The following is a 57055-nucleotide window of genomic DNA, read 5'->3' as shown; positions in this document are numbered from 1 at the left end:
TTTGATTTCAAAATCAAGGCTGACCGCGATTATCGCTCTCGGGGCAGTCGGCTATTCAGTTGCGCTGTTTTTCGTCATTTTCCGTGCACCGGATTTGGCGTTGACACAACTGGTGATCGAGACCATTTCCGTTGCCCTGTTCCTGCTGGCTTTTTATCACTTGCCGCAGATCAGCCGCAAAGAAGAGCGCATGCGTTTCCGCCTTGGTAACGCATTGATTGCATTGGGTGTTGGGGTCACTATGACATTGGTCGCGCTGTCCGCTCACTCCCAGAAGTTCTTGCCTTCGATTTCTGAGTTCTACAAGGAAACGGTTTACTCTGAAGCAGGCGGCGGAAACATCGTCAACGTTATATTAGTTGATTATCGCGGGTTTGATACATTGTTTGAGATTGCAGTGCTGGGCATTGCCGGCATTGGCATCATTACGATGATTAAACTGCGGTTGACCAAAAAGGAGGGTCAGCATGAGAACAAATGATGTCATGCTTCAAACGGCTACAAAAGTAGTGACTTTCATCATCCTGATGTTTGCCGTCCACATATTTTTTGCTGGACATTACACACCGGGCGGCGGCTTTGTCGGCGGCTTGTTGACTACCAGTGCAATCGTGCTGCTGATGCTTGCGTTTGATATTGAAACCGTAAAAAAAATACTGCCGCTCAATTATGTGACGATGACAGCGATCGGCTTGCTGTTGGCGCTTGCCACTGCTGCCGCCTCCATCATCTTTGATGTTCCATTTTTTACACATGCTTATGATTATTTTGATTTACCGCTTTTCGGTAAAACTTCTCTGCATTCAGCGATGCTGTTCGATGCAGGTGTTTACCTGGTTGTTGTCGGTGTAACGATGACCATTATTCAAACGATTGGAGAGGATGAATAATGGAGATAATAATGTCGGTTGCCATCGGATTTCTCTTTATGGCAGCTGTTTACTTAATGCTTTCAAAAAGCTTGATACGCATCATCATCGGGACTGGGCTATTGAGCCATGGCGCCCATTTGCTGTTATTGACGATGGGTGGCCTTGGAGGAATCTCCCCTCCTGTCGTGGCAGACGGAGTCAGTATCAGCGATTACGCTGATCCGCTTCCACAGGCATTGATTTTGACAGCAATTGTCATTTCATTTGCTGTTACATCATTTTTCCTAGTGCTTGCTTACCGGTCTTATCAGGAGCTCGGTACCGACAATATGGATTTGCTGAGAGGAACTGAAGACCATGAGTAATTTACTGCTATTTCCAATCATCATTCCTTTGTTTTTTGCTACTGTCCTGATGATTTTCCCGAAACGCCTGAAACTTCAGCGTTCCCTTGCTGCAACCGGCGCTGGCGCAACGTTGATCGCCGCTTTGTTCCTATTGGCTAAAGTCAATGCAGATGGTGTCCAGGCCGTGACACTTGGCAGCTGGCCGGCACCGTTCGGTATATCCATGGTATCGGATCCGCTGTCCGCTTTATTGGTGGTCACGACTTCGATCATCACCTTATTCGTTGTGTTTTACAGTTTTCCGACGATTGGCGTGAAACGTGAGCAATCCTTTTATTATTCGGCTGTCCTATTTTTGATGGTCGGTGTCAATGGCGCCTTTACGACAGGCGATATTTTCAACTTGTTCGTATTTGTCGAAGTGCTGCTAATGGCTTCCTATACCTTAATCGTCCATGGTGGAGAAAAACCGCAACTGCGCGAATCCATCAAATATCTGCTGGTGAACATCATTTCATCCGCTTTATTTGTAGCAGCTGTCGCTTTCCTCTATTCTGTTACCGGAACGTTGAACATGGCGGATTTGGCAGTGAAGATCCCACAAATTGAAGAAACCGGGATTCTGACTGTCATAGCTGTCATGTTCCTAGTAGTCTTCGGTTTTAAAGCTGCAATCTTCCCACTGTACTTCTGGCTACCGGGGTCGTATTACTCGCCTCCTGTTCCAATATTGGCTCTGTTTGGCGCTTTGCTGACAAAAGTCGGCGTCTATGCAATCATGCGTACATACACGCTGTTCTTTACCATGAATATTGCCTTTACCCATGAATTGCTTGGAATCATTGCAATATTGACCATCCTCGCCGGATGTGTCGGTGCCCTTGCCTATTTTGACGTTAAAAAGATCATCATCTATAACATCATCATTGCTGTCGGTGTGATTCTATTCGGGATTGCGCAATTAAACCAGCCTGGAGTTGATGGCTCCATCTTTTATCTGCTACATGATATGCTGATCAAAGCAGCCTTGTTCTTCTTAGTTGGCATTGTAGCGGTCTTGTTCGGTACGACCGACCTCCGGAAAATGGGTGGATTGATCAAAACCTACCCGTTTCTTGGCTGGACCTATCTGGTTGCAGCATTTGGCCTTGCCGGCATACCTCCGCTTAGCGGATTTCCAGGCAAGCTGTTGATTGTCCAAGGCGGCTTTGAAGGACCACAATTCTGGGGCAGCATTGTCATCCTGGCGACTAGCCTGATTGTACTATTGAGTGCTGTACGCATTTTCATCTATGCATTCTGGGGCGAACCGGTTGAAACCGTTCCTCTAAAGAAATCCGTTTTTAATCAAATGTTTATCCCGACGGTCATCCTCGTTGCCATTACAGTGGTATTTGGGGTCGGTGCGGAACTCTTCATGCCGTTCATTTCAGGCGCGGGTGAAGTGCTGCTGAATCCATCCATCTATATAGATGCGGTATTAAAGGAGTAGGTGACATATGGCTTTACAAATCTTATTGAATTTCTTCCTGGCCTTTGTCTGGATGTTCATGACCGTTTCCTTTAGCCCTGCAGGATTTGCCATCGGCTTTCTTGTGGGCCTCGGCATCATCATTTTGATGCGCCGGTTCTTTTCCTACCGGCTGTATACTTCCCGGGTGTGGGCCGTCATCTTTCTGGTGCTGTTGTTTCTTAAAGAACTGCTCATGTCGAGCATCCAGGTTTTGCGGATTGTCCTTAAACCTAATATGAACTTAAAACCGGCTATTTTCGAACTGGAAACTGAGTTGAAAGAGGATTGGGAAATCACCCTTTTATCTGCTTTAATCACATTGACGCCTGGAACACTGGTTGTCGGAATTTCAAACGATCAGAAAAGGCTCTTTATCCACGCACTCGATTTTGAAGACATCGATGATGCTGTCAATTCCATCAAGGATACATTCGAACGTGCCATTCTGGAGGTGAGCCGCCCATGATGATGTTTTACTGGATTTCACTTATCATTGTCAGCATAGGATTTACAGGGTTGCTTTACCGGCTTGTTAAAGGTCCGACAATCGCTGACCGCGTAGTGGCACTGGATGCCATCGGAATTTCACTGGTGTCAATTGTTGCTTTGCTGTCCTTGATAAATGAAACGGAATTCTTCCTGGAAATTATCTTGTTGTTGAGTATTCTGTCCTTTATCGGAACTACTGCCTTCGCGAAATTCCTTGAGAGAGGAGAGATTTTCGATCGAAACGACAATCGTTAATATCCTCATCATTGTATTAATGAGCACAGGAGTCCTTTTCAGCGTAGTTACGGCGTTGGGGCTTATCCGTTTACCGGATGTCTACACACGCACACACGCCGCCTCCAAGAGCTCTACGCTTGGCGTTCTCTGCGTATTGATGGCCACCTTCATCCATTTTTGGCTGATTGAAGGCATCTTCAATACACAGATGGTCATCGCCATTGTCTTCCTCTTTATCACGGCTCCTGTAGGCGGCCATTTGATTGGACGCGCTTCCTATATGTCCGGCATCAAAGTGGCTGAAGAAACGGTCCGTGACGATATGAAAGACGCTCTGAAAGAAGAAAAGAAAGAAATAGACGAAAACAAAAGCATCGAACATTGAAAAGCAGCCTGCAGAAAAAATTCTGCAGGCTGCTTTCTATTTGACTCTTCTTTTATTTTCTAAAGCTTCTGTTGTGTTTCAGTCTTCGTCTGCCATCTTTTCAATTAGCATCGCTAAAGTTCTGACCATTGCACCGGTTCCGCCTTTTGGCCCCAAATCATGTGGGCCGTCTGCATCAGAGGTACCTGCAATATCCAAATGAATCCAAGGAGTATCGCCGGCAAATTCACCGACAAACCCCCCGCCAAAAATCATATGGCCATCGCGGCCAGGCGAATTATTCAAATCGGCCACGTTGCTTTTTCGGATGCGTTTCTTATCGTTTTCTGTTAAAGGCAAACGCCAGACAAACTCGCCACTTTCCATAGAGGCTTCCAGGAAGGTTTCAAAGAAGGCTTCGTCATTCGTCAAAGCACCTGTTTTGTCTTTTCCTAATGCTACAATAACGCCGCCCGTCAACGTCGCTACATCGACAATACGAGTGGCACCAAGTTGCTTCGCATAGCTCACGGAATCTGCCAGCACCAATCGCCCTTCAGCATCGGTGTTAAGGATTTCAATGGTTTTACCACTCATGGATGTAATGACATCATCTGGTTTGAAAGCATTTCCTGAAATCATGTTATCAGTTGAGGCAATAACCGCTATGACATTCTGCTTCGGCTGCAGCTCTCCAATGATCCGCATTGCACCTAGCACTGCAGCGGCACCGCCCATATCGCCTTTCATGCCGACAATGCCGTCTTTCGGCTTGATCGAATAGCCGCCAGTGTCAAATGTGATTCCTTTGCCGACAAGCGCTAATGGGTCTTCAAAACCTTCTGTCGCTTTGTATTTCAAAACGATCAGGCGAGGCTCTTCAATCGATCCTTGGTTAACTGCAAGAATTGCACCCATGCCCAATTCTTCAAGCTCAGCTTTGCCTAATATATCCGTTTCAAAGCCGTAGGTTTCGCCAAGCTCCCGTGCATACTCTCCCATCGCTGTTGCCGTTAAGATGTTCGCCGGCATATTGACAAGGGTCCGGGCTTCATTAACAGATTGACCGAAAACAGAGCCGATGATTGCAGCCGATTCAATATCCTCAGAACCGTCATTGGATAAGAAAGTCAAAGCTTCCAATTTTACTTGTGTTTCATTGGATGTCGTCTTGTAATCATCAAAACTATAGCCTCCCATGGTAATTGCTTCTGCAGCCAAAAAGGCAATATCTTCTGATGTGACTTTGTCGTTCTCAAACGATTCCAGGTAGACTGCTGCATGCTTAATTTTTTTCTTAGCTAATTCTTTGCCTGCCAATCCAAAGCATGAACGCAAGTCTTCTTCCGTCAATTTTTTACGGTCATTCAACCCAATAAATAAGACGCGTGGAACATCTCCAGACATTGACGGATAGGTGATCAACGATTTTAAATCGAATGACAGATCATCTTTGACCCAGCCTTCTAATTTGCCATCAAAACGCTTTGCAAATTCATCCCATCCTCTGCTGTTTTCCGGATGTCGGCTTAAACCGACAATAAGGATTTCGGCACCGCTATTCTGTGAATGCTGCTGTAAGTTGATTTGCATAAAATTCCTCCTTTATCTGTTCTCTTTAAGTGTAGCACTTAATTCGAAATTCGAGTAGTTCGTGTGACGAAGGAATAATCAGCGTTCGCAAATTCCACTTTTCTGATGTACGATAAAACCATAGTCAGAAAGAAAGGTTGTGGCCCCACATGGAAATTTTCTCTAACTTGCCTTTAATGATTGCCTTATTCGCAATTCTGTTCGCTCAATTTATAAAAATCCCTATTCAGTACGCTGTAACGCGTGAACTTGATTGGAAGCTGTTTTCTTCAACAGGCGGAATGCCCAGTTCCCATTCAGCTGCGGTAACATCTTTAACGACGGCAGTGGCTTTCGAGCACGGCGTCTCTTCCACAATATTTGCTGTTTCAACGATGTTCGCAGTCATTACCATGTACGATGCTACCGGCGTTAGGTTTCAGGCAGGCCAGCAAGCTTTGACAATCAACAAAATGCGGCAGGACATCTATCTTTTCATGGATGAAACCAGAAAATGGCCGCAGAAAAAAGAAGAAGAAAAGATTGAAGAACTGAAAACTCTGCTTGGCCACAAACCGAGTGAAGTTTTCATGGGCGCTTTGACAGGTATAGCGATTTCATTCGTTTTCTATGGCATACTGCGCTAACCATTAGAATCATTAAAAAAACGCCGATCCGGATAACCGGAACGGCGATTTTTTTAAAACATTTGATATCCCATTTTACGAAGGATCTTCATCACAAATCCTGCTGTGATGGCTCCAGCCCAACCGGCTAATAATACGGCAATATCACTACCAGTCATGGAAGTGATCGTGTCTCCAAGCATTGAAAAAGATTCACCCGGATTCGTAAAGTAATCGAATACGCCTACGTCATCCACCACCAGCAAAATGACAATCGGATAAACGATAGCCATCAGCCAAGTCATGCGCAGCAACATATTCAACAAAAACCCGATCCCAAAAAACATTACATAAAAAAGCAACATAGATATAATCAATTGCACAATCGTAAATGAACTGTTCATGAATTCTAACCTCCGTTATTCCCTTCATCAGTTTACCCGAAAAAACAGAGGCTTTCAATCTAGGAGAACAGAGTTCATCGCTTTGTCACTTATGATAGAAAAGCGGAGGCAGCCGTTCAACTTCGACAGGCATAAGACGCACTGGCTGTTCAGCATTTTTTCAGCTGCACAGCCGGAGTGGCCTGTGTTCCGAGGTGTCGGCTGCTGGATTCTAGACACCGAAAAGTGGGGCAACCGAAGTAGCAGTAGGGCATTGGGAAAAGCGTGGAGACCCTTATACAGAAATTCTCCATAAAAAAAGAAACGAACGGTGTTAAGTGATCCGCTCGTTTCTTTTTGTTATTTTTTACCGGAACCGGAACAGCAGGAGCAAGTTTCTGAACCGCCCAGTCGCAATTGAAAATATCCTTGTCCAGCACAATAAGGGCATTGGTTGACGTTTTTAGTCTTTTTGAAGATCGTCATTCGAAACACCTCCTTCTGTTCTTGTTTGTAATATTCTGATAATATAGCATGGAATACAAATAAAGTGCAACTAAAAAGAAAAAAAATAACGCATCTCTCGTTATTTTTGTCTCTTTTGTGTATGAATTTTCATTTTCTGAAAAATAACCTATAATCCGAATATCCGAATACTTTGCCGGGATCTACGTTTTCAATTAACCCCAATCCTTCTTCTAATACGAAAGAAGCCATTTCATGAAGCATAACAGATGCTTCTGCATCATTGGATAAATCAGCAGGCGATTGCCAACCTGCTTCGTAAAGCTCAGACAATTGCGCTTGGATAGGCTGTCCTTCATCGATAGCATCCAGTAAAAAAATCGCCATATTGTCGCTGATTTCTTCCCGAATGACCCCTGAACGAAACCCGATCATTCCAACCAGTCTACAATTGATGCCAGTTTCTTCTTTCACTTCCCTAACTGCCGCTTGATCAATAGTTTCATCGCCTTGTACGAATCCTGCGGGAAGTGACCATTTTCCGTGAAGTCCCCCGTATCTTTTTTTAACGACCAGCCATTGGCCACTGGAATTCACGACCAGCCCTGCGGCCCCAAGCCAGACATTGCCGCGTTTTGAACGTGCCACGAACAATCTCCCCCTTTACTTGAAATTCAGAATGAGCCATTAAGCACTAAATGCCTGTAGTCAATATTTTCAAATCTACAAAAAAAGCTCCCCGCGAAGGGAGCTTGGATCGAATCTTTACAGAACGTTGAATTTACCTTTTTTCATTACCAGCTTTGGTCCACCGATCATGAACAACGCACGGTTATCAATCATTTTCTTCATAAATGAAGCTCTTTTGCCTGTCACTTTTTTGCCGAATACAACACCGATAGCATCATCTTCACCAAGCGAACAAACAGTTCCTTTTAGATCTGGAACGAATTCAACAGTAGTATCACCGCTGATCAAAGCTTTCAAGTTTTTCGCAACATTTTCACCTTGTTGCATAGCGATTTGTGCAGTTGGAGGATATGGACGGTTTGTCTCTTCGTTGATCATCAATGCGCAATCTCCGATGATGAAGACATCGTCGAATCCTGGAGCACGCAAATCTTTGTCAACTTTCACACGAGCACGCATATTTTCGATTGGAGTCGCCTCAATCAAACGGTTTCCGCGAACGCCTGCAGCCCATACAACAGTACCAGCTTTGATGAATTCAAACTCATCGTCGCCTTTTTTGATTTTAACACCTTCTGGAGTTGCTTCTACAACCGGCGTACCAATTGAGAATTCAATTCCTTTGGACTCTAAATGGCCTACTGCATAATTGACCAATTCCGGATCGAAACCTGGCAATACCATTGGTGCAGCTTCTACACAGACGACACGAACTTTTTCGCGCGGGACATCGTATTCTTTGCACAATTCAGGTACACGGTTAGCCAATTCCCCTAGGAATTCGATTCCAGTGAATCCAGCTCCACCTACAATAATCGTTAGGCGGCTGTCATCTTTAACCGGTTCTGCAGACCATGTAGCGAATTGGAATTCAATGTGCTCACGGATATAACGTGCAGCTTTAACGTTAGCAATTGAAAGTGCATATTTATCAAGGCCTTCGATTCCGAAAGTTTCTCCTTCAAAACCAAGTGCAATAACGATATAGTCGTATGTAAACTCGCCGTTATCTGTAGAAACTTTTTTGCCAACTACATCAATAGCTTCGACAGTAGCTTGGACGAACTTCACTTTCACACCATCGATCACGTCTTTGATATCGTAACGCACCTGCTCTGGAAGCAATGTTCCTGCAGCTGCCTCATGAAGCCATGTGCTTTCATAATGGTATTCGTTTTTGTTGATCAAAGTAATATCTACAGCATCTGTGCCAAACTCTTTTTGCAGGTTCACTACAGTAGTCAATCCACCGTAACCTGCTCCTAATACTAATATTGACGGTCTTTTCAACACAATCGCAACCACCTTCAAGTCATTTTTTCATCGTATATTCACTAAGAGTCCTACTCCTGTTATACCGATAAACACCTATACACTATACTAGACCTTTTACAGCATGATTTCAACTGGTGACTGTAATTTATCGCTGTTTTTCCACAACAAAAAAGCCGGTTTGTGACCGACTTTCAACAGTTTTCCGGTGTCCCCGCTTTTTTGGCTGTCCGGAACGAAGTTCCGCAGCCGCATGAAGCGATGGCATTCGGATTTTCAATTGTAAATCCTCCACCCATCAAGGACTGTTTGTAATCAACAACCGTGCCTTGGAGAATAGGTGCATCTTCTTTCGCAACCAAAATCGGGATTCCAAATTGCTCGTACAGATCATCAGCATCACTCTGAGTTTTTTCAAACCCCATACCGTATGTCAGTCCGCTGCATCCGCCCCCTTTGACAGCAACACGCAAAAAGGATCCTTCTTCTTCGTTATGGCGCATCATTTCTTTTACTTGAAATGAGGCCGCTTCTGTAATTTCTACTACTTCTGTCAATGAAATCACCTTCCTATATGGGTTATCATAGCAATTTTTTTCATTACTATTCAAGCTGTCCGCCTTGAAACGCTCGAACAAGTCGAAAATCAATAAAAAGACTGCCTAGAGAGATTATATAATACAGAAAAAGGGACCCATTAAGGTCCCTTGACATTAAAATACTTGTTCTACTTCTACGATGCCAGGAACTTCTTCCACTAACGCGCGTTCAATCCCTGCTTTTAATGTAATTGTCGAACTTGGACAGCTGCCGCATGCACCGAGCAGACGAAGTTTTACGATACCATCTTCTACATCAACAAGTTCGCAGTCTCCCCCGTCACGCAAAAGGAATGGACGTAATTTATCTAAGACTTCCATTACTTGATCTTCAATCAAAGCTTCAGTCATTTATATCGACTCCTTTCATTATAATCATTATAATGTGATTAGAGAGAAAAAGCCACTAATGAATTCATAGGAGGTTCAAAATTATGCAGAAAGAAATATCCATCGAAGTCTACGGAACCGAAGTTATTTGTGCCAGCTGTGTCAATGCACCGTCTTCAATCGATACGTACGAATGGCTGGAAGCCGCCATCTCAAGAAAATACAAGGATCAGCCATTTTCAATTACCTACATCGATATTGAGAAACCTGTTTCGCTAGATCACCAAAAAGATTATGCACAACGTATATTGGACGATGAATTCTTTTATCCGCTGGTGTTGGTCGAAGGAGAAGTGGTTGGTGAAGGCTATGTCCAATTGAAGCCTGTCTACCGTGAACTTGAAAAACATGGATTTACTGAAGCCAATGAAAAAAGCGCTCAATCATGAGCGCTTTTTTTCATTATCCATTATGCCATTTATACATCCACAATACGCCGGACTTCATTAATCGGGCGATGCGGCCTGTAACTGTGCGGTCAGCCAAATAAGCGAAGCCTTGTTTTTTGCCCAAAGAGCCAAGGAATCCTTTAAGTTTGATTTCAGGCATGGTTTCAGGCAATGGTTCACCTTTCCATGTCGCTTTCAAAATCTTCACAATTTGTTCAGCCTGTTCTTCCGCCAATTGGGCAGAAGGTGCCATCGGCAATGCGGCACAATCCCCGACAACATAGACATGTTCATCGTTCGGCAGCTGATGATATTGGTTGATGACGATCCGTCCGCTATTGTCGCTCTCAAGACCAAGGTCACGGACCGGCTTGACTGGTTGGATTCCCGCTGTCCAAACCACAGCATCAACTGGAATCGTCTCTTCATGGTTATAAAGAAGGTTTGGTTCAACTTTTGTGATGTTGGAGTTTGATACTACATCAACATTGTGGTTCTCGAACCATTTTTTCACAAAGTTACTCAAGCGTTCAGGGAAATCACGCAAGATCCGTGGACTGCGGTCGAACAACTTAATCTTCAAATCGCTTCGGCTTTCACGCAATTCGCTGGCCAGCTCGATTCCGCTGAGCCCCGCTCCAACAACACCGACTACAGCGCCTGATGGAAGACCAAGCAATGCTTGGTAAGTTGCACGGGATTTGCCGATCGTCTGAATGCTGAAAGTGAACTCATCCGCTCCCGGCACGCTATGGTATTTGTCCTCGCAACCGAGTCCGATCACCAGATCGTCATAGGCAACGCGTTCGCCGCTTTCCATGAAAATGCATTTTTCCTGCAGGCCAATTTCCAGGATTTCGCCATTTACCACTGTCAGCCGCTCATGTTCCGGAAAAGGAACACGGACTTCATGGTCTGCTTCTGTTCCAGCAGCCAATGCATAAAACTCGGTCTTCATGCTATGGAATGGTGTCCGGTCAATTAAAATGATTTCTGTATCCTGAGGAAGGTTGGTTGGCAATAAACGAAGCAAAATCCGCATATTGCCGTAACCGCCTCCAAGTAAGACTAGTTTTCGCATAAAAATCTCCTTTAATTTTCGTCTGTCGCATCAATTTCTCAAATATGAGTATAGCTGATTGTGATAACTTTCACAATGCTTTTACTAGAAATCAATTAATTGACTCCAGCTGCGAAAAAAGGTAGGATTTCGTTGTAGTGAGGTGACTTAGAATGAAACCGATTGTAGAATTTTGCATCAGCAATATTGCCAATGGCGCACAAGATTCTTTTGAAAAACTCGAACGGGATCCCAATCTCGACGTTTTGGAATACGGCTGTTTAAGCTATTGCACAAAATGTTCCGAGTCTCTTTATGCCCTGGTTAACGGAGAGATTGTTGAAGCGGACTCTCCAGATGAACTGACGAAAAAAGTCTATGAATTCATAGAGGAGAACCCTTTGTTTTAAGCCGTTGAAAAACGGCTTTTTTGCTGCCTTGAAAGCTGTCAAAGCCAGCGGCATCCATAACAGAAAGTTCGGGAAAATATAAAACTGCCTTAATTTATATTTCCCAAAATCCAAGATTTTCAATCGCAAAGTTTGGAGGCTGTTCTTTTCTCAGCACTTCCTCCATCCGGCTGACACCGGTATTGACATGGACCGTGTCGATCCCAAAACGAATACCCGCCTGGATATCCGTATCGTAGTTATCGCCGACCATCACCATATCCTGTTTGTCGAAACCGAACTCCAGCTGAATGGCTTCCAGCATATGCATCTCCGGTTTTCCGATATAAACGGGATCTACTCCAGTCGAAGCGGCTACCAAAGTTGTGAATGCCCCATTTCCGGGCAGTAACCCTTTTTCAGAAGGAAAAGCCAAATCCTGATTGGTCGATAAAAAGACTGCCCCATTCCGAATTTGCAGACAGGCTGTTGCCAGCTTGTCGTACGTAATATTGCGGTCAATCCCCATCAGCACGATTCCCGCCTGATCGCCTACCCGCGTCAAACCTTCCTGGCGCAATGCTTGATCCAAACCATCTGAACCGATCATATAGACTGTATCTCCGGCATACCAGCGTTTGATGTATTTTGCTGCAGCAATCGCAGAGGAAATGATCTGTTCTTTTTTTGCCCGGATTCCGAAGCCAGCCATTTTGTCTTTTAGCTGCTGTTGCGTCATGGATGCATTATTTGTAACAAAAAAAGGCTCTACACCTTTTTCCTGCAGCCGTTCGACAAAACCTGCCGCTTCTTCAACCGCTTCCGATCCACGAAAAATTGTCCCATCCAAATCAAGGCAATAAGCTTGATACGTTTTAATTGCCATCCTTCGTCTCCGGTATAAATGCTGAAACAGGCCCCAGTTCATGAACCAGATAATGTTCGACTTTCGGGCCAAATGCTTTCAACGATTCCAGGTTTTCATCGATTGCATTCGTAATGGCCTGGTGATCAACTTTCATAAATTGCCGCACCAGCATTTTCCGCAATGTAATAACCTGCTTCAGCGGTTGATCCATTTCTTCTGTAATCACTTTTTCGTCCACCAATATATCGATAATATCATCGTAGCTTCCAGGGTCGCGCATGATAAATCCATCAATCATGGAGTTGCCGACATCAATAATCGACTCGATGATGTTCGCTCCAATCCGTTCCAATGCCAGCTGGTCGCCGAACGAAGTCCACTGCTCTTGGCTTTCGTAATGCTTCAATAAAGAATTCATATACTGAATCGTTTCAGTGATGTTGTTGCGGTCAATAAAATACATAAAAAACCCTCCAATAGGCGTTTAAAAATCTTTCATTTCTACCTTAATCATATCATATTGCATGAAAAAACCCCCGGCGGATTATACGTCCGCTTCGGGAGCCTGCTGTTCTGATTCTTCAATCGGCATTACCGCTTTACCGGTTTTCCGGATAACGAAATAGGCGCAGCCAAAATTGCAGTATTCATAGAGATAATCCTGCAGTGTACTGATTTTCGTATCATAGGTTGCTTTGTGGTTAGTGTCTTCGAAAAACCCTTTTAATCGCAATTGGCCGTAACCCCAATCCCCCAGGATATAATCGTATTTCGAAAGAATTTCGCTATAGCGGGCAGTTAATGCCTCTTCTTTGAAACCTTCCCGGTAATCGATCAGTATTTCATAGTTCAACTGTTCCAGTGTAATCATTTTTCTCACCATCCATTAGCTGTTTATAGCAGCTGCTTGCTCTTCTCCGAGTCGCTGACGCTCTTTAGCAGCTGCATTGACTTGCTCATCCGCATGATAGCTGCTTCGCACCAGAGGGCCTGCCTGGCAATGCGAGAACCCTTTGGCCATCGCAATTTCCCAAAATTCCTTGAATTCCTTCGGCGAATAATATTTCTGTACATTCAAATGTTTTTTTGTGGGCTGTAAGTATTGGCCAATCGTCATGATATCCACATCGTTAGCACGGAGATCGTCCATGACTTCAATGATTTCTTCCTTGGTCTCCCCTAAACCGATCATCAAAGATGATTTTGTTGGAATATCCGGATGCAGTTCTTTCGAACGCTTCAACAATTCCAGTGACCGGTCATATTTGGCTCGTGCTCTGACTCTTGGCGTCAAACGGCGCACAGTTTCTATATTGTGGTTCAAAATATCCGGTTTAGCATCCATCAGCCGTTCCAGATTTTCATAGATTCCACCCATATCAGATGGCAGGACTTCAACAGTTGTAAATGGGTTGGCTCGTTTAATCGCACGTATTGTCTCTGCAAACACAGCAGAACCGCCATCTTTCAAATCATCACGTGCGACCGCCGTGATGACCGCGTGTTTCAGGTTCATCATTTTTACAGAAGCTGCTACCCGTTCCGGCTCCTGAAGATCCAACTCATTCGGCAACCCGGTTTTCACTGCACAAAAACGGCATGCTCTTGTACAGACGGCACCGAGGATCATGAACGTAGCGGTTCTCCGCGTTCCCCAGCATTCGTGGATATTCGGACACCTTGCTTCTTCACAAACTGTGTTCAAGTTATTTTCTCGCATCATTTTCTTTAAATCGGTATAGTTTTCATTGGTATTGAGTTTAATCTTTAACCAATCGGGCTTTCTAAGATGTTCCTGCTTTGTTGACACGCACATCGTCCCCTATCTATCTGATTTACGGATGGAATCCGGTTCTATTCCAAATGTATCATAAAGGCATGTTCCTCACAAGCTCACCTACTGCCATGAGGGCATAAAGAAACCCGGAAACTTGGAGTTTCCGGGCCTTTAAATTAAACGTTATTTGCAGCATCTCTTACTTTATTCTTTTTGCTGCTTCTAACTGCATGAATGATGCTAGCAGCTAGGCCACCCCAAATGATGACCATCCCAATAATCATGACGACAATCGAACTTACTGTCATATGAAGCTCCCCCTTTTAATTGCGCTCGTCATATTCGCCTTGTTCTTTATGCCATTTACCGATAGAGAAAAGGATTCCAAAGATCAATGCAGCTGCAGCAACAGCCACACCACCTGTTAAGGTGAACATATCGGAATATCCTTCGTAATTTCCGGTTTCCGTTTCAAACTCTTTCAGGATATTCAGTTTCAAAAGTCCAAACATCATATAACCCAGAACGATTGGCGTAATGATTCCTAAGCTGAATTTCCACCAGGCGCCAAGTCGGATATCCGAGATTTCGTTGGCATGGCCTTTGAGAAGATCCGCTTTGCGGAAGACCCAAACAACCAGCACAACTTCCACTAATCCGATTGCTGCAACCCCAAATTGGTTAATGAAGTAATCTGCCAGATCCAGGAAGTACAATCCACCTTGTGTCGCAAACAAAATCGAAATCAAAGCGGCAAGTCCGCCTCCGAATAACACCGCTTTGTTACGGGAAATTCCAAATTTCTCAGAGAATCCAGCGACATAAGTTTCAGTGATTGATATTAACGAAGTCAAACCCGCAAGTGTCAGAGACAAGAAGAACAGAGTCCCGAACAAGCCATTGAATCCTGGAAACTCATTGATGATCTGTGGAAAAACCACAAAAGCAAGACCGACGCCTGCAGTTGCGACATCACCTACAGCGACGCCCTGCTGAGCAGCCATAAACCCAAGAGCTGCAAATATTCCAATCCCTGCTAATAATTCAAAAGCAGAGTTGGCAAATCCTGTGATGAATGCATTATTTGTGATATCTGATTTTTTCGGAAGATAACTTGAGTATGTGATCATGATAGCGAATGCTACTGATAAACTGAAGAAAATATGCCCGTAGGCCGCTACCCAAACCGTTGGATTCAGTATGGCATCAAAATCTGGTTGGAAGAAGGCTTCCAATCCTGTCAATGCGCCATCCAATGTGACCGCTCGAATTACAACAGCAAGGAAAATGACCACCAATGTCGGAATGAAAATCCGGTTGGCCAGTTCAATTCCTTTTTTAACACCTGCCAGCAGAATCCCCAATGTAATGATCCACACCAATGCCAATGGAATGAATACACCCCAGACAATTCCGCCGGTCTGTCCCGGTTGAACTGTCAGCTGTAAAAAATCATTGAACAGGAAATCTTGTGTATCCGTACCCCATGCCTGATTGAAAGAAAATATAGTATAGCGCATTGCCCAGGCGATGATTACAGCATAATATACGGATATGATAAAGGACACAAAGACAGCCCACCATCCCATCCATTCCAACTTCTTGCCGCCCATTCTAAAGAATGACAACGGTGCTGACCCACGATACTTATGGCCAATGGTAAATTCGAGTATAAGAATCGGTATCCCTGCAGTCAACAATGCAAATAGATACGGTATGAAAAATGCACCCCCGCCATTTTCATACGCAACATACGGAAAACGCCATATGTTCCCAAGACCTACTGCAGAGCCGACGGCAGCCATGATAAAGCCGGCACGTGTACCCCATTGCGAACGTTCCATCTCTCTTCCCCCTTTGTTTTCTCCCATTTTATTTACATAAAAATAGGAATTTTGATTATTTTCAGATTATTAGTTAATCTAGAAATAGTATACCGAGAGGCTCCTTTAATGTAAAGATGAAATCAAAATATTTTCTAAAAAAACTATTGCAGCAAAAGTAAAAAGGCAGAGAATAAGCTTCTCTGCCTTCTTTTACTTAAGCATTTTGTTGTTTTTCAATAATAGTTGTCCGTCGTGACCAGACAATGAATAACACTGCCAGCACCAAAGCCACTGTTCCTAATGACAGCAGCAAAGAACCGGTCAAACCTATGACAATATACCCTATTGCAGCAATGACTGCAGCTGTTAATGCATACGGTATCTGTGTTAAGACATGGTCCATGTGATTGCTCCCCGCTCCAGTTGAAGACAAAATCGTCGTATCGGAAATAGGTGAACAATGATCTCCAAACACAGCTCCCGCCAAGACTGCAGATAGCGCCGGCAGCAGCAGCGAAGGTTCCGCTTCAATCATAATGGTTCCAGCAATCGGCAACAGGATGCCGAATGAACCCCATGAAGTTCCTGTTGAGAACGCCATGATTCCTGCGAGAACAAATAATAAGACTGGCAGAATTGAAGTTGGAATATTGCCATCAGAAACCACACCTGCTAGATAAGCGCCAGTTTCAAGAGAACCGATCAAAGAAGTCAAAGACCAGGCAAAGACTAAAATGAGTACGGCTCCCATCATTGATTTAAGGCCAGCCCAGATGCCTTTTCCGATCCATCCAACAGTAGCCGTTTCGTTCTTTTTCATCTGCAGAACATAGAGAATGATTGACGTCAATGCACCCAAAATCCCGCCTGCTAACAGGGAAGCGGGAACATCGGTATTTTCAAAAATCAACCAAATATCGAAAACTTGTCCAGCATTCTGATAACCTGTCCAGATCATCGCGCCTACAGTACCGACAATCAACAATAGAATTGGAAGCAATAGGTCTCTTACATGTCCATAAGAATGCGAAGGGAACTCTTCTTTCATTTCACCAGGTATGGTTTTCTTAGGGTCAAAAAGCTGTCCCTTTGTAATTGCCAACACTTCGTGTTTCCTCATTTCTCCGAAATCCACATCCCGGATAGCTACAAAGAAAACAATCGCCAACGAAGCAACTACATAGAAATTCATCGGTGCCATCCACAGGAAAGCTTCTAAAGCGGAATACTCCACAAAAGTCTGGCCAGCTAAGATCGTAGCAACAATCCCTATGATTGCAGCTCCCCAACTTGAAACTGGCGAAATTACACAAACTGGCGCTGCAGTCGAATCGATGAAATAGGCAAGTTTCGCACGTGAAACTTTGTAGCGGTCGGTGATTGGGCGTGCAACCTGTCCGACAGCCAAAGCATTGAAATAATCATCGATGAAGATGACGATGCCTAAAACCACTGTAAGGACTTTTGCGCCTCTTCTCGACTTGATGCGTGTCGAAGCCCACTCAGCAAAGGCATGGCTGCCGCCGGATAAGCTGACGAACGCGGTGATGATGCCAAGCAATAAAAGAAAAAGAATGATAAAGACATTATAAGCGTTAAAGCCTTCGTCCCAAAAAATGATCGTAAATGATTTGACAAGCTCCTGTAAAGCATCAATTGGTGCAAACCAAGTCAAAATTACGGCTGCCGCGACAATACCTGTACCCAGTGACAACAGGACACGGCGTGTCAATAACACCATAACGATTGCAATAATCGGCGGCAAAATCGAAAAAATCGTATTCTCCATGAAAACTCCTCCTTATTTTTTGATGGGTGAAAAATGAGACAAAAAAGGCCGACCTCTCCAGTTGGATCAGTCAGCCTTCTACAATTCGTCTGTGCGATACACATCAAACAACCCTGTAGCCCTCCATTTACGCTTCCGCCTAAATGACAGTATCATTCTTGTTCAGAATGATCCCAATCCAATTTCCGGAGACCCCAGAAAATCGATTTCGGCAAAACTTCCTTTCAGATGCGGTCAACGCGGTCAAACTCGCACATCCTACTGATCAGCTCTGCAGCCTCTACCCACCAATATATATTTCTTTGTTAGCATAGCCCAAAATACTGACAAAATCAAATGCCTTTTTAGTCTGAATATTCCTTCTACTTAAGGGCTTTGCTGTGAAAATACTGACTGAAAACATCCCGCAGGAACTCAGGCATGAAATACGTTTTAGGCGCTCTCTTTAAACTCGGGAAAAAATAACCGAATGTCAACATATCCAACGTCACCAGTTTATAGATTTGGTCATGCATCGCCAGCTGTCCATTGATATAAAAATGGTGATCAGTTATCTCCATATTCATATGAAGCATCTTTCCAAAAACCACACCACGGAATCCCATACCTTTTAATTCAAGCTGTGGCCATTCCGCATTCAGCGATTGCAGGTAGATTTCTTTCAACTCCGCTCCACTCAGTTCGACAAGACACGGATTGATCGGATGTGGCAGCATTTTATGGAAATCATAGCGAGTCAGAGCACCTTTCGGCATATCTTGCATAAAAATTCCAGCATTAAAAAGCGCACAGTCTGCTTCCGTAAATTCGATCAATGCCTGTCCGAATAATAGGCCCATCTCGGAGTCTTTAAACCACTCTGCTTTTAAGCTTTTCGTACTGTGGAAGACCAGTTCTCCCAATTGCAGTTTTCCCTGCTCGACCAGGAATTCATCAAATCCTTCCTCCACTTTTCTTAGTTGGGAAGTCTCGATCAGTTGTGCAGAAGATTTCTCAAACTGCTCCTCTACAGTGACATGGCCGATGTAAAAACCAAACTTACCGGCAGCCCCCATCAGCGTATTTCCTTGCCACTTCCCGTCATGAAAAATATGATGGGTATGAGCACCTAAAATAAGGTGGATCTGTGGACAAAGCTCGGCTAATAATTCATCTTCCTTGACACCAAGATGAGACAGGCAGACGATTAGATCCACTTCGTTTTCAATTTCCTTTACTGTTTCTATAATCGATTGTTTTGCATCGGTGATCTTCCAGCCAAGTTTCTGATAAAAGGGGGTGAATTCTGCAGTCGCTCCCACCAGTCCGATGCGTGTGCCATTTTTTGTATGAATGACGTGGAAAGGCTTTGCCCAATCTGGCCGGCGCCCTTGCAGGTCAAATAAATTCGATACCACTACCTCAAAATTTGCTTCAACATATAAATCATTGAGTTCGTCCTTGGACAAGGTGATGCCTTCATTATTGCCGATAGTAACGGCATCGTAATGCGCTTCGTTAAGCAAAAGCACATTACCCTGGCCAGCTGTTCCTTCCGTATATGGATGCGAGCGATCAACGTGGTCACCAATATCCAGAATCAAACAAACATCGCCAGCCTCTTCATGCCAGCTTTTCCGCTCAGCCAGAAAAGACTTGATGCGCGGCCAATTCTTGAAATGGCTATGCAAATCATTGGTATGGTAAATATGAATGGTTTCGCTCATGAAAACACCTCTTTAAGAACTAAATATTCCTTCGTAAATCGATCGAAGCCCCAGAACCAGGAGCACTAGACGTAAAATAATGACCAACGTTTCGGAGTTAAGGTGTTTGTTTAGACGAGCTCCGAGTTTCGCACCAATGTATGCACCTGGGACTACTGCCGCTGTGTAGATCCATGGCACATGCCCCAATGAGATATGAGTGATGGAGTTGATGATGGCCGATAAAAAAACCATGAACATCGATGTTCCGATCGCCACATGAGGCGGAAATAAAAACAATAGAATCATGGCAGGAACAATGATGGATCCTCCACCGATTCCGAAAAGCCCTGAAGCAAAACCCACAAAAAAGGTCAGCAGCAAAGCAAACCAAATAGGGTAACCATATACATATTCTTTCTGCTGCTTATCTATAAAAGTCGTTTGGCGCCCGTTATCGACAAACCAATGGACTTCCTTCAGATGCCCCCTGATCAATAAAAGCAAAGAGAGCAAGACTAGCAGAATGCCGAAATAAAGATTGAATGAAGGAAGATCCAGGTTTTTATTGACAAAGGCACCGATTATCGTTCCCGGTGCACTGCCTGCAAAGAAAATAATACCACTTTTGTAATCGACCGTCCCGACTTTCATGTAAGCTAAGGTTGAAGACAGACCAGTGAAAATCATCATAATAACGGATAAGCCGACAATTTGTTGAGGAGATAATTCAGGGAAAAAAGCAAAGCCTGTTCCAAGAAATAATAGTGCCGGAACCAGAATGACGCCTCCCCCTAAACCAATCAAAGCGCCTACGATACCGGAAACGATTCCGACAAGCGCCATGATGATAAAGACCATCAAAATCCTCCTTCAAACAGATCCATCTGTTTCGGCGAAAGGCCTTCAAATGCCAATCCGTTCATTTCCTGAAACTGTTTGGCGTCGCCTGCCGCATGTCCTCCCGAATTATTATTGAAGATGACATAGACATTTTCTGTGGTGTCGGACAATGCCTTTACGGCGCGGCTTATTTCTTCTAATTCTTTTTGATTGTAATCATAGAGATAGCGTACTTCGCGCCATTTTTGGCCATGCCCCGGATTGAGCCAGCCGTGCACATTGCGGCCGTGAAGACGCAGCAAGACTTTGTCTTTGCGTGTAGACACCGGAACAAGGGGAATGGAACCATCCCCTGCCTGCGGTTCATCACAAACTGAATGGATCAGATGGTTTTCTCGCAGAAACTCCAATGTCTTTTCGCTCATTCCTTCAGCATACCAGGATTGGTGGCGGAACTCGATAGCCATATCAAATTCCTTCAGTCGCTCCGTTATTTCACGAAGCTGGTCGACATTTTCTTTTTGGCAGTCGAACCATGGCGGAAACTGCAATAGCACCATCGCCAGTTTACCGGCTTCTTTCAACGGACGAATGGATTTGCTGAATGCATCAAACATCTCATCGCGCGTTTCAAATGGATTCTCTCCCCGTTGGTGGCCGGTCATGCCCTGATAGGCTTTCACCACAAACTGAAATTGATCAGGAGTTTCCTCAATCCACTTGCGGATATTCCGCTCGGGCTGTACAGCATAGAAAGAGGAATCCAATTCAACAATTGGAAAATGTGCGCTGTAATCAATCAATTTTTCTGTTTTCTTTGAGCCTGGGCTATAGACATCCGGATGATCTCCCCAACCCGTCAAACCTACATAGATCATTGTCCCGCCTCCATTTTTTCGTTATTATTTTATGATAGCATAGAAAAAAATCAGCGTCTTTATAATAGATTTCTGCCGATGGATTAAGCAGAACTGAGGGAATCTATTCTTATTATTCAGTTCCCTGCTTTTGGGTATGCTACACTTTCACAAAAGACTTGGGAGGTTGAACTGATGGAAAAACAGCCTTGGGACTCCAAAGGAATTATAAATAAGTTCGAAGCTCACCGCAACATGGAAATGGCCGCACCAATGGCTGCTTATATGCGCAATCAATTTGCTTTTTTAGGCATTAAAACACCTTTGCGAAAAGCCTTATTGAATCAGCAGTTCCGCGAATTCCATTTGCCCGAACGCAGGCATTTAACCGAAGAGGTATGGAAACTTTATGAGTTGCCGGAGCGCGAGTACCAATACGCTGCCATTGCTGTGCTTGAAAAAATGAAAACGCAGCTGACTTTGGAGGACCTGCCGTTTTTACAGCAAGTGATTGAAAGCAAATCCTGGTGGGACAGCGTCGACGCCATTGCACCGCGAACTTTGGGGCATGTTATTCAAACAGAACGCGCTGTCGGAACTCTTCATATGCTTAAATGGTCACAAGCAGAAAATATGTGGACAAACCGCGCTGCCATTCTCCATCAATTAAAATATAAGCAAGATACCGATCCTGCAGCACTCAGCCAAATCATTTTGAAGCACGCTGGTTCTTCTGAATTTTTCATTCAAAAAGCCATTGGCTGGGCATTGCGCGAGTATGCTAAAACAGATGCGGAGTGGGTTCGGACTTTCGTTTTCGAGCACTCCCTAATGCCGCTCAGTAAACGTGAAGCGTTGAAAAATATTAAATACTAAAAGCCTTCGTTTCACAGGAAATCCGTTTCTGCTGTGTCTCTTCTCTTTTTAAAAAAATCCCATTGATCATGCAGAAACGCTGTTTTCGTAATGACTGAAAATATCCGAATAAGATAACTAGGCAAAAGGCCTTGCCGCTTCGATGATCGTCTCTCCTCTTTCCATCAACGGGTACTTTGATGCTTTCTGGTCGTTCGTAGAAATTGGCAATCGTTCATATGGTTTTCCATCGTTGTGCCAAAGTTCCTAATAGAACACGAGCTGTAGTGCGATCCGAAAAAGTTGGCAATGGCTTTCGGCAATCCGAAAAAACCCGGCACCAATGCGCCGGGTTTTATCCTATTCACTATTTTCATCGGTTAAGAAGTTTTATCTTAATGACTTAAAATAATCCGCCTAGCCCTTTTCCGCCAATTACGGATTTAGCCGATTCGAAAAGCTCTTTCTTTTCGTTTTCATCGATTTTCCCGTCTTCATATGCTTGTTTGGCTTGTTCCATGACTTCTTTCGCCTGTCCTAAGTCTGCATTGCTTAATTTTTCTTTCAGTGCATCGAATGTTTGACTCATGTCCTACATTCCTCCTTTTAAATTTAAGCTCTTAGTTGCTATACCCATTCTGTAGACCCTAAAACTGAAGAATCCAGTAATCGCTTCTTATTTCCCTGAAAGAAATAAAAATAACCCTTGGCATGAACAATGTCATTGCCAAGGGTTTTGGATTAAACTATTAACCGATCGAGCCTTCCATTTCGAACTTGATCAAACGGTTCATTTCAACCGCATATTCCATTGGAAGTTCTTTCGTGAATGGTTCGATAAAGCCCATTACGATCATTTCTGTTGCTTCCTGTTCAGAAACGCCACGGCTCATCAAGTAGAACAATTGCTCTTCAGACACTTTCGAAACTTTCGCTTCGTGCTCCAAAGATACGTTGTCGTTCAGGATTTCATTGTATGGAATGGTATCAGAAGTAGACTGATTATCCATAATCAATGTATCACACTCGATGTTTGAACGAGCGCCATCGGCTTTGCGGCCGAAGTGAACGATTCCGCGATACGAAACTTTACCGCCTTGTTTCGAGATTGACTTCGAAACAATAGAAGAAGATGTATTAGGAGCCAAATGGATCATTTTCGCTCCAGCATCCTGATGTTGTCCTTTGCCGGCGATTGCAATCGACAACGTCATGCCGCGTGCGCCTTCGCCTTTCAAGTAAACAGCTGGGTATTTCATTGTCAATTTCGATCCGATGTTGCCATCGATCCATTCCATTGTACCGTTAGCGTCAACAAATGCACGCTTGGTCACTAGGTTATAGACGTTGTTCGCCCAGTTCTGGATGGTCGTGTAACGGCAATATGCATCTTTCTTCACAATGATTTCAACTACCGCTGAGTGAAGTGAATTCGTTGTGTAGACAGGAGCTGTACAGCCTTCCACGTAATGTACGCTTGCGCCTTCATCGACAATGATCAATGTACGTTCAAATTGACCCATGTTTTCAGAGTTGATACGGAAGTAAGCTTGTAGCGGAGATTCCACTTTGATGCCTTTAGGCACGTAGATGAAAGATCCACCAGACCATACTGCAGTATTCAATGCAGCGAATTTATTGTCAGCTGCCGGGATGACCGACTGCCAGTATTCTTTGAACAGGTCTTCGTTTTCACGAAGAGCGGCACCGGTGTCTTTAAAGACGATCCCCATATCTTCCAATTCAACTTTCATGTTGTGGTAAACCACTTCAGATTCATACTGAGCCGATACACCAGCCAAATATTTTTGCTCTGCTTCTGGAATGCCCAACTTGTCGAATGTGCGTTTGATTTCTTCAGGAACTTCATCCCAAGAAGTCTGGCTTGCTTCAGATGGTTTTACGTAATACGTAATTTCATCAAAGTTCAACGAACCCAAATCTCCGCCCCATTGTGGCATCGGCATTGAGTAAAACAATTTCAATGCTTTCAGACGGGATTTCAACATCCATTCCGGTTCTTCTTTGATCTTCGAAATTTCTCTTACAATATCTTCAGTAAGTCCACGTTTGGATCTGAAAACTGAAACATCCTTGTCGTGGAACCCATATTTATAATCACCGATTTCCGGCATTTTTTTCGCCATCGTCGTTCCTCCGTTCTGTGTTACGATTTTTCTTCGTTTTGCACGCCTTTTTCCATGGCTTTCCAAGCTAAAGTCGCACATTTAATACGGGCCGGGAACTGAGAGACGCCTTGCAATGCTTCAATGTCACCAAGGTCAATCGAATCATCGTACTCTTTGCCAAGCATCATATCAGAAAAGATGCCGGAAAGCCGTAATGCCGTATCAATTTCCTGCCCCTTAACTGCCTGCGTCATCATCGAAGCTGAAGCCATAGAAATCGAACATCCTTCACCGTCAAACTTCGCATCTTTGACGATGCCGTCTTCGACCTGCAAAGTCAGATGGATGCGATCTCCACAGGTCGGATTGTTCATCTCGATATTGACGCTGTTGTTTTCAATTGTGCCCTTATTGCGGGGCGTTTTGTAATGGTCCATAATGACGCGTCGGTATAATTGATCTAAATTAGAAGACATCGTTGAAATACTCCTTTGCTGAACGCAGACCTTCCACTAAGCGGTCAACATCTGACTCGCTATTGTATAAGTAGAAGCTTGCGCGTGCTGTAGCTGTAACTTCCAGCCATTTCATCAAAGGCTGCGCACAGTGATGGCCTGCACGAACCGCAATACCGCTCATGTCAAGGACAGTGGCAACATCATGCGGATGGACATCGTTCAAGTTGAAGGTGACGATGCCTGCCCGATGCTGGGGATCAGCTGGACCGTAGATTTCCAGTCCTTCGATGCCGCCCATTTTATCCATCGCATAAGCAGCCATTTGGTGCTCATGTTTCTCAATTTCATTTAAGCCGATTTCGTTGAGAAAATCAATCGCTGCGCCTAATCCGACAGCACCTGCAATAATAGGTGTACCGCCTTCAAACTTCCAGGGCAGCTCTTTCCAAGTCGAATCGTACAATCCGACAAAATCAATCATTTCTCCACCAAACTCCACCGGTTCCATGTTGTTCAATAATTCTTTTTTGCCATAAAGAACGCCGATCCCTGTAGGGCCGCACATTTTATGGCCGGAAAAAGCAAAGAAATCACAGTCAAGCTGCTGTACATCTATTTTCAGATGCGGTGCTGCTTGAGCGCCATCGACAACCATAACCGCTCCATTTTCATGGGCGATCTGAGCGACTTCTTTAACCGGGTTCATAGTGCCGAGAACATTCGAGACATAGACCATCGAAACAATCTTCGTCCGTTCGGTTACAGCAGCGCGAACCTGCTCCAAGGAAATCGTGCCATCTTTTTCAAGTTCAACATATTTCAAAATAGCTCCACGTTCTTTCGCCAATTGTTGCCACGGAATAATATTGGAATGGTGTTCCATGTAGGTGATGACAATTTCATCGCCTTCATTCACATTGGCTCGGCCGTAGCTTTGCGCAACAAGGTTAATGGCTGTTGTCGTTCCCCGCAGGAAAATGATTTCTTCCGTTGAATTGGCGTTGATGAATTTCCGGACTTTGTCGCGCGCGCCTTCGTACTTTTCAGTTGCACGGTTCCCGAGCGTATGGACGCCCCGATGTACGTTGGCATTGTCGAACTCATAGTAGTTCTTCATGGCTTCGATCACTTGAACCGGCTTCTGTGAAGTGGCTGCACTGTCCAGATAAACAAGCGGATGCCCATTTATTTCTTGGTTGAGTATCGGAAAATAGCTTTTTATCTCTTGGTTGATCATTAGCGGACTTTCCTTTCGATAACCTCCGTCAATTGCTTTTTAACGCCTTCGATTGGCAATACACGGACAACCGGTGCCAGGAAGCCGTGAATAACAAGACGTTCAGCTTCTTGTTTTGTAATGCCTCGGCTCATCAAATAATACAATTGAAGCGGATCAACACGTCCGACTGATGCAGCGTGTCCTGCAGTTACGTCATCTTCATCGATTAGAAGAATCGGGTTAGCGTCTCCACGTGCTTTTTCACTCAACATCAGCACACGCGATTCCTGTTCGGCATTGGCTTTTGATGCACCGTGTTCGATTTTACCGATCCCGTTGAAAATAGCAGATGCGGCTTCTTTCATAACGCCGTGAGTCAAGATCTGGCCTTCTGAATTTTTGCCCCAATGCCTTACAGTTGTTGTAAAGTTCTGTTTCTGGGACCCTCTTCCAACTACCACTGTTTTTGTATCACCTGTTGAGTTATCGCCAATCAGGTAAGTTGTATTTTCAGAGATGGTATCGCTGTCGTTCATCATGCCAAGTGCCCATTCAATCGTCGCATCTCGTTTTGCCACTCCGCGGCGGTTGATGTAAGCAGTAAATCCTTCAGCCAATACATCTACTGCGCCGTAAGTGATTTTTGCATTATCTTCCGCAATGACTTCAGAAACGATATTCGCCAATCCGTTCGCGTGCGGAACAGTGGAGATATAGGTTTCAACGTAAGTCACCTGGCTGCTTGTGTCTGCTACCACCAACACGTGGTTGAACAGCGAAGCATCTTCATTGTCATGAATGAATACCACTTGTACAGGTTCTTCAACTATGACGTTTTTAGGAACATAAAGAAATACTCCGCCGTTTAATAAAGCTGCATGAAGTGATGTCAATTTATGTTCTTCAGCTTTTACTGCCTCATTCATAAAGTATTTCCCAACAAGATCTGCATGGTCACGAATCGCTGTGAAGATATCTGTCAAGATAACTCCCTGTGCTTTCAGCTCTTCAGGCAATGCTAAATAGGCTGGTGTATTGTTATGCTGGATATACAAGCTTTTCTGTTTCAAGTCAACAAGAGACTGAACCTCTTCAGGCAGCTCTGTAAGCGATGAGTAAGTTGAACTCTCTGTTGAATGAACCGGAAATTCTGTAAAGTTCCAAGCAGTGATTTTTGTTTTATCAGGTTTTGGCAACGGCAATGTTTCTGCAGCTGCAAGCGCCTGAACACGCAAGTTTGTAAACTCTTCAGGTTCTGATTTAGAAGCCGAGAAGGAACGTACTTCCTGCTCGGTTATTGATAGATTTGTTTCAACCGTCACGTTAGTTGCCCCTTCCAATTAAGCTTGTTGTCCTACAGTCTCATCTTCGATGCCAAGTTCAGCTTTGATCCAGTCGTAGCCTTCAGCTTCAAGTTTGTGAGAAAGTTCTTCTCCACCTGATTTGACTACGCGTCCTTGCATCATTACATGGACATGGTCAGGAGTGATGTAGTTCAGCAAACGCTGGTAATGAGTGATGATCAAGCAGCCAAAGCTTTCGCTTCTCATTTGGTTAATGCCTTCTGAAACAACTTTCAATGCATCGATATCCAAACCAGAGTCAATCTCATCCAGAATCGCGAATTTCGGTTTGATCATCATCAATTGAAGAATCTCATTGCGTTTCTTTTCCCCGCCTGAGAAGCCTTCGTTCAAGTAACGCTGTGCCATATCTTCCTGCATATCAAGCACTTCCATTTTGCTGTCCAACTCGCGGATGAATTTCATCAATGAAATTTCATCGCCTTCTTCGCGGCGTGCGTTCATTGCTGAACGCATAAAGTCAGCATTGGTCACTCCAGAAATTTCGCTTGGATATTGCATACCTAGGAAAAGGCCAGCGCGTGCGCGTTCGTCAACTTCCATCTCGAGAACGTCTTCGCCGTCCAAAGTGATAGATCCTTGAGTAATTTCATATTTTGGATGCCCCATGATAGCCGATGCTAAAGTAGATTTCCCTGTGCCGTTAGGCCCCATGATTGCATGTATTTCACCTGTATTAATTGTTAAGTCTACACCCTTTAAAATCTCTTTGTCTTCGATTTTAACGTGTAAATCTTTAATGACCAAAGTTGACATGTAAATACCTCCATAAAGTTAATTTTGAATGGCAAAGCATTCTTAATTAGTATCATTCTAATCTTAACCCATATTCACCTTACTGGCAAATCATTAAACTGCTTCAAAAGTTTAAGCAAAACATTTTAGAATACTGTATTTCCTAGTATTTTCTAAAAGCGCTGTATGACAACTGTCATGCTTCTATATTTTCAATAAAAGGTATCTAAATGAGAATCCGTATCAATAAAAAACCAGCATCCGAGGATGCTGGTTCCGTTTTTATATGTTTAGTCTCGATGTACCTGCCGTTCGATTTGGCTGGCTACTTTTTGGCCTAGCTGATAATCCTGTTCACGGCGCTGTTCCACTTCGATGATTTTGTCAGGGTCATTTTGGTACTCGTCAATTCCGAAACCATGTGCGTTTCTGAATGCCTGTTCCATTTTCTCCGTCTTTTCAATTCCTTGCGATTCGATAATGAACCATTCCTTTCAATCTTTTGGGATTTAGGATTACGTTTGTAAGTATACCCCATCAACAACCATATAAACACGGCTATTGTCTAATTAATCTGAAAATAGAACTATTTCCTTATTAATCTACCAATATCAGAAAACCCCAGACAAGTGAATGTCTGGGGTTCAATCTATTTACTGTGAAACTTCATTGTAGACGCTCGAAGGGGCTAAATCCTGCTCCACCAACAATTCATTTAACAAAGCATCCGCTTCACCAAACTTTTTGTCAGCTGCTTCAAAAGAAGCGCCTTTCGCCAATGCTTCGGCTTTCATCTCATAAGATTCCATTATCGCTGTAAATGCTGTTTCGATTTGTTCTTGCTGACCTTCCAATGCTGTTGGAATTTCTAAGGTTTCTACAGCATCTGCCGCATTTTCAGCAGATAGGATAGCTGCATCCTTCATTGTCTGCAGTTCCTCACCCTCTGGCAATGTACCTTCAGCTTGGCCCATTTCAAACAAATTCAAATCGCCGTCAACTGCATTGATCGTATTTGGAATGGCCATATAAAACTTCATCAATTCTTGCTTTACATCTTTGTCCGTTTCAGTAGCGGTTGAGCCTGCAGTCGCTTCTTTCGTATCGGATGTTTCATCTGTTCCACATGCCGCCAAAAAAACGGTGGCAGTTAACGCGATTGCTGTAAATTTCTTCATGATGTTTCCCCCTATTGTGTAATATCTCCGTTATAATAGCACAGAAATTACCAATAGAATAGACTAGATGAAATAGCCGCAATCTCCAGAATCGCTTAATTATTGCAAACTTTTCTTGCCATTTGTAAAACGGTCTACAATATGTGCCAAAGCGCCGTCACCCGTGACGTTGGCAGCTGTTCCAAAGCTGTCCTGGGCCATGTAAAGGGCGATCATCAACGCCACCATAGTAGGGTCAAATCCAAGCATGACTTCCAGCAATCCGATTGCTGCCATAACAGCGCCTCCCGGAACTCCTGGAGCTGCTATCATCGTAACGCCCAACATTAAAATGAATGGAAAGAAATCGCTGAACACTGGGGTTCCGCCCGTCAACAATAAGACACCGATGGCACAGGACACCAAAGTAATGGTACTGCCTGACAAATGAATCGTCGCAAACAAAGGAACTGTAAAGTCCGCTACCCGTTCATTGGCACCCGATTTGCGTGCCTGGCGAAGCGTCACCGGGATAGTCGCTGCTGAAGACTGCGTTCCTAGAGCTGTAAAATAAGCCGGCATCATGGTTTTTAGTAGGATAAATGGATTTCTTCCTTTCAATGCTCCTGCTGTTGAATACTGCAGCAATAGCATTACCCAATGCAGAATGATGATCATGACAAAGACAATCGCAAACAATGACAGAATTTCAAATACGGCTCCGCCATACGCCATGTTCGCAAAAATACCAAAGATATGAAATGGCAAAAGAGGAATGATGACATAAGAAATTGTCTTTTCAATAATCGCCTGGAATTCATCAAAAAACGAAACCATAACTTTGCTGCCCGTTGACGCCATGCCGATACCGAGCAAGAACGCGAGAATCAGTGCAGACATCACACCAAAGACAGGGGGCATGTCTAATGTAATGAACGTCGCTGCTAATGCCTTTTCCGGATCTTCCATGCCACTTAAAGAACCTTCTTGCATAAAATTAGGCAAGACTGTAACTGCCACAAAAAAAGCTAACACGCCTGCTATGATGGTAGACGCATATGCTGCACCAGTAGCCATCCCCAGTAATTTGCCTGAACCTTTTCCTAATTTCGCAATACCTGGAGCAATGAACCCAAGAATGATCAACGGCACCACAAAGTTTAGGAAATTTCCGAAAAGCGATGTAAAGGTAGCGAAAACCCGCACCATACTTTCCGGTGCAACTAATCCAATAAGGACACCTAAAACGATTGCCACAATGATTCTCGGCAATAAACCAAAATTGAATTTCACGAAATTGTCCTCCTCATATGAACAAATGCTTCTTTTTTATTATTCAAAAGTAGCACAGACTAAGACAAAATGTAAGTTATACATTAATTTACGGAATATTTTTATTATTTCACCAAAAATAAAAAAGCATCCCGAAAGATGCTTTTTAAAATCAATCTACTGGTACGACCGCTCCGCCCCACTCTTCCAGAATGAAATCCTGGATTTCCTGAGATGTCAAAACTTCTACCAATGCTTTTACATTTTCATTCTCTTCATCGCCAGCGCGAACAGCAATAATGTTTACATAAGGCGACTCTGATGATTCAAGTGCAATTGAATCTTCCAACGGGCTAATTCCTGCATCAATGGCATAGTTGGAATTGATCAAGACAGCATCGCCTTCACCGGATTCATACATTTGAACCAGCAGGGCTGCCTCATAGTTCGCGTCAAACTGAAGATTTTTAGGATTTTCAACAACATCGCTTACTTCAGCAGCTGTTTTATCAACGCCTTCAGCCAATTTGATCAAACCTTCAGCTTCAAGCAGTGACAGAATACGCCCATGATCCGCTACCGAGTTGCTCATCAAAATCGTACCGCCTTCTGGAAGTTCATCAAGAGATGCGTAATCCTGTGAGTAGACTCCGATTGGTTCGATGTGGATTCCGCCAGCATTTTCGAATTCATAGCCATGATCCGCTACCTGTGATTCTAAATACGGAATATGCTGGAAGTAGTTGGCATCAATTTCACCAGACTCCAAGTCTTCGTTAGGGAGGACATAATCCTGATATGTTTCAATTTCCAATTCGATTCCTTGTTCTTCAAGGAGTGGCTGTGCTTGCTCTAGAATTTCAGCATGGGGTACATTGGAAGCACCAACACGCAAAGTTTTAGATTCTTCTTCACCCGCTCCGCCATTTCCGCATCCTGCAAGTACTAAAGCTGTCAACGCTGTTCCTACTACAAATTTCTTCATCTTTATCTCTCCCTTTTGCTGTGTTTTAGTTTATGGAACGGAAAATCCGCAATTACCGTTTATCTGCTTTTGTTGTTACCAAATCACCAATATATTGAATGACGAACACAATGATCAAGATTAGAATCGTCGCCATCAATGTAACGTCTTCACGGCTGCGCTGAAAACCATCCAGGAAAGCCAATGTCCCAAGGCCGCCTGCACCGATGATGCCTGCCATAGCCGTATAGCCGACCAATGCGATGGCTGTTACCGTAATTCCGGAAATCAATGCCGGTTTCGATTCAGGCAGTAGCACTTTCCAAATGATTGTGCCGGTCGTCGCGCCCATAGAGCGAGCTGCTTCGATGACTCCTTTGTCGATTTCCTTTAATGCAATCAACACCATGCGTGCATAAAATGGAGCTGAGCCGATGATCAATGCGGGCAAAGCTGCGTTTGGCCCCCGAATGGAACCCATCAGGAATAACGTAAAAGGAATCAATAAAATAATCAAAATGATAAATGGAATGGAACGGAATATATTCACGAATGCACCTGTCAGCCAATTGACCACTTTATTGGCCCATAATTGTTTAGGAGCTGTCAAAAATAACAGGATTCCAAGAGCCAAACCGATGATGAATGTAAACAACGTTGATAAAGCTGTCATATAAAGAGTTTCAAGTGTGGCTTCCCACATACTGTCCCAATCTACATTGGGGAATAACGAATCAATCATTATGCATTACCTCCGTTTGAACATCTTCAGAGTGGAGAAATGCCAAAGCTTCTTCCATTTCACCAGGAGAGCCTTTCAACTGAAGAATCAATGTTCCATAAGCTCCACGTTGCGTATGCGAAATATTGCCTTGAACGATATTGACTTCCACCGAATGGCTGCGAATCAGTTTTGTCAGAATTGGCTGTTCGGTTTGTTCTCCGACAAAAACCAATTTCACCAGTTCGCCTGTCGGATACAACTCACGAAGGTTTTTGATGGTTTCCTGTGAATCTCCACTATCAGTGACCTGGGCCACGAAGCGTTTGGTGATTTCTTCTTTTGGTGATTGGAAAACATTCAGAACATCTCCGAGCTCCACGACACGCCCGCCTTCCATTACAGCAACACGATGACAGATTTTTCGGATGACGTGCATTTCATGAGTGATCAATACGATGGTCAAGCCTAATCGCTTGTTGATATCGACCAATAAATCAAGGATTGCGTCTGTTGTTTCCGGATCAAGCGCAGAAGTTGCTTCATCGCATAATAGGACTTCCGGATCGTTCGCCAGCGCACGGGCAATACCGACACGCTGCTTCTGTCCGCCAGACAGTTCCGATGGATAAGCATTTTCGCGGCCCGATAATCCAACCAGCTCAATCAGTTCCTGAACCCGTTTTCCACGCTGCGCTTTTGAGACTCCCGCAATTTCCAAAGGGAATTCGATGTTCTCTTTAACCGTCCTCGACCATAATAAGTTGAAATGCTGGAAAATCATACTGACTTTCTGGCGCGCTTTCCGCAATTCTCCGCCTTTAATGGAAGTAATTACCTTACCGTTGATTTCCACAGTGCCGGAAGTCGGTTTTTCCAATCCATTCAATAAGCGGATTAATGTACTTTTACCGGCTCCACTATATCCGATAATCCCAAATATTTCTCCATCAGCAATAGATAAATCAACTTGGTCGACAGCCGTAAGAACCGCCTTGCCTGTATCAAATTTTTTCGTCACTTTCTTTAACTCGATCATTCGTTGAACACCCCTGAATCCTAAAAATAAAAAACCCTTCCGCGCATAACTGAGCAGAAGGGCAAACGTATATTATACGGAAACCAATCTCTCATCTTCCAAAGCTTTCGCTTCGTGTGATTTGGCACCATTTCATTTTCATGACGGTTGCCGGGCTTCATAGGGCACTTCCCTCCACCACTCTTAATAAGAGTTCGATATGAAATTAGTAAAACAGAATAGATTTTAATTGGTGGTAAATCTTACGCTTCTCCTATTTCAAATAGATTCCCGCGCTTTTCTTACCAGAAATTCAATTTACCATGACCGGCTATATTCGTCAACAGTTTTCAACTTGCCATATAAATAAGGAACCGACTGGAAAGCGTAAATCTTCTCCTTAAGTTTGCCATTCTCTGTAATCAGCAGGCAAGGAACACTTTCCACTTCATACATTCCTGCAATTTCCTGTACATAGTTCAAGTTCGCTTTGCCAATCGGAAGATCCGGCAATAGTTCTGTGACAACCGACAGCATTTTGGAAGCTACCTGACAAGTCCCGCACATCGGTGTGTATAAGTAATACGCGGTAGTGCGATTGGTATTCTTTTCTTTGATCCATTCTTTATGAGTCCATTCCTGCATCGTCTTCATCCCTCTGTTAATAGCTTATTGACCTGGACATTCGCTGAGATGAGCACATCCATCAGGATCCGGAGCGGCGTTGCTGCGACTTCCTTGTAGCTTCGGTTCACATAAAAATGCCGGGCTTCAGGGAACTCACGCTTGACCAGCTTCCGCAATTTTTCTCCTGAAGAGTCTGCATCCACTAATATAATGATGTCTTGGCCTTCATATGGCAGCAGCAATTCTTCAAGTCTCGTTGGACTTACTGTACCATTTGTGCAAAGAATCGTCACGGGTTCTGCAATGAGCGGTGCAATTCTCGTCTTATCACTGAGCCCTTCCACAACAATCACCTTTCCCATAACACTCACCCCATCGAATATAGAATAAGTTCAAAAGCTGTTTCTATATAAGTTGAAATATACCCCTTTATATTGAGTTATTCCACAAATAAGCTTTTCAAAAACCAGTTGGTACACGGTTAGTTCAAGAGATTGGACTCGATAACTAGTGAATAGGGGTTCTTCACAACTCTCTCCGTCTTTGACGCGAATAAAAAAAGCGCCAAATTAAAGGCGCTTTCCGGGAATTATTCGTTGGTCATTTCTTTGTATTGATCAGCATTCATCAAATCACTGATTTCTTCTTCAGAAGGGGCTTCAATAACCACCATCCATGCCTGCTCGTAAGGTGACTCGTTGACGAATTCCGGGCTGTCTTCAAGCTCGGAGTTGACTTCGATCACTTTGCCGCTGATTGGTGCGTATAATTCCGAAACTGTTTTAACGGATTCAACGCTGCCGAAAGGCTGGTCTTTTTTCAGTTCATCGCCAACTTGTGGAAGTTCAACAAATACGATATCCCCCAATTCAGCCTGTGCGAAATGAGTAATTCCGATACGCGCATTGCCATCTTCGATCTTAACCCATTCATGTTCTTTAGAATAACGAAGTTCTGCTGGTGTGCTCATCTTGACCCCTCCAAATTATGTAGTTGATTCAATTTCAGTTTGACATAAACAGCTGTGAAATACAAGATGATGCCGTTTCTTAAAGCCAGCTATTCTGGTAATCGGCTTCTTTAAAACCTAGTGTCACCTTTTTTCCATCCCAAGCCAACGGACGCTTGATCAACATGCCATCTGAAGCCAAAAGCTCTAATTGCTGTTCTTCGGTCATGCTCGATAGTTTGTCTTTCAAGCCAAGCGAACGATAGATTAAACCGCTTGTATTGAAAAACTTCTTCAATTCCAAGCCGCTGGCCTCATGGATTTCAGCCAATTGCTCTTTTGTCGGCGGATTTTCTGCGATATGTATTTCATTATATTCCACATTATTTTTGTCCAGCCAACTTTTTGCTTTCCGGCAAGTTGTACATTTCGGGTATGCGTAATAAGTAATCAAGTTAGACCCTCCCTTTTTTCTAAGCTTACCAAAAAGAAGGCTTCCGGTCGACGCAAAAAAAACAGGCAAATCCGATAAGTTCGGATCTGCCTATTTCCGTTATCCTTTAAACGATGTATTTCTCAACGTCAATCAACTTAACAGCCGCTTCGCGTTTTTTCGCAATGACGTTGTAAGGAGTTGAACGGGTCAATTTACGCAATGCTGAAAGCATCATGCGCTGGTTGTCGCCTTCGATGGCTGCAATCAACGTTTCTTTGGCATCCTTTTCAATCTGGTCGAATGCTTCCTGGCAATAGATCTGCGTATAAAGAAGTTTTTGCTTGGCTTTTTCTTCACCTGAAGCAGCAATTGCTTTTTCTGTACGCAATACTACTGATTCCATCGCAAAGACGTTGCTCACGATGTCCGCGATGTTGACAAGCACTTCCTGCTCCGCTTCCAACTTCGTTCCATATGTCTGAGCTGCTAGGCCTGCAGCGAGCAAAGCAATTTTCTTCGCATTTTTCACCAAGTACTTCTCCTGAGCCAAAGCTTCTGTGCCAACTTCTTCCGGCATCATCATCATCAGCTCTTCCTGAAGCTTCTGTGCATGCTGCAATAATGGCAATTCACCTTTCATTGCTTTACGCAGTAGCGTTCCAGGTACCAATAGGCGGTTGATTTCATTCGTTCCTTCAAAAATACGGTTGATGCGTGAATCACGGTAAATGCGTTCGATTTCATACTCCTGCATGAAGCCGTAGCCTCCGTGCAACTGAACGCCTTCATCTACGATATAATCCAATGTTTCCGTACCGAAGAATTTATTAAGTGAACATTCTACTGCAAATTCAGCGATCGAATCAGCCACTAATTTGCCATCAGCGTGCTGCTCATCCGTAAAGCTGCTCATGCGGTCTTCGAACAATCCAACAGTACGATATACAGAGCTTTCAACTGCGTATAATTTAGATGCCATTGTCGCCAATTTCTCACGCGTCAAGTTGAATGAAGAAATCGGTGTCTTGAATTGCTGGCGTTGGTTCGTGTAAGGAATCGTCAATTCCATTGCGCGCTTAGAAGCTCCGATCGTGCCGACTCCCAATTTGTAGCGGCCGATGTTCAAGATGTTGAACGCAATGATATGTCCGCGCCCAGCTTCACCTAATAGGTTTTCGACAGGAACTTCAGCATCCTGAAGGATCAACGTCCGTGTAGAAGACGATTTGATGCCCATTTTCTTTTCTTCCGGTCCAACAGAAACGCCAGGGAATTCGCGCTCTACAATAAAGGCAGAGAATTTGTCTCCGTCAATTTTTGCATAGACTACGAATACATCCGCAAATCCAGCGTTGGTAATCCATTGCTTTTCACCGTTCAATACGTAATGTGTGCCTGCTTCGTTCAGCTTGGCAACTGTTTTCGCACCTAATGCATCCGACCCTGAGCTTGGCTCAGTCAAAGCGTAAGCTGCAATCATTTCACCGGTCGCAAGGCGCGGCAAGTAGCTTTGTTTTTGTTCTTCATTACCGAAAAGAACGATTGGCAGTGAGCCGATGCCAACGTGTGCTCCGTGAGTGATTGAGAAGCCGCCCGCTTTCGACATTTTTTCAGCGATTAAAGCAGATGCGATTTTGTCTAATCCTAAACCGCCGTATTGTTCCGGAACATCAGCGCCAAGAAGGCCTAGGTCGCCAGCTGTTTTCAACAGACGGACAGAATGCTCAAATTCATGGTTTTCCAGTTTTTCAACAACCGGCATTACTTCTGTGTTGACGTAATCCTCAGTCGTTTTCGCGATCATTTTTTGTTCTTCTGTGAAATCTTCCGGTGTGAATACCCGTGACAGATCCGCATCTTCGATTAAGAAACTACCGCCTTTGATCAATGTTTTTGATTGTTCCATTTTGTATTCCTCCTATTTTGTAATTGCTTATTATGTTCTATTTTAAAGAAATCGCTCCAGGCGGACCCTTTCCGCTGGAGTCTCCGCTGTTATGCTCCATATCCATACAAAATATTTATCACATTCAGTTCTACAACATTTCAAAGACGCCTGCTGCGCCCATTCCTCCACCGATACACATCGTGACGACGCCGAACTGCTTGCCTTGGCGCTTCAATTCACTCATCATGCGAATCGTCAGGATCGAGCCCGTCGCACCCAGCGGATGGCCAAGTGCAATGGCTCCTCCGTTGAAGTTGACTTTGTCGATATCCAACCCAAGTTCACGAATGACGCCAAGCGACTGGGAAGCGAATGCTTCGTTCAATTCCCATACATCGATGTCATCAATCGTCAATCCAGCCAATTTCAAAGCTTTTGGAATGGCTACGACAGGACCGATGCCCATCACTTCAGGTGGTACGCCGCCTGTGGCAAACGAGCGGAATTTCGCGATTGGTTTCAAGCCCAAAGATTCTGCTTTTTCGCGGTCCATCACCAGCAAAGCGCCGGCGCCGTCAGAAGTTTGTGAAGAGTTTCCGGCGGTAACTGTGCCGCGCGCTGAGAAAGCAGAGCGCAATTTGTTCAAGGTTTGGATGCTGGTGCCATGGCGGACGCCTTCATCCATTTCGAACATAGACGTTTTCTCCTGATATTTATTGTTTTCATCAACATATCGTTTCGTCACTTCGACAGGCACAACTTCTTCATCAAAGTGCCCGGCTGCAATGGCTGCTGCCGCTTTTTCATGGGAACGGACAGAAAATGCATCCTGGTCTTCACGACTGATGCCGTATTGTGTGGCTACTTGTTCTGCCGTATGCCCCATGCTCATATAGTATTGCGGTGCTGTTTCTGCCAATTTCGCGTTTGGACGGATGACATTGCCCATCATCGGCACCATGCTCATCGATTCTACGCCGCCTGCAATGATTGCTTCAGCTGAACCAACCATGATGCGTTCTGCTGCATAGGCGATCGACTGAAGGCCTGAAGAACAGAAACGGTTGACGGTAACGGCTGACACGGTATCCGGCAAGCCTGCAAGTGCTCCGATATTGCGTGCGATGTTCATGCCTTGTTCTGCTTCCGGCATGGCACACCCCATAATCAAATCATCTATCGGCCCGTCGTACCCGCCAGCCCGCTGTAGCGTTTCTCTAACAACCAATGCGCCGAAATCATCCGGACGCACCGTGGCTAAAGAACCTTTTGCCGCTTTTCCGACCGGTGTTCGAGCACTGGCCACAATTACTGCTTCACGCATTTTTAGTTCCTCCTTTTATGATCAACGATTAATTACGTAATGGCTTTCCTTTGACCAGCATATGCTGCATGCGCTGCTGGGTTTTCGGTTCTGCTACAAGACTTAAGAACGCTTGGCGCTCAAGATCAAGCAAGTATTGCTCGTCCACTTTCGTGCCATAGGGAACTTTTCCGCCTGACAGCACAAACGCCAGTTTCTTAGCGATTTTTAAATCGTATTCACTGATATAGCCGGAAATGAACATGCCTTCTGCGCCCAATAACAGGGTCGCGTAGCCAGGTTCACCGGTTACCGGTACTTTTTCGCGTTGTGGTGCCTGATAGCCCGTTTCGTAGAGTGCAAGAGCCGCTTGTTTCGCATCGTAGATCAAATGGTCGCTGTTGACGCTGATGCCGTCCACGAAATTCAAGAAGTTATTTTCACGTGCTTCTTCTGCTGACGTGGAGACTTTCGCCATCGCAATCGATTCGAATACTTTGCTGGCGACGTTTTGATAATCTACGGTCACGCCATTTGGCAAACCTTTCAACTGCTTCATATAAAGCTCTTTGTTTCCACCGCCGCCTGGAATCAAGCCTACGCCTGCTTCAACTAGGCCCATATATGTCTCCATCGAAGCCTGGATGTGTGCAGCTGGCAAAGCCACTTCTGCGCCGCCGCCAAGAGACATGCCGAATGGTGCTGCTACTACTGGTTTGCTGCTGTATTTGATTTTCATCATGGCATTTTGGAATGTCTTGATGGTGAAATCAAGTTCAAAAATATTGTCATCCTGTGCTTCCATCAAAATCATGGCGAGGTTTGCGCCTACACAGAAATTCTTGCCTTGGTTGCCTATGACAAGCCCTTTGAAGTTTTTCTCCACTTCATCGACTGCGTAATTGATCATTTGCATGATATCCAAGCCAATGGCATTCGAGCGTGAATGAAATTCAAGCAATGCAATCCCGTCGCCTAAGTCAATCAAGCTTGCACCTGAATTTGATTTGATGACGCCGTGCTTTTTCTTGTAGCGTTTCAAGTCAATCACTTTTTCATTCACTGGAACTGGCTGATAGCTTGTGCCGTTGAAGAAATGAAGGTCGTTATTTTCTTCTTTATAGAAGGTTTCGTTTCCGCTGTCGAGCAAGGCCTGCACGAATGCTGGAACCGGGTGCCCTTCCTGTTTCATTTTTTCAACTGATTTTTGGACACCGATGGCATCCCACGTTTCAAACGGACCTTGTTCCCAGCCAAAGCCCCACTTCATGGCATTGTCGATAGCAACGATGTCGTCTGCAATTTCCCCGTTCAATTCCGCTGAATAACGCAACGTTGGAGCAAGAACGCTCCAAAGCAGCTCGCCAGTGCGGTCTTCTGCATAAACAAGCGTTTTCATTTTAGCTGAAAGCCCTTTTTGCTGCTTTGCCATTTCCTGTGAAGGCGTTTTCAATTTTCCCGCTGTACGGTATTCAAGCGTCTCCGGATCAAGCTCCAGAATTTCTTTGTCTTTTTTCAAGAAAAACCCTTGGCCCGATTTTGCGCCAAGCCAACCGTTCTCTACCACCTTCTTCATAAATAAGGGGGCTTCGAACACTTTCTGTTCTTCACCTGAAGTTTGGTCATAGACATTTTTAGCCACGTGCATAAAGGTATCCAGTCCTACAACATCCAATGTACGGAATGTCGCTGATTTCGGACGGCCGATTAATGGCCCCGTTACAGAATCCACTTCCCCGATTGAATAGCCACGTGCCATCATTTCACGCAAAGTGACAAGTAATCCGTATGTTCCAATACGGTTAGCGATAAAGTTCGGTGTGTCTTTGGCGATAACCACGCCCTTGCCTAAAACGTCTTCTCCGAATGTTGTCATAAACTCCACGACTTCAGGAGCTGTGGTTTTCGCAGGAATTACTTCCAACAGTTTCAGATAGCGAGGCGGATTGAAAAAGTGGGTCCCAAGGAAGTGTTTGCCGAAATCTTCCGAGCGCCCTTCGACCATCGCATTGATGCTGATGCCCGATGTATTTGAAGAAATGATGGTGCCGTCTTTTCTGACGCCATCAATCTTTTCGTATAATGATTTTTTCACGTCAAGATTTTCAACAATGACTTCAATGATCCAATCAACTTCCTGTAATTTTCCAAGATCGTCTTCCAGATTTCCTGGTGTGATCAATTGAAGATTCTTTTTAGCTGTCAATGGAGCCGGCTTCTGCTTAAGCAGTTTCTGGATAGAACCAGTTGCAATGCGATTGCGTACCGCCTTGTCTTCTAAAGTTAACCCTTTTGCCTGTTCTTCCTTTGATAATTCACGCGGAACAATATCAAGCAATAATACAGGGATTCCTATATTTGCAAGGTGCGCTGCAATTCCTGAACCCATTACACCTGAACCGAGTACAGCCGCTTTTCTAATTTGGTAAGCCACTAGCAAACCCTCCTTGATTTTTTGAATGAACACTCATTCATTTTTTAGGTAAAAAAATAGAACGTTCTCTATGTCTCTTAGTGTAAGTTATATTTCCTTTTTTCGCAATATTTAATCGTTAAAAAATTCCCATAAATTTTCATAAACAGATTCTTTGCGATTTAAGAAAAGCACTGTAAACTTAAAGAGAACCTAGAAGGAGGCAACATGATGAAATCACTTACAACAAACGAACAATTTAACGAAGTCATAAAAGGCAACGATCCGGTTATCGTGAAATTCCAAGCAGGCTGGTGCCCAGATTGCACGCGCATGGACATGTTCATCGATCCAATCATTGAAGAATTCAACCAGTATCAATGGTTTAACGTCAACCGTGACGAACTTCCAGACCTTGCCGAAAAGTATGATGTCATGGGCATTCCAAGCCTGTTAATTTTCAAAGACGGTGAGAAGACCGCACATCTTCACAGTGCAAACGCTAAATCACCTGAATCGGTTACGGAATTTTTGAATGACCAAAAAGAGTAGGCTCCCGCCTGCTCCTTTTTTTCGCTATAATATAGAACGTATTAATTTTCCATCTACTGATGTAAACTCTATCTATAGTATACAAAGAGGCTGATCAAACATTTTTTCACAATTACGAATTGATTCAAGCATCTTACAAAAACCCCGGAGGTATTGGAATGGATCCACAACAGGAAATTAAAGAACTAAAAGAACAACTGGTCTATTATGAAAAGCTGATCAAAAACATGTCAGCCCCCATCATCCCATCGATTGTCCCTAAAACTATTTTAGTGCCGATAGCGGGTTTCATTTTCACAGACCGTTTTGATATGATCCGCACGAAAGTCTTGAAATATGCAGAAAAACATCGGGAAACAGAACGCGTCATTTTCGATTTCACGGGCGTGACTACGGATGATTTTGCCGAATTCGACTACGACGGGCTGGGCAGTGAATTGAGCCAGTTAAATTCTGCACTTGGACTTATGGGTCTGCGTGCCATTTACGCAGGGTTTAATCCATTATTTGTTCGCGAGATTGTCCATGCCGGCATCCAGGTAGAGCTGGAAGTATACACAACTTTCAGAGTCGCCTTGGAACAGTTGCTTACAGAAACCCCAAAATAGGATTAAAGAATAGTACATGCTGAGTGATCGTAAAGATATGGAGGTGTTTGCAGTGAAAAAGCTGATTGCATTTCAAGGGTTGTCCCAACACGACGAATCCGTTTCTGAGAAATACCGTTCTTCTGCATGCGGCCCTGTCACTGCCGCCGCTATCCTTCAACATCATGAAGGAATGGAACTGGGAATTGATCAGCTCTATCGATTGCTCGGCTCAACTCCTATCGGACTGTTTACTTGGCGATTGATTAGGAATTTCCATAAAGTTGCGGGCAAACGCTATGAAGTAAAAAAAATTCGAAGCATCGAAGAGGTTAAGAAGGAATTATTGGCCGGACACCCCCTTGCGATGAAGTTTGACCGTTATTTTACATTCCACTGGTTTTCAAAACCCCTATACAGCTACCATTGGGTACCCCTGATCGGCTTTAAGCAGGAAGCCGATGATTTGATTTTGTATATCCACGACAATGGACAAAAAAACCGCCCCAGCAAAATGCGGACGGTTTCTTATCAGGAAAATCGTAAAGTGTTAACCTTTGTGAAGATTACGCCCAGGGGTCGGCAGTAATGCCCACATCTTTTTCGAGCTGTTTGGCAAGCAGCAACAATTGCTGGTCGCGGCATAATTGAATATGTTCATTGGTGTAGGCAGGAACAGTGAGTTCCTCAAGCGCCACTTCCAACTGGATGTCACATTTGATGACAGCCAGTTTTTTTGACAGCAAAAGCATTTCCTTATGCTCGTCGATTTTCTTCTTCTGAGCAGGCTTTAATTCGTCGATGGCTTCAAGCACTCCATCCGTTGAACCGTAGTTCTGGATCAACTGAAGTGCTGTTTTCGGGCCAATGCCTTTGACTCCTGGATAACCGTCGCTCGGATCTCCCATAAACGCTTTGACATCCGCAAATTGTGAAGGCTGAATGCCATACTCTTCAATGAACCTTGCTTCGGTATAGACATCATAAACATGGTAGCCTTTTTTCATAAAAGCGACAGTGACCGAAGGCGTCAGCAATTGCAGCATGTCTTTATCACCCGTAATGATGGTGAAATCCACTTGTTCCTGCCACTGCTTCGTGAACGAACCGATAAAATCATCCGCTTCAATTCCCTTTTCCCCGTAATTCTTCCAGCCAAGCTGTTCGGAAATCGCCTGCGCCAAATCAAACTGGTGAACCATATCTTCAGGAGGTGCCGGACGGTTGGCTTTATAGCCCTCGAATAGATCCGTGCGGAATGTTTTTGCTCCCATATCCCAGCAAACAGCCATATGCGTCGGCTTCATCATTGTTTTAGCCGCCAGCACGTGGCGCGCAAATCCCTGTACACCATTCGTAGCCAATCCTTCAGTCGTCCGGAAGTATTGGCCGACGGCCGATGTTGCGAAAAATGAGCGGAACAGCAGCGCCATTCCATCCACTAATAATACATGCGGTTTTTCCATAGTTAAAAATCCTCCATCTTGTTGTTTCCTGACTCCCATTATACCTGTTCTCCAATGAAAAAACCGCCGAAGCGGCGGTTTTAACGTTTTCGTTTTATGGCTTTGTATTCAATATTCAATGCTTTGTAGAAAGACGCCATCATCAGCAACATGATGATGGAGAACGGGAATGCCGCTATGATCAACACAGTTTGCAAGGTATCGAGTCCGCCTGTTGATAACAAAATTACAGCGATTGCTGATTGGGCAATTCCCCATGTCAGTTTTACCGTATTTTGAGGATGCAATGATCCGCCTGTCGTCTGCATTCCAAGTACAAATGTCGCGGAATCGGCAGAAGTGACGAAAAACGTGGTAATCAGGAAAATCGCAATAACCGACAACAAAATACCAAGCGGCAATTCATTGAACACTGCGAACAAAGTTTCCTCTGTCAATAAGCCCGTCAGATCCACTCCACTGTTTTGTACATCAATTGCAGTGGTCCCAAATGCTGAGAACCAAAGGAAGCTGATAAAAGTTGGAATCATCAGGACACCTAAAAGGAACTGGCGAATGGTTCTTCCTTTAGATACACGCGCAATGAAAATGCCGACAAACGGAGCCCAAGAAATCCACCATGCCCAGTAGAAGATCGTCCATCCATCAATCCAGGCACGATTTTCACCATCTATAGGTGCCGAGCGGAAACTCATCTCAATCAGATTTTGGAAATATGTACCGACCGTATCTGTAAACATATTCATGATCAATAAAGTTGGTCCAAGTACAATGACTGCGATAAGCAATACGACTGCCAACACCATATTTGCATTGGACAGGTATTTGATTCCCTTACTCAATCCGCTCCAGGCAGAAATCATAAACAACACCGTTACAATGGCAATGATGACCAATTGAACAGCAAAGCTGTCTCCCGTAATTCCGTCAAATAAGAACGCTAGGCCGCCATTGATTTGAATAGCACCAAAGCCCAGAGTTGTTGCAACACCAACAACTGTCGCAAAAACAGCGATGACATCCACTAATGTCCCCCATGGACCTTTCATCTTATCTCCGAACAACGGCTTTAAAGTAGCGGAAATCAATCCCGGCTCCCCTTTTCTAAACTGGGCATATGCAAGCGCCAGTGCCACTACGGCATATATGGCCCAAGCATGAATTCCCCAATGGAAAAAGCTGAATCGCATTGATTCACGCATAGCTTCTGCGGTTCCGGGTTCAGCTGTAGCCGAATCGATCGCAAAATGCGACAGCGGCTCTGCAGCTCCCCAGAACACCAGACCGATTCCCATTCCTGCTGAGAATAGCATAGCAATCCATGTCCCGAATGAGAACTCGGGTTTGTCTGTATCTTTGCCCAGTTTAATCTGCCCCATCGGACTGATGAGGAAAAACAAACAGAACAAAACCATGATGGAAACTATCAATAAGTAATACCATCCGAACGAAGTTGTCAGGAACGATTCTATATTTCCTGTAACTTCTGCAAAATTATCAGGCGCAATGGCTCCGTAGCCAATGGCTAATAATACGAGTGCAAGTGCAATCCAAAATACATTGGTTACTTTCTTCATATAGTACCCCCTCCTTATTTTTATTCCGCTTTAACGGCCAGTGATCCCCCTACAGTTCTAAGTAGGAAGCCACTGACCGCCGAAGCCCGAATTGAGCAACTAAAATCAGTGGTGAATGAAGAACCTCCACCGACTCAAGTTTCTCTTTATCACAAGTGTAAAGCATACGGAAGATTTACTGTCCTGTCAAACCCGTTGTTTTAATTAAAATATGACACGGACAATATATTATATAACTGATAATTGCACCTATTTTCATTACCCTTATCTCCAATCTATAAACTTTTTTCTTATAAACAAGGAATAAAATGAAACTACTTAATATAATTTTAGTAGGAGACAGAGAAGGTTACTATAAAGTCACTTTCTGAAAGTACAATCGTTACTTTTAGAAAGTGCATAGAAAAACCAGATCCACAAGGGATCTGGTTGCTGTTTTATAAGTTAATTTTAACGTCTGCCGATTCGCGGAGTTTTGCGATTAATCCTTGGACAGCTTCACTTTCTTTTTGCATTTTAACTTGTTCTTCAAGTTGAGGCTTCACTTCTTCGAATGCTGGAAGTTCTTCACTGCCAGCCTCTTTTTGTTGAGCTTGAGCCTGCTCATAAACTTTCTTGAGCTCTTCTTCAGTCGGCTTGATTTCACCGGTCTCCTGAGCAACCAGTTGATCCACTTTCACTTGGGTTTGCACTTGCTTTCTCACTTCTTCTTCAGAAAGTCCCTGCTCTTCAAGTGCTGCCAAGAACTCTTCAGACGATGCCAGTCCGTTTTGCTCAGCCAATTCTTTCAACGAATCATCGGTCTGCTCATCTGTCACTTTGATCTTCTGTTTCTCTGTTTCTTGAACCAGCAGCTCTTGTGCAACTAAACTTTCCGCGATTTGCTCTTTCAGCTGAGCCTGGTCAACTTCTTGTCCAGACATCTGGGCCTGCATGGCCATCTGCTGGAATTGGCCTGTATAAGCCGATTCAAATTCTTTTTTATCGATTACTTCTCCATTTACTTCTGCAACGACATCAGGGATGTCTTTTAAATCAGGTTCCGGCATTTCCGGCTGTTCACCGGTTGCTTCATCTGCTGCTGCAGTTTCTTCTTGTGGCGCTGCTTCCTCGTTTGTTTTCTCTTCAGCATCGCCACCGCAAGCTGCCATTGCCGCCATTGATCCACCAAGTACAATTGTCAATAAAACTTTTTTAATCATTAAAATTCCCCTCTCAAACATCATGTCCGTTAGTGTAGCACATTGAGTCCAGCTGTGAAAACATAAACCATTGCTGAAGACTTGTGCATATGATTACAGGATAGAAATATGGCAATTTGTTCCCTATTTCATCTCACCTATATTCTTTCAACTTATAAAATCTTTGCTAGTAACAAATATGTCGTTTCTTGCTTCCAGCTCCATCAACCAGCAAATATCATTATGTACTTTTTTCACTTTCTTAAAACCGCATTTCTCATAGCACTGAACCGCTCTTGTATTAGAAACTTCAGGATCCAATACAATTAAATCCACGTCTTTCAAATGAGAAAGTGTGTTTGTGAATTTTGCGACCATGGTCGTCCCGATTCCTCGGTTAAAATATTCGGGTACTCCGATAAATTGATCGATACCGCATATATTCAATGTTGAAGGATAGCCGAATTCTGCCTGGATTTCTTGAGCTAATTTATAATATTGCATAAATCCGATTGGCATTGTGTCCAACTCCACAATAAACGGGTACACATGAACTTCTCCATTTACTCTCGGTTTATATTTTGCCTTTACCTGATCTAACAAATATGGGGAATCCACCTCTCCTTAGAATTCCAGAACTTCCGGTGTACTTAACCACCGAGCCATAATGTCATAATCGGCATGAACCATTTTGCGAATGGAAACTTTGTGAGAAATCATAAAAAAATCCCTCCAGTGCTTATATAGTCGAGGCAGTGGCTTCACAGTAAAATAAGGTTGGCTTTTGTAAGGAGAGATGGGTTCATCTTCTTCATTCTTGGATCAATAATTGTGAAATGATTTCAGCACTTCCTGGTGAAAACATAAACAGTGAAAAAGCAATACTTGCTGCTCCTATGCAGATTACTGCTGTTCGAATCAGCAAGGAAAATCGACTTTTCGAAAAGATTCCTTTCAACAGCAAATACATTCCGATGCCTAAAATTAAAAAATATCAAAATCCCATTGTGTCACCTCTTTCAAAGCCCTTTTATAAGAGGACGTCATCTATCATTAAAAGTTCGTAAAAACCCATTTCGCTCTGTATTCCCTTGTAAATCAGTGCTAAGGACCCTAATAAACCTTCTAATATAAATTGTTGATGGAAGACTCTGCTAGAAGTAGAAAGGAGCAGCAACAGAACAACAAAAAAACGCCAAAACCTGTAAGGGTTTTGACGTTTTTTATCTCACTATGGAGACGGCGGGAGTCGAACCCGCGTCCAGAAACTCCGCTACTTGAGCGTCTACGCGTGTAGCTTATTCATTGAGGTTTCATGCACCATTCTGCCAATAAGCAGGCGTCCTGGGCACTAATCTGAGAATCTCTCCCGTTTGCCTCAGATGGCAGCAAACGTTGTATCCCACTAAAGTTGAGCTTTACCCAGCCACATGGGCGATGGATAGATAAAGCAGATCCGAGCTTACGCTGCGAATGCTAGGTTTTGGTTTGTTTTGCCAGTTGTTATAAATACGTTGGTGACGGAGCCGACCCTCCGACGCGCGACCCAAGCCCAGATCATCCCTGTCGAATCCGTAACGTCCCCTTATTAAAAAGAGACACGGAAGATGAATAAACAGCTTCATGTGCTATATCTCTAGTATAAGGCAACATTGGTCTGACATCAAGTCTTAGCGATTGTGTTCTTTTATGGCACGGTCGATTTGCCGTTTTGCGTCTTTTTTCTTCAAATCTTCCCGTTTATCGTAGTTTTTCTTCCCTTTACCGACACCAAGCAAAATTTTCGCAAAGCCGTCTTTCAAATACATTTTCAGTGGAATGATTGCAGAACCCTGCACTTTCGAATGCGCCTGCAAGTCCGCGATCTGTTTTTTATGCAGCAACAGTTTGCGTGACCGTGTCGGGTCGTGGTTAAACTGGTTGCCCTGCTCGTAAGGGTTGATATGCATATTGGAAATCCAGGCTTCTCCATTACGGATCCGAACAAACGAATCCTTCAATTGGACTTTGCCGTTTCGTGCAGATTTAATCTCAGTACCCTGCAAGACAATCCCTGCCTCGATCGTTTCTTCGATGAAAAAATCGAAACCGGCTTTCTTGTTTTGGGCAATTACTTTGCCTTCTCCTTTGGCCATGTGGTTTCACCTCAGCTAGATTCAAAAAAGCGGCTCTGAAGCCGCTATTTTATTTTTTCTTGTTGCGTCCTTGTTTTGCGGCGCCTTCATAAAACTTTTTCTTTTTGTTTTTTGGCTTGCGTGTAGGACCGCCGCCTTCTGGCTTCTTGCCGTCGCGTCCCGGTTTTCCGCCACCGTCTTTTTTCGTGGCACGGATTACTTTCGGCTGTTCTCTTCTCGACTGGCGAGTGTTTTGCACCATGCCGACAATTTCAAAATCAATGGACGACTCTTCCGGTTTTACGCCGATGACTTTGATTTCAATTTCATCACCAATCCGGAATTGGCGTTTATTTCGTTCGCCGATCATCATCATGCTGCGATCGTCGAAACGGTAATAATCATCTGTCATATTGGAAACGTGAACCAAACCTTCAATGGTGTTCGCGAGTTCGATGAACAAACCGAAATTCGTTACAGAAGAAATGATGCCGGTAAATTGCTCGCCGATTTTATCAGCCATAAACTGTGACTTCTTCAAAGCGTCTGTATCTCGTTCAGCTTCCACTGCGCGGCGTTCGCGTTCCGACGTATGTGTCGCAATATCATCCATATTGGCTTCCCAATAGGCAATTGTTTTTTTCGACAGGTCCTTCTCGATCAAGTAAGTTCGAATTAGGCGGTGCACAACCAAATCAGGGTAACGGCGAATCGGCGACGTGAAATGCGTGTAGAATTCCGTAGACAAACCAAAATGCCCCAGGCTTTCATTCGAGTATTTCGCCTGTTGCATCGAACGAAGCATCATAGTTGAAATGACCGGTTCTTCCGGAGTCCCTGCAATCGACTCAACAATTTCCTGCAAAGCTTTTGGATGAATTTGTGTTCCTGAACCTTTCACCACGATGCCAAAATTCGTAACGAATTCGAAAAAGCGCTGCAGTTTTTCAGGCTTTGGATCTTCGTGGATACGGTAAATAGCGGGCACATTCATGTGATGGAAATGTTCAGCTACTGTTTCATTGGCAGCCAGCATAAACTCTTCAATCAGACGTTCAGCTACTGTGCGTTCACGAACCACAACGTCCACCGGGTAGCCATTTTCATCCACCAGCACTTTGGATTCCTTGAAATCGAAATCGATGGCACCACGGCGCATCCGCTTCGTACGAAGCACTTCAGCAAGTTCTTTCATCAATTCGAACATCGGTACCAATTCGCTGTACTTTTCTTTCAGCTCTTGGTTGTCCTGTTCGAGAATTTCATAGACATCTGTGTAAGTCATACGTGCCGAGGTCTTGATGACACTCTGGAAGATTTCATGGGACAGCACTTCGCCCTGTTCATTGAAAATCATTTCACAAGACAAAGTCAGACGATCCACCTGCGGATTCAATGAACAAATGCCATTTGACAAACGGTGCGGGATCATCGGAATGACACGATCAGTCAAATAGATGCTTGTTGCACGGTCATAGGCTTCCCGGTCAATAGCCGAGCCCTCCGTCACGTAATGGCTAACGTCAGCGATATGTACGCCTAATTTATACGTGCCATCTTCATACTTCACTACTTGAACGGCATCATCCAAGTCTTTGGCGTCAGCCCCATCAATCGTCACAATCTGTTCGTTGCGCAAATCGGTGCGGTCGTTCAAATCGGCCGGATCAATTTCATCCGGTACATTATTCGCCTGTTCCAGAACATCCGGCGGAAATTCCGTTTCAATGCCGTATTTATGGATAATGGAAAGAATATCGACACCCGGGTCATTTTTATGGCCAAGAATCTGCGTGACCATGCCTGTTGCAGATTTTCTGCCTTCCGGCCAGCCGGTAATCTCAACGACCACTTTGTGGCCATCTACAGCCCCTAGTGTATCGTCTTTAGCAATAAAGATGTCCATGTTCATTTTTTTATCATCTGTTACAACAAAACCGAAACCTTTATTGTCCTGGAATGTTCCGACAGCTCTTGTGGTGCCGCGTTCGATGATCCGGATAATCGCGCCTTCGCGACGGTCCCCAGAAGACCCTTCAGATACACGGATCAGCACGGTATCACCATTTATTGCACCATTTGTTTCAGTCGGCGGAATAAAGACATCATCCAATCCTGCTTCTTCAGGAGCGACAAAGCCGAAGCCTTTTGGATGCCCGATGAATTTTCCGCGCATCAGGTTCATGCGTTCCGGCACACCGTAACGGTTTGATCTTGAACGGACAAGTGCACCCGTTTCTTCAAGACGCACCAATGTTTTCACCAATTCCTTAAATTCATCGGCATCTTCAAAACCGAATTGCTCTTCTATTTCCTGTACAGTCAGCGGCTTGTATGCTTCTTCACGCATGAAGACCAGCAATCGCTGTTCCAATGAACGTTCGTTATTACTCAAATCTAACTCCTCCTTTGTGACGGTTCACACACTCCAATCAAGCGATTCGAGAAATGCAAAGATGTCTTCGTGCAATTGTTTTTTCTCTTTATCAAGCGTAATAACATGGCCCGACTTTTCGTACCACTTGATGTGTTTGTCGGTCGATTCGGCGGTGTCATAAATGACGTTGGCTGAATCCGTATTGATGACATCATCCAGTCTGCCCTGAACAACGAACAGTGGCGCATAAACATGATCCACTTGTTCTTTGACTTCTTCGATCAAGGCACGCAAATCGGCCAGCGATTCCATTGGCCGTTCTTGGAAAGCCTTCATTTCTTTTTCGATATCTTCATCGCTTTTTCCTTCATATTTCTTGTATTCACGCGCATATTTTAAGACACCCTCATACATGAGGTCAGTGGTTTTCATATACATCGGAGCGCACATGGTGACAATTCCCTTGATAGGTTTTGTATACCCTAATTTCAGGCTGAATACGCCGCCCAATGACAGTCCAGCCACCGCAATTTCAGTATATCCCTCTTCCAGCAATGTCTCATATGCTTTTTCCACGTCTTTCCACCAGTCGGCTGGACCAGTGCCCACTAATTCTTCAGGCGCTACGCCATGGCCTGCATAATGCGGGGCGATGCTTGTGTAGCCTTTGGTCTCCAAAAAACGGCCCAGCATGCGGACGTCTGCAGAATTTCCTGTAAAGCCGTGTAATAGAAGCACTGCCCGAGGGCCTGTTTTAAAGAAAAATGGTTTTGGTTGCGAAATCCGCATCATAATCCCTCCAATTCCAATACTAAAAGAAAACGCCCAACCATGTATGGTCAGGCGATTTAATCATCTACATTAAACTTTCGTTACGGCAACAGCCAGAATAAAGAATAAGGCAGCAAGTACGATCGTAACCCGGTGCAGGACCAAGTCCAAACCACGAGCTTTTTGCTTGCCGAAAAGTTGCTCTGCTCCACCGGAGATGGCTCCTGAAAGACCTGCACTTTTTCCAGATTGCAATAAAACGACAACGATTAATGCGAGCGATACGATGACGAGTAATGTCATTAACAACGTATGCATAAATTCCACCTCCTGAAAAGAACGTTCACAACAAGACTAAGTTTACCAAAAATTGTGACCTGTGACAATAGCAATAGAAAATAGAGACAAATGCCTCTATTTTCTTTAGCTAATGCATTTACTTTTCTAAATTTCAAAAACTAGTAGCAGATCGGAAGAAATCGCTTCAGGCGGACGCTTTCCGCGGGATAGCGAAGTGCCGAACTAACTCGGGCATCCAGCCCGAGTTAGTTCGGCGCAAGCACGCAGGAAAGCGGAGCTTATTTGTGAAATATCCACTGCAACCTATATGATTTAAAAAGCACTTGAACTCATGGGTTATTTTTTCAAGTTGTAGAAAGTTTTCAGACCCAAATATTGCCCTGTTTCAAACAATTGGTCTTCGATGCGCAACAACTGGTTGTATTTCGCAACGCGGTCCGTACGTGATGGAGCACCCGTTTTGATTTGTCCAGCATTTGTTGCAACAGCGATGTCTGCAATCGTGACATCTTCAGATTCGCCTGAACGGTGGCTGATGACAGCTGTGTAGCCGGCACGTTTCGCCATTTCAATTGCATCGAAAGTTTCTGTCAATGTACCGATTTGGTTAACTTTGATCAGGATTGAGTTGCCGATGCCTTCTTCGATTCCTTGAGCCAATTTTTTCGTGTTGGTAACGAATAGATCGTCTCCAACCAATTGCACTCTGTCACCGATTCGTTCAGTCAATAATTTATGTCCAGCCCAGTCGTTTTCATCCAATCCATCTTCAATCGAAATGATCGGGTATTTATTGCAAAGCTCTTCGTACCAGTCAACCATCTCTGCAGACGTTTTCACTGTGTTGTCGCCTGGCAGGTTATATACGCCTTTTTCTTTGTCATAGATTTCAGAAGAAGCGACATCCATTGCCAATAGTACATCAGTTCCAGGCTTGTAGCCGGCTTTTTCAATTGCTTCCATGATTGTTGTTAATGCTTCTTCGTTTGAACCTAAGTTCGGTGCAAAACCGCCTTCATCTCCAACAGAAGTGTTATAGCCTTTTTCTTTTAGTACAGCTTTCAAGTTATGGAAGATTTCTGCACCCATTTGAACGGCTTCACGGAATGATTTCGCTCCAACTGGCATAACCATGAATTCCTGGATATCCACATTGTTGTCGGCATGTTCGCCGCCGTTCAAGATGTTCATCATCGGTACCGGCAATTGTTTCGCGTTGAAACCGCCCAGGTACTGATAAAGCGGAAGATCCAAATAGTTGGCTGCAGCATGTGCAACAGCTAAAGAAACTCCAAGAATCGCATTGGCGCCTAAGCGCCCTTTGTTTTCCGTGCCGTCCAATTCAATCAATGCTTTGTCGATTGACACTTGGTCAAGGACTGAATATTTTTCTTCTAATGCTTCTGCAATTTCAGTATCGACATGCTCAACAGCTTTTAAAACACCTTTGCCAAGGTAGCGGCTCTTATCGCCATCACGCAATTCCACTGCTTCGTGTTCGCCTGTAGAGGCACCTGAAGGTACGATAGCGCGGCCGAATGCGCCGCTTTCTGTGAATACCTCAACTTCGATTGTCGGGTTCCCTCTTGAATCTAAAATCTCACGTGCTTGAATGTTTGTAATAATTGGCAATTAAAACAGCTCCCTTTTAATATAATGGTTTTCCAGTCATTTCGATCGGTTGTTCGATGTCCAGCATTTTTAAAATGGTTGGTGCCAAGTCGGCCAGAATGCCGCCTTCACGTAAAACATATCCGGATTTCGTCAAGATCACCGGTACTTTATTGGTCGTGTGTGCCGTCATAGGCATGCCTTCAATCGTCCGTACTTCGTCAGCGTTGCCATGGTCTGCAGTAATCAATGCCGAACCGCCTTGGGCATGCAAAGCATCAACTATACGGCCTAAGCATTCATCGACCACTTCGATGGCACGGATTGTCGGTTCCAGCAAGCCGCTATGGCCAACCATATCCGGATTTGCAAAATTCAGGATGATGGCATCGTGCGCACCAGCTTCGATTTGTTCCACCAGACGGTCGGTCACTTCGTATGCACTCATTTCAGGCTGCAGGTCATAAGTTGCCACTTTTGGAGACGCCACCAGAATACGGTCCTCTCCAGGAAAGACGCCTTCACGTCCTCCGCTCATAAAGAAAGTCACATGCGGGTATTTTTCGGTTTCTGCAATCCGCAGCTGAGTCAGTCCGTTCGCTGAAACCACTTCCCCGATTGTATTTTCCAGGTTCAGTGTTTCAAACGCTACACGAGTCGGCAATTCCTCACTATAAGAAGTGAACGTGACATATACCAAGTCTCTCGGGTGCTTAGCGCTTAATGGGAAACCGGTAAAATCTTCACGAATAAATGCCGATGTCAATTGGATCGAACGGTCCGGACGGAAGTTGAAGAAAATCAGTGAATCTCCAGAATCGATGGTCGCAACCGGCTTGCCATCTTCGACAATGGCGAACGGCACGATAAACTCATCTGAAATGTCCTGATCATAGGAATGGGTGATTCCAGCATTTGCCGATGGCGCTGTTTTACCGATTCCGTCAACCAGAACCCGATATGCCAAATCAGCACGTTCCCAGCGTTGATCGCGGTCCATTGCATAATAGCGCCCACTGATTGATGCAAATTTCCCGACACCAATTTCTTTCATTTGTTGTTCAGCTTGTTCAACATATTTAAGTGCTGTACGAGGCCCTACATCACGGCCGTCTAGGAAACCGTGAACATACACTTCTGTTAGTCCTTGCTGTTTGGCCAGTTTCAATAATGCAAAAAGGTGTTCGTAGTGGCTGTGTACGCCGCCATCGGACAATAAGCCCAAAATGTGCAGGGCTTTCCCGTTGTTTTTAGCATTGCTGACTGCTTCCAGAAAAGCGGCATTTTCATAAAAATCGCCATCGCGAATCGACTTGTTGATGCGCGTCAAATTCTGGTAGACAATCCGTCCAGCCCCAATATTCAAATGACCTACTTCAGAATTGCCCATTTGGCCATCTGGCAAACCGACAGCTTCTCCAGAAGCCGTCAGCAGTTCATGCGGATAACTTTTCCATAAGCGATCGAAATTCGGTTTGTTCGCTTGCGCTACTGCATTGCCAAAAGTCTCTTCACGGCAGCCGAATCCATCTAAGATGATAAGAGCTGCTGGATGTTCGGTTTTACGCATGTGAACCAGCCTCCAGCAATTTGACGAACGACTCGGTTTCCAGGCTTGCGCCGCCAACCAATGCTCCGTCAATATGCTTCATACCCATCAATTCAACAATATTAGCCGGTTTCACACTTCCGCCATACTGAATACGCAACTCTTCAGCAACCTCTTCGTTGTACAAAGCTGCTACTTTTTTGCGGACAATTCCACAAACTTCGTTGGCATCTTCAGCTGTAGCTGTTTTGCCTGTGCCAATAGCCCAAATTGGTTCGTAGGCAATGACAAGACGAGAAATTTGCTCTTCAGTCAACCCGGCAATACCTTTTTCCACTTGTGCTTCGACTACAGATCCTGTTTCGCCATTTTCACGCTGTTCCAAAGTTTCACCGACACAAAGTATCGGAATCAAGCCATGGTTGAAAGCGGCTTTTACTTTTTTGTTGGCAGACTCATCAGTTTCATTGAAATACTGGCGGCGCTCAGAATGGCCGATAATGACGTATTTCACACCGATGTCCGTTAATTGAACTGGGCTGATTTCCCCAGTGAACGCGCCTTCGTCTTCTTCCGACATGGTTTGTGCACCGATTTGAAGTGCACTATCTTGTGAAGAGATGACCAGCTGTGACAAAAATAATGCGGGTGCGCAAATAACTGCATCCACTTTGTCAGAATCCGGAACCAAACCGTTTACTTCTTCAATAAATTGTTTGGCTTCTCCAGCTGTTTTGTACATTTTCCAGTTTCCTGCAATAATTGGTTTTCTCACAAAAGCACTCCCTTTCCAGTCATTCGCTTTACTTGTCGGTCAATGCACTGACGCCCGGCAAGTCCTTGCCTTCCATAAATTCCAGTGAAGCTCCGCCGCCTGTCGAAATGTGGTCCATCTGATCAGCTACGTGGAATTTTTCCACAGCTGCAGCAGAATCCCCCCCACCGATGACAGTGTAGCCTGATGTCTCGGCCATAGCTTGAGCTACAGATTTCGTCCCATTTTCAAATGCCGGCATTTCAAATACCCCCATCGGTCCGTTCCAGATGATCAATTTCGAATTCTTGATAACATCTGCATACAACGCTGCTGTTTCAGGTCCGATATCAAGACCCATCCAATCAGCCGGTATTTCTTCGATTTTCACACTTTTCGTGTCTGCATCTTTGGAAAACTCGCTGGCAACTGTTGCATCCACCGGCAAATAAAACTTGACGCCTTTTTGTTTTGCTTTTTCGATAAAGGATTTTGCCAATTCTAATTTGTCTTCTTCCACTAAGGAGTTCCCAATTTCATATCCTTGAGCTTTGATGAAGGTATAGGAAAGCCCTCCACCAATCAATAGATTGTCCACTTTATCCAGTAGATGATCGATTACACCAATTTTATCTTTTACTTTTGCGCCACCGATGATGGCTGTAAATGGACGATCCGGTTCAGACAACGCTTTGCCCAAAACTTCAAGCTCTTTTTCCAGCAGCAAACCCGATACGGACGTCAAATAGCTGGCAATGCCTGCTGTTGAAGCATGTGCGCGGTGCGCTGCACCAAATGCATCATTGACGAAGACGTCTGCCAGTGCAGCAAATGCTTTAGCGAGTTCTTCGTCATTCTTTTCTTCACCCGGATGGAACCGGACATTTTCAAGCAGGACGATATCGCCTTCTTGCATAGCTGAAATCTCCTGTTCAACTTTTTCGCCGATTGATTCGTCCAGGCTTTTTACTTCTTTATGTAACAATTCACCTAACCGGACGCCTGTTGCAGCAAGTCTCATATCTTCATTGACTTCACCCTTAGGACGGCCAAGATGGCTGGCCAAAATCACTTTTGCGCCTTGCTCAATCAAGTATTCGATGGTTGGTACAGCTGCACGGATTCTTGTATCATCCGTCACTTTGCCATCTTCCATCGGCACGTTGAAATCGACACGGCAAAATACACGTTTTCCTTTCAAATCCAAATCTTTCATGGTCATTTTCTGCTGCATGAAAATACCTCCTATTTGTATTCAAAAAAATAAGGAGCGGGGTAAGTCCCCGCCCCTTTTACCCTCTTTTATTATAGAGGTTCATTGGTAATTAAGCTATGATTTTGGGATTACAAGCCCTTTTTGTACATGTGCAATGCAAGGTCGATACAACGTCCTGAGTAGCCGGATT

64 protein-coding genes, 1 other RNA gene and 2 riboswitches (2 of these 67 only partly in view) are annotated in these 57055 nt (G+C 44.3%); of the genes, 14 read left to right on the top strand and 51 right to left on the bottom strand.

The genetic code is table 11. The features are described from left to right. The 7 genes in view from IRE19_RS15150 to mnhG are tightly spaced (at most 7 nt apart) and all read left to right on the top strand, a layout consistent with a single transcriptional unit that may run on beyond the window. Positions 1 to 481: the final stretch of a Na+/H+ antiporter subunit A gene (locus tag IRE19_RS15150; protein ID WP_203341027.1), read on the top strand. 1934 nt of this gene lie to the left of the window's left edge; only the last 481 of its 2415 coding nucleotides appear in the window; its start codon lies beyond the left edge, outside the window; it ends in the stop codon at positions 479 to 481. Continuing rightward, a complete protein-coding gene (locus tag IRE19_RS15145) occupies positions 468 to 890 on the top strand; it encodes a Na(+)/H(+) antiporter subunit B (RefSeq protein WP_191716490.1) in 423 nt (140 codons plus the stop codon). The genes IRE19_RS15150 and IRE19_RS15145 overlap by 14 nt, the downstream gene beginning before the upstream one ends. Beyond that, the gene (locus tag IRE19_RS15140) at positions 890 to 1237 is read left to right on the top strand and encodes a Na(+)/H(+) antiporter subunit C (protein ID WP_203341026.1); all 348 of its coding nucleotides are present in this window, start codon (positions 890 to 892) and stop codon (positions 1235 to 1237) included. The genes IRE19_RS15145 and IRE19_RS15140 overlap by 1 nt, the downstream gene beginning before the upstream one ends. Continuing rightward, the gene (locus IRE19_RS15135) at positions 1230 to 2711 is read left to right on the top strand and encodes a Na+/H+ antiporter subunit D (protein ID WP_203341025.1); all 1482 of its coding nucleotides are present in this window, start codon (positions 1230 to 1232) and stop codon (positions 2709 to 2711) included. The genes IRE19_RS15140 and IRE19_RS15135 overlap by 8 nt, the downstream gene beginning before the upstream one ends. Positions 2712 to 2718: 7 nt before the next feature. Further along, on the top strand, positions 2719 to 3198 hold the full coding sequence (locus IRE19_RS15130) for a Na+/H+ antiporter subunit E (protein ID WP_203341024.1): 480 nt from the start codon (positions 2719 to 2721) through the stop codon (positions 3196 to 3198). Further along, positions 3195 to 3476, top strand: coding sequence for a Na(+)/H(+) antiporter subunit F1 (locus IRE19_RS15125; RefSeq protein WP_203341023.1), 282 nt, complete (start codon positions 3195 to 3197; stop codon positions 3474 to 3476). Before IRE19_RS15130 ends, IRE19_RS15125 begins: the two co-directional genes overlap by 4 nt. Beyond that, positions 3436 to 3843: a monovalent cation/H(+) antiporter subunit G gene (gene mnhG, locus IRE19_RS15120; RefSeq protein ID WP_349291287.1), complete on the top strand. Its 408-nt coding sequence runs from the start codon at positions 3436 to 3438 to the stop codon at positions 3841 to 3843. The genes IRE19_RS15125 and mnhG overlap by 41 nt, the downstream gene beginning before the upstream one ends. Before the next feature lie 78 nt (positions 3844 to 3921). Here the strand turns inward: mnhG and IRE19_RS15115 are convergent, their stop codons facing one another. After that, on the bottom strand, positions 3922 to 5415 hold the full coding sequence (locus tag IRE19_RS15115; protein ID WP_203341022.1) for a leucyl aminopeptidase: 1494 nt from the start codon (positions 5413 to 5415) through the stop codon (positions 3922 to 3924). A gap of 149 nt (positions 5416 to 5564) precedes the next feature. On the opposite strand from IRE19_RS15115, the gene IRE19_RS15110 reads away from it, so the two are divergent. Beyond that, positions 5565 to 6041, top strand: coding sequence for a divergent PAP2 family protein (locus IRE19_RS15110; protein WP_191716496.1), 477 nt, complete (start codon positions 5565 to 5567; stop codon positions 6039 to 6041). Positions 6042 to 6094: 53 nt separating this feature from the next. On the opposite strand, the gene IRE19_RS15105 is transcribed toward IRE19_RS15110, so the two are convergent. The 6 genes from IRE19_RS15105 to IRE19_RS15080 form a co-directional block, all read right to left on the bottom strand. Then, complete coding sequence (locus tag IRE19_RS15105; protein WP_191716497.1) at positions 6095 to 6424, bottom strand: YuiB family protein; 330 nt, start codon at positions 6422 to 6424, stop codon at positions 6095 to 6097. 339 nt (positions 6425 to 6763) lie between these two features. Next, a complete protein-coding gene (locus IRE19_RS15100; protein ID WP_191716498.1) occupies positions 6764 to 6889 on the bottom strand; it encodes a YuiA family protein in 126 nt (41 codons plus the stop codon). A gap of 129 nt (positions 6890 to 7018) precedes the next feature. Next, positions 7019 to 7516, bottom strand: a complete 498-nt coding sequence (locus IRE19_RS15095) for an NUDIX domain-containing protein (RefSeq protein ID WP_191716499.1) — start codon at positions 7514 to 7516, stop codon at positions 7019 to 7021. A gap of 117 nt (positions 7517 to 7633) precedes the next feature. Further along, on the bottom strand, positions 7634 to 8848 hold the full coding sequence (locus tag IRE19_RS15090; protein WP_191716648.1) for an NAD(P)/FAD-dependent oxidoreductase: 1215 nt from the start codon (positions 8846 to 8848) through the stop codon (positions 7634 to 7636). Between the two features lie 176 nt (positions 8849 to 9024). Continuing rightward, positions 9025 to 9387: a HesB/IscA family protein gene (locus IRE19_RS15085; protein ID WP_191716500.1), complete on the bottom strand. Its 363-nt coding sequence runs from the start codon at positions 9385 to 9387 to the stop codon at positions 9025 to 9027. 156 nt (positions 9388 to 9543) lie between these two features. Beyond that, on the bottom strand, positions 9544 to 9780 hold the full coding sequence (locus tag IRE19_RS15080; protein WP_142828952.1) for a NifU family protein: 237 nt from the start codon (positions 9778 to 9780) through the stop codon (positions 9544 to 9546). Between the two features lie 83 nt (positions 9781 to 9863). Here IRE19_RS15080 and IRE19_RS15075 point away from each other — a divergent pair, with 83 nt between their 5' ends. Next, positions 9864 to 10208 (top strand): YuzD family protein, encoded by a 345-nt coding sequence (locus tag IRE19_RS15075; protein ID WP_203341021.1) that lies wholly within the window; start codon positions 9864 to 9866, stop codon positions 10206 to 10208. A 13-nt stretch (positions 10209 to 10221) separates the two neighbouring features. On the opposite strand, the gene IRE19_RS15070 is transcribed toward IRE19_RS15075, so the two are convergent. Further along, the gene (locus IRE19_RS15070; protein WP_203341020.1) at positions 10222 to 11289 is read right to left on the bottom strand and encodes an NAD(P)/FAD-dependent oxidoreductase; all 1068 of its coding nucleotides are present in this window, start codon (positions 11287 to 11289) and stop codon (positions 10222 to 10224) included. Positions 11290 to 11441: 152 nt separating this feature from the next. On the opposite strand from IRE19_RS15070, the gene IRE19_RS15065 reads away from it, so the two are divergent. Beyond that, complete coding sequence (locus IRE19_RS15065; protein ID WP_058385862.1) at positions 11442 to 11678, top strand: YuzB family protein; 237 nt, start codon at positions 11442 to 11444, stop codon at positions 11676 to 11678. Between the two features lie 94 nt (positions 11679 to 11772). On the opposite strand, the gene IRE19_RS15060 is transcribed toward IRE19_RS15065, so the two are convergent. The 10 genes from IRE19_RS15060 to IRE19_RS15015 form a co-directional block, all read right to left on the bottom strand. Beyond that, a complete protein-coding gene (locus tag IRE19_RS15060; RefSeq protein WP_191716503.1) occupies positions 11773 to 12543 on the bottom strand; it encodes a TIGR01457 family HAD-type hydrolase in 771 nt (256 codons plus the stop codon). After that, positions 12533 to 12988 carry a DUF86 domain-containing protein gene (locus IRE19_RS15055; RefSeq protein ID WP_191716504.1) on the bottom strand — a complete coding sequence of 152 codons (456 nt, stop codon included), beginning with the start codon at positions 12986 to 12988 and terminating at the stop codon, positions 12533 to 12535. Before IRE19_RS15055 ends, IRE19_RS15060 begins: the two co-directional genes overlap by 11 nt. A gap of 81 nt (positions 12989 to 13069) precedes the next feature. Beyond that, a complete protein-coding gene (locus tag IRE19_RS15050) occupies positions 13070 to 13396 on the bottom strand; it encodes a YutD family protein (RefSeq protein ID WP_191716505.1) in 327 nt (108 codons plus the stop codon). A 15-nt stretch (positions 13397 to 13411) separates the two neighbouring features. Further along, on the bottom strand, positions 13412 to 14335 hold the full coding sequence (gene lipA, locus IRE19_RS15045) for a lipoyl synthase (RefSeq protein WP_191716506.1): 924 nt from the start codon (positions 14333 to 14335) through the stop codon (positions 13412 to 13414). 143 nt (positions 14336 to 14478) lie between these two features. Next, positions 14479 to 14610, bottom strand: a complete 132-nt coding sequence (locus IRE19_RS15040; protein WP_203341019.1) for a methionine/alanine import family NSS transporter small subunit — start codon at positions 14608 to 14610, stop codon at positions 14479 to 14481. Positions 14611 to 14625: 15 nt separating this feature from the next. Next, positions 14626 to 16146: a sodium-dependent transporter gene (locus IRE19_RS15035; RefSeq protein WP_203341018.1), complete on the bottom strand. Its 1521-nt coding sequence runs from the start codon at positions 16144 to 16146 to the stop codon at positions 14626 to 14628. A gap of 196 nt (positions 16147 to 16342) precedes the next feature. After that, complete coding sequence (locus IRE19_RS15030; RefSeq protein WP_203341017.1) at positions 16343 to 17917, bottom strand: Na+/H+ antiporter NhaC family protein; 1575 nt, start codon at positions 17915 to 17917, stop codon at positions 16343 to 16345. Positions 17918 to 18025: 108 nt separating this feature from the next. Then, positions 18026 to 18208: riboswitch (Lysine riboswitch) on the bottom strand. 71 nt (positions 18209 to 18279) lie between these two features. Beyond that, on the bottom strand, positions 18280 to 19623 hold the full coding sequence (locus IRE19_RS15025) for a bifunctional metallophosphatase/5'-nucleotidase (RefSeq protein ID WP_203341016.1): 1344 nt from the start codon (positions 19621 to 19623) through the stop codon (positions 18280 to 18282). 12 nt (positions 19624 to 19635) lie between these two features. Beyond that, positions 19636 to 20463 carry a sulfite exporter TauE/SafE family protein gene (locus IRE19_RS15020; protein ID WP_203341015.1) on the bottom strand — a complete coding sequence of 276 codons (828 nt, stop codon included), beginning with the start codon at positions 20461 to 20463 and terminating at the stop codon, positions 19636 to 19638. Further along, positions 20463 to 21323 (bottom strand): DUF72 domain-containing protein, encoded by an 861-nt coding sequence (locus tag IRE19_RS15015; protein ID WP_191716512.1) that lies wholly within the window; start codon positions 21321 to 21323, stop codon positions 20463 to 20465. Before IRE19_RS15015 ends, IRE19_RS15020 begins: the two co-directional genes overlap by 1 nt. Positions 21324 to 21497: 174 nt before the next feature. On the opposite strand from IRE19_RS15015, the gene IRE19_RS15010 reads away from it, so the two are divergent. Then, on the top strand, positions 21498 to 22178 hold the full coding sequence (locus tag IRE19_RS15010) for a DNA alkylation repair protein (RefSeq protein ID WP_203341014.1): 681 nt from the start codon (positions 21498 to 21500) through the stop codon (positions 22176 to 22178). A gap of 382 nt (positions 22179 to 22560) precedes the next feature. Here the strand turns inward: IRE19_RS15010 and IRE19_RS15005 are convergent, their stop codons facing one another. The 19 genes from IRE19_RS15005 to IRE19_RS14915 form a co-directional block, all read right to left on the bottom strand. Next, complete coding sequence (locus IRE19_RS15005) at positions 22561 to 22746, bottom strand: hypothetical protein (RefSeq protein WP_191716514.1); 186 nt, start codon at positions 22744 to 22746, stop codon at positions 22561 to 22563. Between the two features lie 160 nt (positions 22747 to 22906). Beyond that, positions 22907 to 24304, bottom strand: coding sequence for a Fe-S cluster assembly protein SufB (sufB, locus tag IRE19_RS15000; protein ID WP_191716515.1), 1398 nt, complete (start codon positions 24302 to 24304; stop codon positions 22907 to 22909). 20 nt (positions 24305 to 24324) lie between these two features. Beyond that, positions 24325 to 24762 carry a Fe-S cluster assembly sulfur transfer protein SufU gene (gene sufU, locus IRE19_RS14995; RefSeq protein WP_191716516.1) on the bottom strand — a complete coding sequence of 146 codons (438 nt, stop codon included), beginning with the start codon at positions 24760 to 24762 and terminating at the stop codon, positions 24325 to 24327. Continuing rightward, entirely contained in the window at positions 24752 to 25981 is a 1230-nt protein-coding gene (locus tag IRE19_RS14990) for a cysteine desulfurase (RefSeq protein ID WP_191716517.1), read from the bottom strand. Before IRE19_RS14990 ends, sufU begins: the two co-directional genes overlap by 11 nt. Further along, positions 25981 to 27285 (bottom strand): Fe-S cluster assembly protein SufD, encoded by a 1305-nt coding sequence (gene sufD, locus IRE19_RS14985; protein ID WP_191716518.1) that lies wholly within the window; start codon positions 27283 to 27285, stop codon positions 25981 to 25983. Before sufD ends, IRE19_RS14990 begins: the two co-directional genes overlap by 1 nt. A gap of 18 nt (positions 27286 to 27303) precedes the next feature. After that, a complete protein-coding gene (gene sufC / locus IRE19_RS14980) occupies positions 27304 to 28089 on the bottom strand; it encodes a Fe-S cluster assembly ATPase SufC (protein WP_290186712.1) in 786 nt (261 codons plus the stop codon). A gap of 263 nt (positions 28090 to 28352) precedes the next feature. Further along, positions 28353 to 28508, bottom strand: coding sequence for a YuzK family famiily protein (locus IRE19_RS14975; RefSeq protein ID WP_191716520.1), 156 nt, complete (start codon positions 28506 to 28508; stop codon positions 28353 to 28355). Between the two features lie 207 nt (positions 28509 to 28715). Continuing rightward, positions 28716 to 29240 (bottom strand): hypothetical protein, encoded by a 525-nt coding sequence (locus IRE19_RS14970; RefSeq protein WP_203341013.1) that lies wholly within the window; start codon positions 29238 to 29240, stop codon positions 28716 to 28718. Between the two features lie 99 nt (positions 29241 to 29339). Then, the gene (locus tag IRE19_RS14965; RefSeq protein WP_191716522.1) at positions 29340 to 30512 is read right to left on the bottom strand and encodes a dicarboxylate/amino acid:cation symporter; all 1173 of its coding nucleotides are present in this window, start codon (positions 30510 to 30512) and stop codon (positions 29340 to 29342) included. A gap of 151 nt (positions 30513 to 30663) precedes the next feature. Next, a complete protein-coding gene (locus tag IRE19_RS14960) occupies positions 30664 to 31476 on the bottom strand; it encodes a MetQ/NlpA family ABC transporter substrate-binding protein (RefSeq protein WP_191716523.1) in 813 nt (270 codons plus the stop codon). Between the two features lie 52 nt (positions 31477 to 31528). Beyond that, the gene (locus tag IRE19_RS14955; RefSeq protein WP_191716524.1) at positions 31529 to 32197 is read right to left on the bottom strand and encodes a methionine ABC transporter permease; all 669 of its coding nucleotides are present in this window, start codon (positions 32195 to 32197) and stop codon (positions 31529 to 31531) included. Beyond that, positions 32190 to 33215, bottom strand: coding sequence for a methionine ABC transporter ATP-binding protein (locus IRE19_RS14950; RefSeq protein ID WP_191716525.1), 1026 nt, complete (start codon positions 33213 to 33215; stop codon positions 32190 to 32192). Before IRE19_RS14950 ends, IRE19_RS14955 begins: the two co-directional genes overlap by 8 nt. A gap of 88 nt (positions 33216 to 33303) precedes the next feature. After that, a riboswitch (SAM riboswitch) is annotated at positions 33304 to 33408 on the bottom strand. A gap of 104 nt (positions 33409 to 33512) precedes the next feature. Next, positions 33513 to 33839, bottom strand: a complete 327-nt coding sequence (locus IRE19_RS14945) for a thioredoxin family protein (protein WP_203341012.1) — start codon at positions 33837 to 33839, stop codon at positions 33513 to 33515. Positions 33840 to 33844: 5 nt separating this feature from the next. Continuing rightward, entirely contained in the window at positions 33845 to 34183 is a 339-nt protein-coding gene (locus IRE19_RS14940; protein ID WP_191716527.1) for a ribonuclease M5, read from the bottom strand. A 227-nt stretch (positions 34184 to 34410) separates the two neighbouring features. Next, entirely contained in the window at positions 34411 to 34791 is a 381-nt protein-coding gene (gene gcvH / locus IRE19_RS14935) for a glycine cleavage system protein GcvH (protein WP_191716528.1), read from the bottom strand. Positions 34792 to 34870: 79 nt separating this feature from the next. Further along, on the bottom strand, positions 34871 to 35224 hold the full coding sequence (locus tag IRE19_RS14930; RefSeq protein ID WP_203341011.1) for an arsenate reductase family protein: 354 nt from the start codon (positions 35222 to 35224) through the stop codon (positions 34871 to 34873). A 106-nt stretch (positions 35225 to 35330) separates the two neighbouring features. Further along, positions 35331 to 37112 carry an acyl-CoA dehydrogenase FadE gene (locus tag IRE19_RS14925; protein ID WP_191716530.1) on the bottom strand — a complete coding sequence of 594 codons (1782 nt, stop codon included), beginning with the start codon at positions 37110 to 37112 and terminating at the stop codon, positions 35331 to 35333. A 130-nt stretch (positions 37113 to 37242) separates the two neighbouring features. Continuing rightward, positions 37243 to 38418, bottom strand: a complete 1176-nt coding sequence (locus IRE19_RS14920) for an acetyl-CoA C-acetyltransferase (RefSeq protein ID WP_203341010.1) — start codon at positions 38416 to 38418, stop codon at positions 37243 to 37245. A 28-nt stretch (positions 38419 to 38446) separates the two neighbouring features. Further along, a complete protein-coding gene (locus IRE19_RS14915; protein ID WP_203341009.1) occupies positions 38447 to 40831 on the bottom strand; it encodes a 3-hydroxyacyl-CoA dehydrogenase NAD-binding domain-containing protein in 2385 nt (794 codons plus the stop codon). A gap of 210 nt (positions 40832 to 41041) precedes the next feature. Here IRE19_RS14915 and IRE19_RS14910 point away from each other — a divergent pair, with 210 nt between their 5' ends. The 3 genes from IRE19_RS14910 (at position 41042) to IRE19_RS14900 (ending at position 42538) form a co-directional block, all read left to right on the top strand. After that, entirely contained in the window at positions 41042 to 41362 is a 321-nt protein-coding gene (locus tag IRE19_RS14910; RefSeq protein WP_203341008.1) for a thioredoxin family protein, read from the top strand. Between the two features lie 158 nt (positions 41363 to 41520). Then, the gene (locus IRE19_RS14905) at positions 41521 to 41970 is read left to right on the top strand and encodes an STAS domain-containing protein (RefSeq protein WP_203341007.1); all 450 of its coding nucleotides are present in this window, start codon (positions 41521 to 41523) and stop codon (positions 41968 to 41970) included. A 52-nt stretch (positions 41971 to 42022) separates the two neighbouring features. After that, a complete protein-coding gene (locus tag IRE19_RS14900) occupies positions 42023 to 42538 on the top strand; it encodes a C39 family peptidase (protein ID WP_203341006.1) in 516 nt (171 codons plus the stop codon). Here IRE19_RS14900 and IRE19_RS14895 read toward each other — a convergent pair. The 14 genes from IRE19_RS14895 to gap all read right to left on the bottom strand — a co-directional run. Then, positions 42516 to 43415, bottom strand: a complete 900-nt coding sequence (locus IRE19_RS14895) for a 5'-3' exonuclease (RefSeq protein WP_203341005.1) — start codon at positions 43413 to 43415, stop codon at positions 42516 to 42518. The genes IRE19_RS14900 and IRE19_RS14895 overlap by 23 nt on opposite strands. Positions 43416 to 43495: 80 nt before the next feature. Next, a complete protein-coding gene (locus IRE19_RS14890) occupies positions 43496 to 44992 on the bottom strand; it encodes a glycine betaine uptake BCCT transporter (RefSeq protein ID WP_203341004.1) in 1497 nt (498 codons plus the stop codon). 437 nt (positions 44993 to 45429) lie between these two features. Next, positions 45430 to 46194 (bottom strand): SurA N-terminal domain-containing protein, encoded by a 765-nt coding sequence (locus IRE19_RS14885; RefSeq protein ID WP_203341003.1) that lies wholly within the window; start codon positions 46192 to 46194, stop codon positions 45430 to 45432. Positions 46195 to 46341: 147 nt separating this feature from the next. Then, a complete protein-coding gene (locus IRE19_RS14880; protein ID WP_349291286.1) occupies positions 46342 to 46791 on the bottom strand; it encodes a GNAT family N-acetyltransferase in 450 nt (149 codons plus the stop codon). Positions 46792 to 47404: 613 nt separating this feature from the next. Then, positions 47405 to 47758: a transfer-messenger RNA gene (ssrA, locus tag IRE19_RS14875) on the bottom strand. An 85-nt stretch (positions 47759 to 47843) separates the two neighbouring features. Then, positions 47844 to 48308, bottom strand: a complete 465-nt coding sequence (gene smpB, locus IRE19_RS14870) for an SsrA-binding protein SmpB (protein WP_191716539.1) — start codon at positions 48306 to 48308, stop codon at positions 47844 to 47846. A gap of 49 nt (positions 48309 to 48357) precedes the next feature. Beyond that, positions 48358 to 50682 carry a ribonuclease R gene (rnr, locus tag IRE19_RS14865; protein WP_203341002.1) on the bottom strand — a complete coding sequence of 775 codons (2325 nt, stop codon included), beginning with the start codon at positions 50680 to 50682 and terminating at the stop codon, positions 48358 to 48360. Positions 50683 to 50706: 24 nt separating this feature from the next. Further along, positions 50707 to 51453: an alpha/beta hydrolase gene (locus IRE19_RS14860; RefSeq protein ID WP_203341039.1), complete on the bottom strand. Its 747-nt coding sequence runs from the start codon at positions 51451 to 51453 to the stop codon at positions 50707 to 50709. 72 nt (positions 51454 to 51525) lie between these two features. Further along, positions 51526 to 51753: a preprotein translocase subunit SecG gene (secG, locus tag IRE19_RS14855; protein WP_049694326.1), complete on the bottom strand. Its 228-nt coding sequence runs from the start codon at positions 51751 to 51753 to the stop codon at positions 51526 to 51528. A gap of 318 nt (positions 51754 to 52071) precedes the next feature. After that, the gene (gene eno, locus IRE19_RS14850; RefSeq protein ID WP_191716542.1) at positions 52072 to 53367 is read right to left on the bottom strand and encodes a phosphopyruvate hydratase; all 1296 of its coding nucleotides are present in this window, start codon (positions 53365 to 53367) and stop codon (positions 52072 to 52074) included. Positions 53368 to 53383: 16 nt separating this feature from the next. Further along, the gene (gpmI, locus tag IRE19_RS14845) at positions 53384 to 54916 is read right to left on the bottom strand and encodes a 2,3-bisphosphoglycerate-independent phosphoglycerate mutase (protein WP_203341001.1); all 1533 of its coding nucleotides are present in this window, start codon (positions 54914 to 54916) and stop codon (positions 53384 to 53386) included. After that, on the bottom strand, positions 54909 to 55670 hold the full coding sequence (gene tpiA, locus IRE19_RS14840) for a triose-phosphate isomerase (RefSeq protein WP_203341000.1): 762 nt from the start codon (positions 55668 to 55670) through the stop codon (positions 54909 to 54911). The genes gpmI and tpiA overlap by 8 nt, the downstream gene beginning before the upstream one ends. Positions 55671 to 55698: 28 nt before the next feature. Then, entirely contained in the window at positions 55699 to 56883 is a 1185-nt protein-coding gene (locus IRE19_RS14835) for a phosphoglycerate kinase (RefSeq protein WP_203340999.1), read from the bottom strand. 110 nt (positions 56884 to 56993) lie between these two features. Further along, positions 56994 to 57055, bottom strand: partial view of a type I glyceraldehyde-3-phosphate dehydrogenase gene (gene gap, locus IRE19_RS14830; protein ID WP_203340998.1) — the final stretch only. Its footprint extends 946 nt past the window's final position; only the last 62 of its 1008 coding nucleotides appear in the window; the start codon falls outside the window, past its right edge — the gene reads right to left on this strand; it ends in the stop codon at positions 56994 to 56996.

The sequence above is a fragment of the Planococcus beijingensis genome, from assembly GCF_016820615.1.
In the GTDB taxonomy this organism is placed as follows: Bacteria; Bacillota; Bacilli; order Bacillales_A; family Planococcaceae; genus Planococcus; species Planococcus notacanthi.
The sequence above is the reverse complement of the archived record's forward strand: the minus strand, read 5'-3'. Positions and strand labels throughout refer to the sequence as shown.

Excerpts from the sequence above, each read along its gene's own strand:
- IRE19_RS15145 (WP_191716490.1), top strand. The coding sequence starts at position 468 with ATGAGAACAAATGATGTCATGCTTCAAACGGCTACAAAAGTAGTGACT.
- IRE19_RS15140 (WP_203341026.1), top strand. The coding sequence starts at position 890 with ATGGAGATAATAATGTCGGTTGCCATCGGATTTCTCTTTATGGCAGCT.
- IRE19_RS15135 (WP_203341025.1), top strand. The coding sequence starts at position 1,230 with ATGAGTAATTTACTGCTATTTCCAATCATCATTCCTTTGTTTTTTGCT.
- IRE19_RS15130 (WP_203341024.1), top strand. The coding sequence starts at position 2,719 with ATGGCTTTACAAATCTTATTGAATTTCTTCCTGGCCTTTGTCTGGATG.
- IRE19_RS15125 (WP_203341023.1), top strand. The coding sequence starts at position 3,195 with ATGATGATGTTTTACTGGATTTCACTTATCATTGTCAGCATAGGATTT.
- IRE19_RS15115 (WP_203341022.1), bottom strand. The coding sequence starts at position 5,415 with ATGCAAATCAACTTACAGCAGCATTCACAGAATAGCGGTGCCGAAATC.
- IRE19_RS15110 (WP_191716496.1), top strand. The coding sequence starts at position 5,565 with ATGGAAATTTTCTCTAACTTGCCTTTAATGATTGCCTTATTCGCAATT.
- IRE19_RS15105 (WP_191716497.1), bottom strand. The coding sequence starts at position 6,424 with ATGAACAGTTCATTTACGATTGTGCAATTGATTATATCTATGTTGCTT.
- IRE19_RS15100 (WP_191716498.1), bottom strand. The coding sequence starts at position 6,889 with ATGACGATCTTCAAAAAGACTAAAAACGTCAACCAATGCCCTTATTGT.
- IRE19_RS15080 (WP_142828952.1), bottom strand. The coding sequence starts at position 9,780 with ATGACTGAAGCTTTGATTGAAGATCAAGTAATGGAAGTCTTAGATAAA.
- IRE19_RS15075 (WP_203341021.1), top strand. The coding sequence starts at position 9,864 with ATGCAGAAAGAAATATCCATCGAAGTCTACGGAACCGAAGTTATTTGT.
- IRE19_RS15070 (WP_203341020.1), bottom strand. The coding sequence starts at position 11,289 with ATGCGAAAACTAGTCTTACTTGGAGGCGGTTACGGCAATATGCGGATT.
- IRE19_RS15065 (WP_058385862.1), top strand. The coding sequence starts at position 11,442 with ATGAAACCGATTGTAGAATTTTGCATCAGCAATATTGCCAATGGCGCA.
- IRE19_RS15060 (WP_191716503.1), bottom strand. The coding sequence starts at position 12,543 with ATGGCAATTAAAACGTATCAAGCTTATTGCCTTGATTTGGATGGGACA.
- IRE19_RS15055 (WP_191716504.1), bottom strand. The coding sequence starts at position 12,988 with ATGTATTTTATTGACCGCAACAACATCACTGAAACGATTCAGTATATG.
- IRE19_RS15050 (WP_191716505.1), bottom strand. The coding sequence starts at position 13,396 with ATGATTACACTGGAACAGTTGAACTATGAAATACTGATCGATTACCGG.
- IRE19_RS15040 (WP_203341019.1), bottom strand. The coding sequence starts at position 14,610 with ATGACAGTAAGTTCGATTGTCGTCATGATTATTGGGATGGTCATCATT.
- IRE19_RS15035 (WP_203341018.1), bottom strand. The coding sequence starts at position 16,146 with ATGGAACGTTCGCAATGGGGTACACGTGCCGGCTTTATCATGGCTGCC.
- IRE19_RS15030 (WP_203341017.1), bottom strand. The coding sequence starts at position 17,917 with ATGGAGAATACGATTTTTTCGATTTTGCCGCCGATTATTGCAATCGTT.
- IRE19_RS15025 (WP_203341016.1), bottom strand. The coding sequence starts at position 19,623 with ATGAGCGAAACCATTCATATTTACCATACCAATGATTTGCATAGCCAT.
- IRE19_RS15020 (WP_203341015.1), bottom strand. The coding sequence starts at position 20,463 with ATGGTCTTTATCATCATGGCGCTTGTCGGAATCGTTTCCGGTATCGTA.
- IRE19_RS15015 (WP_191716512.1), bottom strand. The coding sequence starts at position 21,323 with ATGATCTATGTAGGTTTGACGGGTTGGGGAGATCATCCGGATGTCTAT.
- IRE19_RS15010 (WP_203341014.1), top strand. The coding sequence starts at position 21,498 with ATGGAAAAACAGCCTTGGGACTCCAAAGGAATTATAAATAAGTTCGAA.
- IRE19_RS15005 (WP_191716514.1), bottom strand. The coding sequence starts at position 22,746 with ATGAGTCAAACATTCGATGCACTGAAAGAAAAATTAAGCAATGCAGAC.
- sufB (WP_191716515.1), bottom strand. The coding sequence starts at position 24,304 with ATGGCGAAAAAAATGCCGGAAATCGGTGATTATAAATATGGGTTCCAC.
- sufU (WP_191716516.1), bottom strand. The coding sequence starts at position 24,762 with ATGTCTTCTAATTTAGATCAATTATACCGACGCGTCATTATGGACCAT.
- IRE19_RS14990 (WP_191716517.1), bottom strand. The coding sequence starts at position 25,981 with ATGATCAACCAAGAGATAAAAAGCTATTTTCCGATACTCAACCAAGAA.
- IRE19_RS14975 (WP_191716520.1), bottom strand. The coding sequence starts at position 28,508 with ATGGAACAGGCATTCAGAAACGCACATGGTTTCGGAATTGACGAGTAC.
- IRE19_RS14970 (WP_203341013.1), bottom strand. The coding sequence starts at position 29,240 with ATGAAGAAATTTACAGCAATCGCGTTAACTGCCACCGTTTTTTTGGCG.
- IRE19_RS14960 (WP_191716523.1), bottom strand. The coding sequence starts at position 31,476 with ATGAAGAAATTTGTAGTAGGAACAGCGTTGACAGCTTTAGTACTTGCA.
- IRE19_RS14955 (WP_191716524.1), bottom strand. The coding sequence starts at position 32,197 with ATGATTGATTCGTTATTCCCCAATGTAGATTGGGACAGTATGTGGGAA.
- IRE19_RS14950 (WP_191716525.1), bottom strand. The coding sequence starts at position 33,215 with ATGATCGAGTTAAAGAAAGTGACGAAAAAATTTGATACAGGCAAGGCG.
- IRE19_RS14945 (WP_203341012.1), bottom strand. The coding sequence starts at position 33,839 with ATGCAGGAATGGACTCATAAAGAATGGATCAAAGAAAAGAATACCAAT.
- IRE19_RS14940 (WP_191716527.1), bottom strand. The coding sequence starts at position 34,183 with ATGGGAAAGGTGATTGTTGTGGAAGGGCTCAGTGATAAGACGAGAATT.
- gcvH (WP_191716528.1), bottom strand. The coding sequence starts at position 34,791 with ATGAGCACACCAGCAGAACTTCGTTATTCTAAAGAACATGAATGGGTT.
- IRE19_RS14925 (WP_191716530.1), bottom strand. The coding sequence starts at position 37,112 with ATGGAACAATCAAAAACATTGATCAAAGGCGGTAGTTTCTTAATCGAA.
- IRE19_RS14920 (WP_203341010.1), bottom strand. The coding sequence starts at position 38,418 with ATGCGTGAAGCAGTAATTGTGGCCAGTGCTCGAACACCGGTCGGAAAA.
- IRE19_RS14910 (WP_203341008.1), top strand. The coding sequence starts at position 41,042 with ATGAAATCACTTACAACAAACGAACAATTTAACGAAGTCATAAAAGGC.
- IRE19_RS14905 (WP_203341007.1), top strand. The coding sequence starts at position 41,521 with ATGGATCCACAACAGGAAATTAAAGAACTAAAAGAACAACTGGTCTAT.
- IRE19_RS14895 (WP_203341005.1), bottom strand. The coding sequence starts at position 43,415 with ATGGAAAAACCGCATGTATTATTAGTGGATGGAATGGCGCTGCTGTTC.
- IRE19_RS14890 (WP_203341004.1), bottom strand. The coding sequence starts at position 44,992 with ATGAAGAAAGTAACCAATGTATTTTGGATTGCACTTGCACTCGTATTA.
- IRE19_RS14885 (WP_203341003.1), bottom strand. The coding sequence starts at position 46,194 with ATGATTAAAAAAGTTTTATTGACAATTGTACTTGGTGGATCAATGGCG.
- smpB (WP_191716539.1), bottom strand. The coding sequence starts at position 48,308 with ATGGCCAAAGGAGAAGGCAAAGTAATTGCCCAAAACAAGAAAGCCGGT.
- IRE19_RS14860 (WP_203341039.1), bottom strand. The coding sequence starts at position 51,453 with ATGCGGATTTCGCAACCAAAACCATTTTTCTTTAAAACAGGCCCTCGG.
- secG (WP_049694326.1), bottom strand. The coding sequence starts at position 51,753 with ATGCATACGTTGTTAATGACATTACTCGTCATCGTATCGCTCGCATTA.
- gpmI (WP_203341001.1), bottom strand. The coding sequence starts at position 54,916 with ATGCGTAAAACCGAACATCCAGCAGCTCTTATCATCTTAGATGGATTC.
- IRE19_RS14835 (WP_203340999.1), bottom strand. The coding sequence starts at position 56,883 with ATGCAGCAGAAAATGACCATGAAAGATTTGGATTTGAAAGGAAAACGT.